Annotated in this window: 43 protein-coding genes and 1 pseudogene (1 of these 44 cut by a window edge); 25 read left to right on the top strand and 19 right to left on the bottom strand. The window is 60.7% G+C overall.

Annotated features, from left to right (window positions below):
- From AC07W0_RS04460 to AC07W0_RS04450, 3 genes are all read right to left on the bottom strand, one after another.
- Positions 1 to 1,169, bottom strand: partial view of an MFS transporter gene (locus tag AC07W0_RS04460; protein ID WP_046489496.1) — the 5' portion only. 121 nt of this gene lie to the left of the window's left edge; only the first 1,169 of its 1,290 coding nucleotides appear in the window; the start codon lies at positions 1,167 to 1,169; its stop codon lies off the left edge, out of view.
- A 135-nt stretch (positions 1,170 to 1,304) separates the two neighbouring features.
- Positions 1,305 to 2,036 carry a GntR family transcriptional regulator gene (locus AC07W0_RS04455; protein ID WP_017846225.1) on the bottom strand — a complete coding sequence of 244 codons (732 nt, stop codon included), beginning with the start codon at positions 2,034 to 2,036 and terminating at the stop codon, positions 1,305 to 1,307.
- 205 nt (positions 2,037 to 2,241) lie between these two features.
- On the bottom strand, positions 2,242 to 2,748 hold the full coding sequence (locus AC07W0_RS04450; RefSeq protein ID WP_026139931.1) for a P-loop nucleotide/nucleoside kinase family protein: 507 nt from the start codon (positions 2,746 to 2,748) through the stop codon (positions 2,242 to 2,244).
- Between the two features lie 313 nt (positions 2,749 to 3,061).
- On the opposite strand from AC07W0_RS04450, the gene flgE reads away from it, so the two are divergent.
- Complete coding sequence (gene flgE / locus AC07W0_RS04445) at positions 3,062 to 4,378, top strand: flagellar hook protein FlgE (protein WP_017846227.1); 1,317 nt, start codon at positions 3,062 to 3,064, stop codon at positions 4,376 to 4,378.
- 77 nt (positions 4,379 to 4,455) lie between these two features.
- Positions 4,456 to 5,241 carry a flagellar basal-body rod protein FlgG gene (gene flgG / locus AC07W0_RS04440; RefSeq protein WP_057004138.1) on the top strand — a complete coding sequence of 262 codons (786 nt, stop codon included), beginning with the start codon at positions 4,456 to 4,458 and terminating at the stop codon, positions 5,239 to 5,241.
- A 168-nt stretch (positions 5,242 to 5,409) separates the two neighbouring features.
- Here flgG and AC07W0_RS04435 read toward each other — a convergent pair whose 3' ends face one another.
- Positions 5,410 to 6,135: a methyl-accepting chemotaxis protein gene (locus tag AC07W0_RS04435; RefSeq protein ID WP_370737550.1), complete on the bottom strand. Its 726-nt coding sequence runs from the start codon at positions 6,133 to 6,135 to the stop codon at positions 5,410 to 5,412.
- 132 nt (positions 6,136 to 6,267) lie between these two features.
- Positions 6,268 to 7,023: pseudogene (locus tag AC07W0_RS04430) on the bottom strand (MCP four helix bundle domain-containing protein); the annotation flags it as partial.
- A 199-nt stretch (positions 7,024 to 7,222) separates the two neighbouring features.
- Here AC07W0_RS04430 and AC07W0_RS04425 point away from each other — a divergent pair.
- On the top strand, positions 7,223 to 8,434 hold the full coding sequence (locus AC07W0_RS04425; RefSeq protein WP_102617094.1) for a multidrug effflux MFS transporter: 1,212 nt from the start codon (positions 7,223 to 7,225) through the stop codon (positions 8,432 to 8,434).
- A 43-nt stretch (positions 8,435 to 8,477) separates the two neighbouring features.
- On the opposite strand, the gene AC07W0_RS04420 is transcribed toward AC07W0_RS04425, so the two are convergent.
- A complete protein-coding gene (locus AC07W0_RS04420; protein WP_046489493.1) occupies positions 8,478 to 9,392 on the bottom strand; it encodes a site-specific integrase in 915 nt (304 codons plus the stop codon).
- Between the two features lie 108 nt (positions 9,393 to 9,500).
- Positions 9,501 to 10,313: a M949_RS01915 family surface polysaccharide biosynthesis protein gene (locus AC07W0_RS04415; RefSeq protein ID WP_102617093.1), complete on the bottom strand. Its 813-nt coding sequence runs from the start codon at positions 10,311 to 10,313 to the stop codon at positions 9,501 to 9,503.
- Positions 10,314 to 10,825: 512 nt separating this feature from the next.
- Here AC07W0_RS04415 and arnC point away from each other — a divergent pair.
- The 14 genes from arnC to AC07W0_RS04345 all read left to right on the top strand — a co-directional run bounded on the left by arnC (position 10,826) and on the right by AC07W0_RS04345 (position 27,656).
- A complete protein-coding gene (gene arnC / locus AC07W0_RS04410) occupies positions 10,826 to 11,863 on the top strand; it encodes an undecaprenyl-phosphate 4-deoxy-4-formamido-L-arabinose transferase (protein WP_102617092.1) in 1,038 nt (345 codons plus the stop codon).
- Positions 11,860 to 13,851: a bifunctional UDP-4-amino-4-deoxy-L-arabinose formyltransferase/UDP-glucuronic acid oxidase ArnA gene (gene arnA / locus AC07W0_RS04405; RefSeq protein WP_102617091.1), complete on the top strand. Its 1,992-nt coding sequence runs from the start codon at positions 11,860 to 11,862 to the stop codon at positions 13,849 to 13,851. Before arnC ends, arnA begins: the two co-directional genes overlap by 4 nt.
- The gene (arnD, locus tag AC07W0_RS04400; protein WP_046489491.1) at positions 13,851 to 14,735 is read left to right on the top strand and encodes a 4-deoxy-4-formamido-L-arabinose-phosphoundecaprenol deformylase; all 885 of its coding nucleotides are present in this window, start codon (positions 13,851 to 13,853) and stop codon (positions 14,733 to 14,735) included. The genes arnA and arnD overlap by 1 nt, the downstream gene beginning before the upstream one ends.
- Complete coding sequence (gene arnT / locus AC07W0_RS04395) at positions 14,732 to 16,387, top strand: lipid IV(A) 4-amino-4-deoxy-L-arabinosyltransferase (protein ID WP_102617090.1); 1,656 nt, start codon at positions 14,732 to 14,734, stop codon at positions 16,385 to 16,387. The genes arnD and arnT overlap by 4 nt, the downstream gene beginning before the upstream one ends.
- Positions 16,384 to 16,731 (top strand): 4-amino-4-deoxy-L-arabinose-phosphoundecaprenol flippase subunit ArnE, encoded by a 348-nt coding sequence (gene arnE, locus AC07W0_RS04390; RefSeq protein WP_017846250.1) that lies wholly within the window; start codon positions 16,384 to 16,386, stop codon positions 16,729 to 16,731. The genes arnT and arnE overlap by 4 nt, the downstream gene beginning before the upstream one ends.
- Positions 16,728 to 17,141, top strand: a complete 414-nt coding sequence (gene arnF, locus AC07W0_RS04385; protein WP_046489489.1) for a 4-amino-4-deoxy-L-arabinose-phosphoundecaprenol flippase subunit ArnF — start codon at positions 16,728 to 16,730, stop codon at positions 17,139 to 17,141. The genes arnE and arnF overlap by 4 nt, the downstream gene beginning before the upstream one ends.
- Positions 17,138 to 18,517 carry a UDP-glucose dehydrogenase family protein gene (locus tag AC07W0_RS04380; RefSeq protein WP_102617089.1) on the top strand — a complete coding sequence of 460 codons (1,380 nt, stop codon included), beginning with the start codon at positions 17,138 to 17,140 and terminating at the stop codon, positions 18,515 to 18,517. Before arnF ends, AC07W0_RS04380 begins: the two co-directional genes overlap by 4 nt.
- Positions 18,518 to 18,532: 15 nt before the next feature.
- Positions 18,533 to 20,143, top strand: a complete 1,611-nt coding sequence (locus tag AC07W0_RS04375) for an ArnT family glycosyltransferase (protein ID WP_102617088.1) — start codon at positions 18,533 to 18,535, stop codon at positions 20,141 to 20,143.
- A gap of 188 nt (positions 20,144 to 20,331) precedes the next feature.
- The gene (locus tag AC07W0_RS04370) at positions 20,332 to 21,042 is read left to right on the top strand and encodes an HPP family protein (protein WP_017846254.1); all 711 of its coding nucleotides are present in this window, start codon (positions 20,332 to 20,334) and stop codon (positions 21,040 to 21,042) included.
- Between the two features lie 233 nt (positions 21,043 to 21,275).
- The gene (locus AC07W0_RS04365) at positions 21,276 to 22,793 is read left to right on the top strand and encodes an acyl-CoA dehydrogenase family protein (RefSeq protein ID WP_102617087.1); all 1,518 of its coding nucleotides are present in this window, start codon (positions 21,276 to 21,278) and stop codon (positions 22,791 to 22,793) included.
- A 2-nt stretch (positions 22,794 to 22,795) separates the two neighbouring features.
- Positions 22,796 to 24,421, top strand: coding sequence for a cytochrome P450 (locus AC07W0_RS04360; protein ID WP_102617086.1), 1,626 nt, complete (start codon positions 22,796 to 22,798; stop codon positions 24,419 to 24,421).
- The gene (locus AC07W0_RS04355; protein WP_017846257.1) at positions 24,418 to 25,263 is read left to right on the top strand and encodes an alpha/beta hydrolase; all 846 of its coding nucleotides are present in this window, start codon (positions 24,418 to 24,420) and stop codon (positions 25,261 to 25,263) included. Before AC07W0_RS04360 ends, AC07W0_RS04355 begins: the two co-directional genes overlap by 4 nt.
- Before the next feature lie 134 nt (positions 25,264 to 25,397).
- A complete protein-coding gene (locus AC07W0_RS04350) occupies positions 25,398 to 26,501 on the top strand; it encodes an enoyl-CoA hydratase/isomerase family protein (protein ID WP_046489483.1) in 1,104 nt (367 codons plus the stop codon).
- 3 nt (positions 26,502 to 26,504) lie between these two features.
- A complete protein-coding gene (locus AC07W0_RS04345; protein WP_102617085.1) occupies positions 26,505 to 27,656 on the top strand; it encodes an acyl-CoA dehydrogenase family protein in 1,152 nt (383 codons plus the stop codon).
- A gap of 63 nt (positions 27,657 to 27,719) precedes the next feature.
- Here AC07W0_RS04345 and AC07W0_RS04340 read toward each other — a convergent pair whose 3' ends face one another.
- The 5 genes from AC07W0_RS04340 to AC07W0_RS04320 are packed head-to-tail and all read right to left on the bottom strand — an operon-like array spanning position 27,720 to position 33,279.
- The gene (locus AC07W0_RS04340) at positions 27,720 to 28,493 is read right to left on the bottom strand and encodes an enoyl-CoA hydratase (RefSeq protein ID WP_046489481.1); all 774 of its coding nucleotides are present in this window, start codon (positions 28,491 to 28,493) and stop codon (positions 27,720 to 27,722) included.
- Positions 28,494 to 28,504: 11 nt separating this feature from the next.
- On the bottom strand, positions 28,505 to 29,632 hold the full coding sequence (locus tag AC07W0_RS04335) for an acyl-CoA dehydrogenase (protein ID WP_046383503.1): 1,128 nt from the start codon (positions 29,630 to 29,632) through the stop codon (positions 28,505 to 28,507).
- A 9-nt stretch (positions 29,633 to 29,641) separates the two neighbouring features.
- Positions 29,642 to 30,826, bottom strand: coding sequence for an acetyl-CoA C-acyltransferase (locus AC07W0_RS04330; protein WP_017846262.1), 1,185 nt, complete (start codon positions 30,824 to 30,826; stop codon positions 29,642 to 29,644).
- A gap of 13 nt (positions 30,827 to 30,839) precedes the next feature.
- Positions 30,840 to 31,607, bottom strand: a complete 768-nt coding sequence (locus AC07W0_RS04325) for an SDR family NAD(P)-dependent oxidoreductase (RefSeq protein WP_017846263.1) — start codon at positions 31,605 to 31,607, stop codon at positions 30,840 to 30,842.
- A gap of 22 nt (positions 31,608 to 31,629) precedes the next feature.
- Positions 31,630 to 33,279 carry an AMP-binding protein gene (locus tag AC07W0_RS04320; protein WP_017846264.1) on the bottom strand — a complete coding sequence of 550 codons (1,650 nt, stop codon included), beginning with the start codon at positions 33,277 to 33,279 and terminating at the stop codon, positions 31,630 to 31,632.
- A 236-nt stretch (positions 33,280 to 33,515) separates the two neighbouring features.
- Between AC07W0_RS04320 and AC07W0_RS04315 the strand changes: the two genes are divergently transcribed.
- The 5 genes from AC07W0_RS04315 (at position 33,516) to AC07W0_RS04295 (ending at position 43,770) form a co-directional block, all read left to right on the top strand.
- Positions 33,516 to 34,409, top strand: coding sequence for a bestrophin family protein (locus AC07W0_RS04315; RefSeq protein WP_102617115.1), 894 nt, complete (start codon positions 33,516 to 33,518; stop codon positions 34,407 to 34,409).
- A gap of 76 nt (positions 34,410 to 34,485) precedes the next feature.
- Positions 34,486 to 35,544 carry a tetratricopeptide repeat protein gene (locus AC07W0_RS04310; RefSeq protein WP_017846266.1) on the top strand — a complete coding sequence of 353 codons (1,059 nt, stop codon included), beginning with the start codon at positions 34,486 to 34,488 and terminating at the stop codon, positions 35,542 to 35,544.
- A gap of 142 nt (positions 35,545 to 35,686) precedes the next feature.
- On the top strand, positions 35,687 to 37,189 hold the full coding sequence (locus tag AC07W0_RS04305; RefSeq protein ID WP_026139937.1) for an ATPase domain-containing protein: 1,503 nt from the start codon (positions 35,687 to 35,689) through the stop codon (positions 37,187 to 37,189).
- Positions 37,186 to 38,895: an ATP-binding protein gene (locus AC07W0_RS04300; RefSeq protein ID WP_102617084.1), complete on the top strand. Its 1,710-nt coding sequence runs from the start codon at positions 37,186 to 37,188 to the stop codon at positions 38,893 to 38,895. The genes AC07W0_RS04305 and AC07W0_RS04300 overlap by 4 nt, the downstream gene beginning before the upstream one ends.
- Before the next feature lie 111 nt (positions 38,896 to 39,006).
- Positions 39,007 to 43,770 (top strand): Mcf1 protease effector domain-containing protein, encoded by a 4,764-nt coding sequence (locus tag AC07W0_RS04295; protein ID WP_102617083.1) that lies wholly within the window; start codon positions 39,007 to 39,009, stop codon positions 43,768 to 43,770.
- Positions 43,771 to 43,820: 50 nt separating this feature from the next.
- Here AC07W0_RS04295 and AC07W0_RS04290 read toward each other — a convergent pair whose 3' ends face one another.
- From AC07W0_RS04290 to AC07W0_RS04270, 5 genes are all read right to left on the bottom strand, one after another.
- Positions 43,821 to 44,198 carry a response regulator gene (locus AC07W0_RS04290; protein ID WP_017846270.1) on the bottom strand — a complete coding sequence of 126 codons (378 nt, stop codon included), beginning with the start codon at positions 44,196 to 44,198 and terminating at the stop codon, positions 43,821 to 43,823.
- Between the two features lie 78 nt (positions 44,199 to 44,276).
- Positions 44,277 to 45,470: a hybrid sensor histidine kinase/response regulator gene (locus tag AC07W0_RS04285; RefSeq protein ID WP_017846271.1), complete on the bottom strand. Its 1,194-nt coding sequence runs from the start codon at positions 45,468 to 45,470 to the stop codon at positions 44,277 to 44,279.
- Positions 45,464 to 46,063 (bottom strand): chemotaxis protein CheB, encoded by a 600-nt coding sequence (locus AC07W0_RS04280; protein WP_017846272.1) that lies wholly within the window; start codon positions 46,061 to 46,063, stop codon positions 45,464 to 45,466. Before AC07W0_RS04280 ends, AC07W0_RS04285 begins: the two co-directional genes overlap by 7 nt.
- Positions 46,060 to 46,890 (bottom strand): CheR family methyltransferase, encoded by an 831-nt coding sequence (locus AC07W0_RS04275; protein WP_169884331.1) that lies wholly within the window; start codon positions 46,888 to 46,890, stop codon positions 46,060 to 46,062. The genes AC07W0_RS04280 and AC07W0_RS04275 overlap by 4 nt, the downstream gene beginning before the upstream one ends.
- Positions 46,891 to 50,388, bottom strand: coding sequence for a response regulator (locus AC07W0_RS04270; RefSeq protein WP_173677801.1), 3,498 nt, complete (start codon positions 50,386 to 50,388; stop codon positions 46,891 to 46,893).
- A gap of 167 nt (positions 50,389 to 50,555) precedes the next feature.
- On the opposite strand from AC07W0_RS04270, the gene AC07W0_RS04265 reads away from it, so the two are divergent.
- From AC07W0_RS04265 to AC07W0_RS04255, 3 genes are all read left to right on the top strand, one after another.
- Positions 50,556 to 54,290: an Mcf1 protease effector domain-containing protein gene (locus tag AC07W0_RS04265; RefSeq protein ID WP_256580713.1), complete on the top strand. Its 3,735-nt coding sequence runs from the start codon at positions 50,556 to 50,558 to the stop codon at positions 54,288 to 54,290.
- A gap of 147 nt (positions 54,291 to 54,437) precedes the next feature.
- The gene (locus tag AC07W0_RS04260) at positions 54,438 to 54,803 is read left to right on the top strand and encodes a response regulator (RefSeq protein WP_017846276.1); all 366 of its coding nucleotides are present in this window, start codon (positions 54,438 to 54,440) and stop codon (positions 54,801 to 54,803) included.
- A gap of 164 nt (positions 54,804 to 54,967) precedes the next feature.
- Positions 54,968 to 56,368, top strand: a complete 1,401-nt coding sequence (locus AC07W0_RS04255) for a DUF1254 domain-containing protein (RefSeq protein ID WP_017846277.1) — start codon at positions 54,968 to 54,970, stop codon at positions 56,366 to 56,368.
- 13 nt (positions 56,369 to 56,381) lie between these two features.
- On the opposite strand, the gene AC07W0_RS04250 is transcribed toward AC07W0_RS04255, so the two are convergent.
- On the bottom strand, positions 56,382 to 57,053 hold the full coding sequence (locus tag AC07W0_RS04250) for a DUF3313 domain-containing protein (protein WP_102617080.1): 672 nt from the start codon (positions 57,051 to 57,053) through the stop codon (positions 56,382 to 56,384).
- Between the two features lie 77 nt (positions 57,054 to 57,130).
- Positions 57,131 to 57,625, bottom strand: coding sequence for a hypothetical protein (locus tag AC07W0_RS04245; protein WP_017846279.1), 495 nt, complete (start codon positions 57,623 to 57,625; stop codon positions 57,131 to 57,133).
- Between the last annotated feature and the right edge of the window lie 46 nt (positions 57,626 to 57,671).

Here is a 57,671-nt window from a genome sequence, read left to right as displayed (position 1 = left end):
ACCCCTGCGTCGATGCCAATTGCAGACCCCAAGGACATGGAGTCGCTCATGTGGCCGACCAGGAACGGGAACACCGCGGAAAGCACTCGGCCAAAGTTGTAGCAGAAACCGACACCGGCGCCGCGCACGTCCGCTGGATACAACTCGTTGAACAGCGCACCAAGACTCGCCGGAATGCCAGCCGCGAAGAAGCCGAGCGGAAACCCCAGGAACAGCATCTGGGTATTGGTCAGCGGCAGGAACACATAGCACTGCACGGTGACGACACAGCACAACGCAAACAACACGATGTTTTTGCGACGGCCAATACGGTCGATCAAAAATCCGCTGACCACACAGCCACACCAGAAGGCGAAGATAATCACCGCCAGGTAGCCGCCAGAGTTCAGCACCGACAGGTTGCGCTCTGTCTTGAGGAACGTCGGCAGCCAGGTCATCACTGCGTGGTAGCCGCCGTGCGCGCCGAGGCCCAACAGACCACCGAACAGCGTCACGCGGATGAGTTCAGGGCGGAAAATGCCGGCCAGCGATTTGAAGAAACTTTGCGGGATGGCGTTTTCTTTTTGCAGGCGCTGGAAGCTGTCGGGCTCCTCAACGTTGCGACGTACCCAGATGATCAGGAACGACGGCAGCAATCCGACCAGGAACATCACACGCCAGGCCATGTCCTGGGGTACAAAGGAGTAAATCAGCGTAAACACCCCTACCGCCAGCCCCCAACCTACGGCCCAGGCGCTTTGCACCGTTCCCATGACCTTGCCGCGATATTGAGGGTTGATTGTCTCAGCCATCAGCACTGCGCCGGCAGCCCATTCGCCACCGATGCCGAAACCCTGGAGCGCTTTGACGATCAAGAGCTGATTGAATCCCGTCACGAACGCGGACAGAAAGGTGAAGACCGAGAACCACAAAATCATCCACTGAAGTGTGCGTACCCGGCCGTAGCGGTCGGACAACGTCCCCCCTACCCAGCCACCAATGGCTGAAGTGACCAGGGTGACACCACTGATCAGCCCGGCGTCGCCCTTGGTCAGGGCGAACGCGGCGATCAACGCCGGAATCGCCAGGCCGAACATTTGTACTTCCAGCGCATCGAGCGACCATCCGCCGAAGCAGGCCCAAAACGTCTTGCGCTCCCGAGGAGTGACTTGGCGATACCAGCTAAACATGATTCTTATCCTTATAGGTGGAACGTGAGGCAGCCGAGAGCGAACCGCGCCGCTACGAGGCCAGTCAGAACAGACAAAACGATCAAACCAGCGGCGACCGACTCGCCGCTGAACGAAACGCTACCCAGGCACGGGTCAGCGAATATCCACGCGGTAACGGAAGTGCTCGGCATGCCCGCGAGAACGACGCCACTCCAGCGGTGTACCGGCGTAATCACGCGCCAGCCTCTCGATCACCACCACCGGGCTGTTGACCGGGACTTGCAGCAATCGCGCGTACACGTCATTCACCGACTCAGCGGTCAGCGTTTCTTCGGCCGAGGCGACGACCTGACCGCAGACCTCTTCATAGATCGGATACAACAACGGCCCTTTGCTACTCAGGTCGATCTCCAGCAGCGGCTGAAATCGATTGCGGGGTAACCAGATTTCTTCGGCGAGCACCGGCTGAACATCAAGCAGACGCACACGAACAATGCGGATCACCGGCGCGTCGAGTGGCAGCCCCAACGCCTGGGCCACCGCCGAGGGCGCGGCCACCGGTTCGATCGACAGGATGCGACTCTCTGGCACCCGACGCTCGCCGGCAGCGGTTTGAAAACGGAAGAATCGGAACAGCGAAGATTGGAACTGAGGCCGGCGAATGAAAGTGCCTCGACCTTGCTGACGTTCCAGGATACCTTCACTGACCAATGCATCGACCGCTTTGCGCACGGTGCCAGTAGACAGTTGGTATTCCGCTGAAAGCGCAGCTTCGGTGGGAATCGCTTCCCCCGGACGCCAGCGATTGTTGGCGATCTGTTCAGCCAAATGGTCACGCAGGCGTTGGTAAAGCGGCAAGCGAACATCACTGGAAAGAGAACTCATCGACTTTGTTCACCTTGTTATCTAGTCATATATATGAATATGGAGGCGAGTATTTCCCCATACAGCTTCGCTGTCAATAAGGGGCAAGGCACTTTGCTGACGAATGGCGGGGCCAAGCCGTAGCCAATCTGCGTCAGTTCGACTCGGAAATCCTCACCGTTGTCTCCCCTGCCCTCACCGCAGACTAAGCACCCATTAGCCGCCACTACTCACTGGACAATAAGCCTTCGGTGAGCATCGATACTGCTTGCTCCGGCGAAGTCAGCGCGGTGTCTATGCAAAACGGCGCTTCGGCCCACGCTTCATATTCGTGATCCAACACAGATTGCCAGGTTGCTGGAATCAACCCGGGAATATCACCCAGCCTCGTTTCTATGCGGCGCCGATGTTCGTTTTTATCCGAACAAATCACTTCAATATTTACCAACCGAACACCCGCTTTTGAGGCGGCTTCGTTCCACGCCATTCGGCTTTCGATGACTGGATTTACGCAATCAACGATGACCATACGGCCTAGACGAAGATTACTCAGGGCGAGTTCATTCGCGACCATGTAGCCACTGCGCCCCACGTCTTGCGCAAGAGCACCGGAGTTTCGAATCGCTTGTTCGATCGTATCGATCCGCAGGTAGAGGGCGCCTGTCGTAGCGACGAGGGCCTTGGCGATAGTGGTTTTTCCAGTGCCCGGAAGGCCGCTGAATACGATAAGCATTGTCTGTCCTTGGAAGAGTGCGAACACAATGTACCTTGTCACGTCGGTCATCAGATCACCGTTTAAGTTATGCCTCCCACAAGAAATCTGACGCCTCCATCATTCCTCCATGGTTCCTCCCATAAAACCCAACATTCTTTGCGCACAATCAGCATCTCTAAAGTCATCGCCGATTAAGCGGTGGGCGCTTGGATGACTAACTGACGGCCTGAAAAAGATGCTCCAAGGGTGCCTCAGCAACCCCATGCTTCAATCCCGGCCAGATCAGCCCCCTGCTTCAAATTCAAACTGAATGGCAAAATAAGGAGTGGCTATGTCTTTTAATATTGGGCTCAGCGGGCTGTATGCGGCCAACAAACAGTTGGATGTCACTGGCAATAACATCGCCAACGTCGCCACCACCGGTTTCAAATCATCCCGTGCAGAATTTGCTGATATCTATGCGGCTGCCAAGCTGGGTACTGGGCACAATGCTATCGGTAATGGTGTGAACCTGTCCGCTGTGTCCCAGCAGTTCACTCAAGGCGATGTCAACGGCAGTGGCGGCACACTGGATATGGCGATCCAAGGCGGTGGTTTTTTTGTGCAGAAAGGCAGCGACGGCTCTCTGCAGTACACCCGGAACGGTGCCTTCAGCGCAGACAAAGATGGCTACATCACCAACAATACGGGCACCTCACGCCTGCAAGGCTACGCCGCAGACGCCGACGGCAAGATCATCAAGGGCGGGTTGACCGACCTGCGGCTGAACCTGTCGAACTTGCCGCCAAAGGCTTCCAGCAAGGTGGACTCCACCAGCAACCTGAACGCGTCTGCGCCGGCGATCAACCAAGCCACCAAGCCGTTCGACCCAACCGACACCAGCAGCTTCACGACCCAATACAGCACCACCTTGTACGACACCCAAGGCAACTCGCACGCTATGGTGCAGTACATGGTGAAGACGGACGCCAATAAATGGATGTCTTACACCCTGATCGATGGGCGAAACCCAGACGGTACGGCAATCAGTGGCATTGCCGGTGTCGCGCCGAGGGGTTCCCTTTTGACATTTGATACGTCGGGCACTCTTTCGACTATCACGATCCCCCCCTCCGCAACGTCCAATACCACCCTGACGATTACCGACTGGAAGCCGGGCGCACTGGAAAACGGAGCGTGGAAATATAACGGCGCTGCCGCCAACCCGGCCGGCGTTGCCATCAACATGGCCAACATTACACAGTACAACTCAGCCAGCTATCGCAACCCACCGATCACCGATGGTTACGCGACGGGGCAAATCACCGGCCTGAAAATCGACGGTAGCGGTGTGATGTTCGCCACGTTCAGCAACCAGCAAAGTAAAGCGATCGGCCAGCTATCGCTGGCCAGTTTCAACAACGAGCAAGGCCTGCAGCCGGCAGGCGGCACTGCCTGGAAGGAAACCTTCGCGTCAGGCCAGCCGGGTTATGACGTCCCTCAGGCCGGAACACTGGGATCGATCGTCGCCAATGCTCTGGAGAACTCCAACGTTAACCTGACCACCGAGTTGGTGAACCTGATCAAGGCCCAGAGCAACTACCAGGCAAACGCCAAGACGATTTCGACCGAAAGCACCATCAACAAGACGTTACTCCAGATGACGTGAGGCTCGTTCGGAAGTCAATTGTGTTTGCCCTCCCCGACAAATCCTAACCACGCAAAACGGCCGCCAAGGAGATTTGGATGCTTCCTGCACTGTATGTCGCAAAAACGGGGCTTTCTGCCCAGGACACTAACCTAACCACTATTTCCAACAATCTGGCGAACGTCTCGACTACCGGCTTCAAACGTGATCGCGCCGAGTTTCAAGACCTTGTCTATCAGATCAAACGACAGCCAGGCGCACAGTCAACCCAGAACAGTGCATTGCCCTCTGGCCTGCAACTAGGCACCGGGGTGCATGTCGTCGGCACCCAGAAAAACTTCTCTGCCGGCAGCCTGCAAACGACCGGTCAACCTTTGGACCTGGCGCTGAACGGCCGTGGTTTTTTCCAGATACTGCAACCCGACGGCAGCCTTTCCTACACTAGGGACGGCACGTTCCACTTAAATGCAAACGGTCAGATCGTCACAGCGAATGGGTTCGCCCTGGAACCGGCGATCGTTGTTCCCAACAACGCCCAGACATTCACCGTGGGCCAGGACGGGACTGTATCGATCACTGTCGCCGGCAGCCCTGCCTCGCAGGTGATTGGCAATCTGCAGATAGCCGATTTCATTAATCCGGCAGGCTTGCAAGCACAAGGCGCCAACCTCTTTTTGGAAACCGCCGCCAGCGGGGCTCCTCAAGTCGGCACTCCAGGAGTCAATGGTATCGGCACAACATTGCAGAGCACCTTGGAAACCTCAAACGTGAGTACCGTTGAAGAGATGGTCAACATGATCACCACTCAACGAGCCTATGAAATGAACTCCAAAGTTGTCTCTACCGCAAAAGAGATGCTAGGCAACCTTACAAAGAGTCTTTGATTGAGTAACGAGACAGCACCGATTCAATGCTGCCATGACGACTGTCACGATCGTATATCCCTAGCCGCCAGCCTACCAAACAGCCAAACCTCATCCCTCAGCCATCACGAATTGCCGATGGCTGCTGGCGTTAGGATTGAGTCGAGTTGTCTAAATCAGCGGTGATGCTCAGAGCCGAAATCGATCCACCGACTGCGACAATTTCCCCGCCAATGCAGACAACTCGTCCGTCGTCGAGGCTGTCGTGCCGATCACCTGGCTGTTGCGCTGCGACATGCTGGCAATCATCTCCACTTGATGGGCAATTTCGTTACTGGCCAGGCTTTGCTCGCTGATGGTGCGGGAGATGTCGTTGACCAACTCAGTGGTGTTGAGGGTGGCCTGGAGAATCTCGCGGATGGCGCGCTCGACTTCGGCGGTCACGGCCATGCCCTTGTCCACTTGTGTGACGCCCTCCTCCATGCTGGTCACCGCTTCGCGGGTGTTTTGCTGGATACGGCCGACCATGCTGGCAATTTCCTGGGTCGAGGCGCTGGTGCGTCCGGCCAGGCTGCGCACTTCATCGGCGACTACCGCAAAACCGCGCCCCTGTTCACCGGCGCGGGCGGCTTCGATCGCGGCATTCAGGGCCAGCAGATTGGTTTGATCGGCAATGCCCTTGATGACCTGGATAATGCTGAAGATTGCCTCGGACTCCTTGTCCAGCGTGCGGATGACGTGAGCCGACTGCTGCGCTGAACGGGCAATGCCGGCCATGTCACTGACCACTTGGTGGATCACCCGACCGCCGTCCTTGGCCAAGGCTTCTGCCTGGTTGGCCATGTTCAGTGCGCGCGCCGCATGTTGGGTGATTTCCTCGATACTGGCGGTCATTTCACTGGCCGCCGCCGCCATGGTGCTGGCGGCGCTACTTTGCTGCTGACTGCTGCCCGCCACCTCATGGCAACCCTGGCTCAGTTGCTCGCTCATGCCATTGACGCCATGGGCATTGCTGCGCACCACTTCGATCATGCCGCGCAGGTCCCGCTGCATGGTGCCGAGGCTGCGTATCAGCGCGCTGGCCTCGTCCTTGCGCTGGGGCTCGACAATCGGTTCGCTCAAATTGCCACGGGCGATGCTGTCGGCGATGCGGCTTGCGGCCTGCAACGGCCCCATGATGCTCCGCGAAACCCAGCGGCCCTGCGCCAGGAGCAGCAGCAGGCTCGCAATCAACACCACGCCCAAGGTGAAGTTGGCGTTGCTGATGGTTTGTCGGGTACCGATGCTGGTTTGCTGCGTATTGTTTTCGATCAGCTCGCTGAGGCTCGCCATCTGACCTTCCAACTGGCTGAAGGCTGTATTGAAGGTCTCCAGTTCGCCGCGAGCGGCCTCCGGGTTGTCCAGCGCGAGTGCCGTAATGCGTTCAGCAGCGCTGATATAGGTATCCAGGCTGGGTTTGATTTTTTCCAGGCTGGTCTTGAGCGTGTCGCCCAGCGGCAGCTTGAGGTTGTCCTCCAGCACCTGGCGAAAGTGCTCGGCATGCTCCTTGAGCGAGTTGCCGACCTCGGCCTTGGTGCTGGTGCTTTTACCCAACCCGACCAACATCGCCGACAACACATCGGCGCGCAGGGCGTCGTGCATCATGTCGGCTTCCATGTGGTTGCGCAGCACCGTCATGCTGATCTCGTTATCCTGCACGGCATCGGCCATCCGGACGTTTCCCAGGTAACCGGCCAGGCTCATGATCAAAGCTGTGAGCAACCCGGTCGCAATCAATAGCCACAAGCGTAATTTGATCGTCATGCTGGTCATCCCCGTAGCCTGGACAGCCGGTTGGGAACCCAACCGCTAGAGCGTCACTGATACTGTTATCGGCATAGGCTCCCTGTTATTGAAGCTCAATTGCGCAGATCTGCGCAGATAAACTCAAAGCCTTGCCCGCCTTGTTTGCGCGGGGGCGGTTCTTTAAGCTGACCGACCTTTGCTTCACCCGGAACTGCCCATGCCTAAACGTATCGCCCGCCTTGCTTTGCTGCTAGGTCTGATCACGGCCGTCGGCCCCTTCGCCATCGATATCTACCTGCCGGCGCTGCCGACCCTGGGCGCCAGCCTGCAGGCCTCGCCGGCAGCGGTGCAGATGAGCCTCACGGTGTTCTTCATGATCATCGGCGTCTGCCAGCTGTTTTATGGCCCGATCAGCGATGTGTTCGGGCGCAAGCCGCCGATCTATGCCGGGTTGGTGATCTTCGCCGTGGGCAGTATCGGCTGCGCCCTGGCGCCGAGCATCGAAGTGCTGATTGGTTTTCGCGCCGTGCAGGCGTTCGGCGCATGCGCGGGGATGGTGATTCCCCGGGCGATTGTGCGTGACCTGTATACCGGCCATGAAGCGGCACGCCTGATGGCTTTGCTGATGTTGGTGATGAGTGTGTCGCCGATCCTCGCGCCATTGGCCGGTAGCCTGGTGATTGCGCTCTGGAGTTGGCGCGAGGTGTTTGCCGTGCTGGCGGTGGTGGCCGTGTTGTGCCTGGGCATGACCATCGTGCAATTGCCTGAAACCCACCCCGCCGAGCGCCGACTGGGCAAGACCCTGGGGCATGCATTCAGCAGTTATGGGGCGTTGTTGCGCGACCCGGTGTTCATCGGTTTATCGGTGGTGTGCGGGTTCGGCCTGGCAACGTTCTTTGTGTTTATCGGCAGCGCGCCGTTCGTATACATCGAGTACTTCGGGTTGACCCCGACCCAATTCAGCCTGTGCTTTGCGCTGAACGCGGCGTCATTTTTTGCCATGAGCCAGCTCACCGCCCGCCTGAGCGCACGCTTCGGGCTGGCACCGCTGATTCGCTGGTCGGTGGTGGGCGTGGCGGCGGTCATGGTGGTGTTGGCCGCCACCACGCTGTGGGGCAATCACCTGGCCTTGATGATGACACTGCTGTTTATCGGTTTCGGGTTTCTCGGTTTGCTGTTACCGGCGGCCGGTGTGTTGTCCCTGGAGGATCATGGTGCGGTGGCGGGTTCCGCGTCGGCACTGCTCGGCGCGATCCAGATGATCACGGCCGCGGTCTCCATGACCCTGGTGGGAATCTTCGCCGATCACACCCCGGCGCCGATGTTGGTTGGCATCGCCTTGTGTGCGGTCGCGGCGATGCTCACCACGTTGTGGACCTTGCGCCGTTTACCGGCGCACCTGCTGCCCGGCGCCCCGCCTTCCTCCTGAGCCATGCCCGAGGATGGAACGCGGCGGCCGCGCTCGCCAGCGGCTACAGGTCAAACCGATCCACCGCGCGCCGGCGCTCATTGTCGTCGCGCATGTCATAGCTGGCGGTGGTCTGGATATTGGTGTGGTGCGCAAGTTTTTGTGCAATCGACAGGTCATGTTCCTCGATCACCCGCGTGATGAAAGACCGCCGGAAATCATGGGGCATGATCGTCACCCCGACTTGCTGACCGCGCTGGCGGGCGATGTAGTAAATCGCATGCTTGGTGATGCGTTCGCGGGTGATGTGGCTACCCCGGCGGATGCGGTTGAACAGGAACGCATCGTCTGGCTCGCCTTCCTTGAGCTGTTCGCGCCGGAATTCGAGCCAGGCCTGTAATTTGGCGAAGGCCCAGCCCGGCGCGTACTTGATCAGTTCCTTGTTGCCCTTGCCGATCACGCGCAGGCTGCGCTCGCCAAAGTTGATCTGCGCCAGGTCGAGGTTGACCGACTCCGACTTGCGCATGCCTGAGCCATACAAGATGCTGATCACTGCAGCATCGCGCAGGCCCTGGGGGCGCGGATCGGCAGCGCACACATCCATCATTTCGCGGATCAACGTGCGACGCAGGTTGCGCCCCTGGCTCAGGCGTGTGCCGGGCGCAGCCTTGACCGTGCGGATTTTCAGCAGGTGTTCCTGGCTGATCAGACTCATGCGCCAGGCTTCGTTCATGACCCCGCGCACAGCGTTGACATACAGCGATGAGGTATTGGGCGCGTAGCCGTCCTCGCGCAAGGCCGCAACCAGCGCGATCACCTGTTCGGGTTGCAGCAGGTGCCAGTCGATCTCCTCAAGGTTGATGTCCTCGAAGCCCAGGCGGTCGGCGGCATCCTGCAGCACGTAACGCATGGTCAGTTGGCTGGAGGGCGCCAGGCGGGTGAGGTAGAGGGTCAGAGGGTTGCGGATAGACTCAGTCAAGGTAGATCAGCCTTTGGATTAAATACCTCGAGTAACCAATTGTTTATTCGAGGTATTTATTAAATTGGCGACGGCCGAGTCTAACGCACGATCGGCCCTGGCGCCAAATCACGGGGCGCTCTCTTCGTCCTCGGTCGGCTCCTGGGGCGGGGTCTGCGCCTGGCCCCATTCAGCATCCTGTTTCTGCATCAGCGCGAACCAGTGCTGACGCATGAACGTCAGGTAGGCCTCCGGCGCCTTGGCAAAGTCTTTCTCGTCGCTGTAGCAACCCGGCAAAGGCAACTCGGTGCCCTGCTCCTTGTACTGGCTGACCAACGCTTGTTGCCCGGCGACGCTGCAATCCCTGGGCAGCGGCATGCCACGCAGTGCCCCGGCCTCTTCGTCCCACCAGGCGGCGCCGACCCGGTCGACCCCGCGCAGGCGGTACTTCTGCGCCTTGCCGACATGCATGATCAGTTTGAATTCATTGGGGCTGACATCACTGGTGCAGGTACGCGTGTAACCCACCGTAGCCTGGGTGGTGCCGTCGCCGGCAAGGTCGGTGACTTTGGTCGCCGCCATGTCGAAGCGCAGCGCGGCATCGAATTCACAGTGCTGCACGTCGTCGTAGAGCATCCACATGCGCTTGGGGCGGTCACCGTCGATCAGATACTGGGCCGCGTAGACAAACGCCGACTGGGTGCCGTCATCCTCGCGTTCGCTGATTTGCTCGGCCAACACCAGCAGGTTCTTGCCCTGGCGGTCGTCCCAGGTGTAGGCGGCAACTTCCTTGCCGCGCACTTCAACCCCTTCCGGCAGTTGGACCACCGTGGTCAGCGCCACTGCGTCATCGGCGCATGCGGTGGTGACGCAGGCTGCGCTCATCAACAATCCCATCAACACCGGCCGCCATTGGCCGCCTAAACGCTGCACGCTATTCATCCGAGTACCCTGGCAAGAGATGGCTTACTTTACCGGCACTTGAGGCGCAATGCAGAGAAGATTCTTCAATAAACACACGTAGCAGACACTGCCGCCACGCACCACGCAGATCCGCGCCTACTCAGTGGAGCCCGGCGCCATGTAAAACGTTCCTATTACGCTAAATAAACAACGCCCTCAGTGCCTTAGTTGTGTAGCTGAACCCTAGCTGTCTACCTGTCAAATAAACGAGTTTTTCATACGGCTTTCATATTCGTTGAACATTTTTACGCTTAATCTTGGCCGCAGGACTTGAGAACGAACCGCACTGTGCCGAGTAACTTGTTGATTCGTCTTTATCTTTGTAATTTTTGATCTTTACTCTCGGCGGCACATGGAAGATCTCAATAACCCATCAGGATGGTCGGATGAACACACCAACTCCACAGCAGGTTCAACCAGACACCCGCCTTTTCGGCCAGTGACTGTTGTCTTTACGCTCCAAGTTGCTCAAACCCCGAGGTCATGAATCTTTGAAACCCTACCCTATTCATTGTGTGTCGATCGTCATCCCGGTCTACAACGAACAAGAGAGCCTGCCTGAATTGCTGCGTCGCACGACGGCAGCCTGCAAGCAACTGGCCTACGAATACGAAATCATCCTGGTGGATGACGGTAGCCGCGACAAATCCGCCCAATTGCTCGAAGACGCCGCCGCCGAAGACGGCAGCAATGTGGTCGCGGTGATCCTCAATCGCAACTATGGCCAGCATGCGGCGATCATGGCCGGTTTCGAGCAGTGCCGGGGCGAAGTGGTGATTACCCTCGACGCCGACCTGCAGAACCCCCCGGAAGAAATCCCGCGCCTGGTGGAACAAGCCGCGCTGGGCTACGACGTGGTTGCCACCGTGCGCAACAACCGCCAGGACTCGGCCTTCCGCCGCTGGCCGTCGCGCCTGATCAACCTGGCCGTGCAGCGTTCGACCGGCGTTGCCATGAGTGACTACGGCTGCATGCTGCGCGCGTACCGCCGCACCATCGTCGACGCCATGCTCGCCTGCCGCGAACGCAGCACGTTTATTCCGATCCTGGCCAACGGTTTTGCCCGTCACACGACTGAAATCCTCGTACACCATGCTGAGCGCGAACACGGCGAATCCAAATACAGCGCCATGCGCCTGATCAGCCTGATGTTCGACCTGCTGACCTGCATGACCACCACCCCGCTGCGCCTGCTGTCCATCGTCGGCTTCAGCCTGGCGGGCCTGGGCGTGCTGTTCGCCGTTGCGCTGATCGTCCTGCGCCTGGCCTTCGGCGCCCAATGGGCCGGCGGCGGCACGTTCGTGCTGTTCGCGGTGCTGTTCGTGTTCACCGGCGGCCAGTTCATCGGCATGGGCCTCTTGGGTGAATACCTGGGCCGCATGTACAGCGATGTGCGCGCCCGCCCCCGGTTCTTTATTGAAAAAGTGCTGCGCAACCAACCGGCAGCACCGGCACCCGTGGTCGTCGTTGACGGCATGGTGTCCTCCCATACCACCGCTACTTCCCCTTCCGATCAGGTTTCGTCATGAATTCAAAAGCTGTTGTCTTCGCTTACCACGATATTGGCTGTGCTGGCATTGAAGCCCTGCTGACTGCCGGTTACGACATTGCTGCCGTGTTCACCCATGCCGATGACCCCAAGGAAAACAATTTCTACGGTTCCGTCGCGCAACTGTGCGCCCGCAAAGGCATCCCGGTGCATGCACCGGAAGACGCCAACCACCCGCTGTGGATCGAGCGCATCGCCAAGCTCAACCCGGATTTCATCTTCTCCTTCTACTACCGCAACCTGCTGAGCGAACCCCTGCTGGCCACCGCCCGCAAAGGCGCGTTCAACCTGCACGGCTCGCTGCTGCCGAAATACCGCGGCCGCGCGCCCGCCAACTGGGTGCTGGTCAAAGGCGAGACCGAAACCGGCGTGACCCTGCACCGCATGGTCAAGCGTGCCGATGCCGGCGCGATCCTGGCCCAGCAGAAAGTCGCGATCGAGCGTTCCGACACCGGCCTGACCCTGCACGCCAAACTGCGTGACGCCGCCAGCAGCCTGCTGCGCGACGCCTTGCCGCAACTGGCCGCGGGCAAACTGGCGGAAACCGCCCAGGACGAAAGCAAGGCCACTTATTTCGGCCGCCGCACTCCAGCGGATGGCAAGTTGGAATGGCAAAAAACGGCTGAAGAACTGTTCAACCTGGTACGCGCCGTGACGCAACCGTACCCGGGCGCCTTCTGCGCCGTTGGCGAGCACAAGCTGATCGTGTGGCAAGCCGAAGTGGTCCAGGGCAACGAAGGCCTGGCGCCTGGCCGCGTGATCAGCGTCAACCCGCTGCGCATCGCGTGCGGTGAAGACTCGCTGGTGATCAAGTTCGGTCAGCGCAACGACAACGGTCTGTACCTGGCCGGCCCGTCCCTGGCCAACGAATTGGGCCTGGTAGACGGTTCCGTCCTGCGCGGCGCCGAGTCCGGCCGCAAGCCACGTCGCACCCGCGTGCTGATCCTGGGCGTGAACGGCTTTATCGGTAACCACCTGTCCGAACGCCTGCTGCGTGACGACCGTTACGAAGTCTACGGCCTGGACATTGGCTCCGACGCCATCGAGCGCCTGCGCAGCCACCCGAACTTCCATTACGTGGAAGGCGATATCAGCATCCACACCGAGTGGATCGAGTACCACATCAAGAAGTGCGACGTGGTCCTGCCGCTGGTGGCCATCGCCACCCCGATCGAATACACTCGCAACCCGCTGCGCGTGTTCGAGTTGGACTTCGAAGAGAACCTCAAGCTGGTGCGCTACTGCGTCAAGTACAACAAGCGTGTGATCTTCCCGTCGACTTCTGAAGTCTATGGCATGTGCCAGGACCAGTACTTCGACGAAGACACCTCCAACCTGGTGGTCGGCCCGGTCAACAAGCAACGCTGGATCTACTCGGTCTCCAAGCAACTGCTGGACCGCGTGATCTGGGCCTACGGCGCCAAGGGCCTGAAGTTCACCCTGTTCCGTCCATTCAACTGGATGGGCCCGCGTCTGGACCGCCTGGACTCGGCACGTATCGGCAGCTCCCGTGCGATCACCCAGTTGATCCTGAACCTGGTGGAAGGTACGCCGATCCGCCTGTTCGACGGTGGCGAGCAGAAACGCTGCTTCACCGACATCGCCGACGGCATCGAAGCCCTGGCGCGCATCATCGATAACGACAACGATGTGTGCAACGGCCAGATCATCAACATCGGCAACCCGGAAAACGAAGCGAGCATCCGCCAGTTGGGCGAAGAACTGCTGCGTCAGTTCGAAGCTCACCCGCTGCGCAGCAACTTCCCGCCGTTCGCCGGTTTCCGCGACGTGGAAAGCAAGGCGTTCTACGGCACCGGTTACCAGGACGTGGCCCACCGCAAACCAAGCATCGAAAACGCCAAGCGCCTGCTGAACTGGGAGCCGACCGTGGAGATGAGCGAAACCATCGGCAACACCCTGGATTTCTTCCTGCGTGAAGCCATGCTCGAAATCGCGGACAAGCGCTGATGCAGGCAGGTCTTCGCATTGATGTCGACACCTACCGCGGCACCCGCGAAGGCGTGCCACGGTTGCTCGAGTCCCTGGATGAAGCCGGGGTAAAAGCGACGTTCTTCTTCAGTGTCGGGCCGGACAATATGGGGCGCCACTTGTGGCGCCTGATCCGCCCGCAATTTCTGTGGAAGATGCTGCGTTCCAACGCCGCCGGCCTGTATGGCTGGGATATCTTGCTCGCCGGCACCGCCTGGCCGGGCAAGCCGATCGGCCGCGACCTGGGGCACTTGATGCGCCAGGCCAAGGCCGCCGGGCATGAAGTCGGCCTGCACGCCTGGGATCACCATGGCTGGCAGGCCAACGCCGGACGTTGGAGCGACGCACAGTTGATCGAGCAGGTCCGACGCGGTGTGGACACCTTGAGCGACATCCTCGGTGAACGTATCGACTGTTCAGCGGCCGCCGGTTGGCGCGCCGATGAACGCGTGGTGCAAGCCAAGCAAGCCTTCAACTTTCGCTACAACAGCGATTGCCGGGGCACCAGCCTGTTTCGTCCGACCCTGGCCGATGGCAGCGCGGGCACCCCACAGATTCCGGTAGACCTGCCGACCTTCGACGAAGTCGTCGGGCCGGTGGTGGCTGCCAAGGATTTCAACGGGTTCATTCTCGACCGCTTCGCAGAGTCGAAGCTGAACGTCTACACGATCCACGCAGAAGTAGAAGGGATTCTGATGGCCAACGATTTTCGCCAGTTGCTCGCCCAGGCAGGGCAGCGCGGCATCCATTTCAAACCGCTGGGCGATCTGCTCCCGGCGGACGTCTCCACCCTGCCCCAGCAACAACTGGTGCGCGGCGCCCTGAGCGGCCGTGAGGGTTGGCTCGGAGTGCAGCAGGCATGATCCGCCGTTGGGCGCTGCCCCTGCTGCTGTTGGCATTCGGCGCATTTTATCTGTTGCCCCTGGCCACCCATGGCCTGTGGATTCCGGATGAAACCCGCTATGCACAGATCAGCCAGGAAATGCTGCTGACCGGCAAATGGGCGTCGCCGCACTTTATGGGCATTCGTTATTTCGAAAAACCGGCTGCCGGTTACTGGATGATCGCGCTGGGCCAGGCGATCTTCGGGCAAAACCTGTTCGGCGTGCGCTTTGCGTCGGCCTTGAGCACTGGGCTCAGCATTCTACTGGTGTACTGGGTGTCGCGCCGGTTGTGGAATGACCCGCACAAGAGCCTGGTCAGCACAGTGCTGTACATGAGCTTTTTCAGCGTCGTGGCGCTGGGCGGTTATGCCAACCTGGACCCGCAGTTCACCTTCTGGGTCAACCTGACCGGCGTGGCGCTGTGGTTTTGCTTCGACAGCACCACCCGCAACGGTCGCGTCGGGTCCTGGGCGCTGCTTGGGGTTGCCTGTGGCATGGGTTTCATGACCAAAGGCTTCCTCGCCTGGCTGCTGCCGGTGCTGATCGCCCTGCCCTACGCGATCTGGCAGAAGCGCTTGCGTGAGCTGCTCGGTTACGGCATGGTCGCCGTCGCCGTGGCGATTGTCATCAGCCTGCCCTGGGCGCTTGCGGTGCAGAGTCAGGAGCCGGATTTCTGGAACTTCTTCTTTTGGCATGAGCATATCCAACGCTTTGCCGGCGCAGACGCGCAGCACGCCGAGCCATTCTGGTACTACCTGCCGCTGCTGGTCGCATTCAGCCTGCCGTGGCTGGCGCTGTTGCCGTCCACCGTCAAGCAGGCCTGGCAGCAGAAGCGCGCGCCAGGCACCGCATTCCTGCTGTTGTGGCTGCTGATGCCGCTGGCACTGTTCAGCCTGGCCAAAGGTAAGCTGCCGTCCTACATCATGCCGTGCCTGCTGCCGCTGGCGTTGCTCATGGGTAACGCGCTCACCGACAAACTGGCCCAGGCCCGTGACCGTGCCTTGCGCATCAACGGCTGGCTGAACCTGATCCTCGGTGTCGTGGCCTTGCTCGCGCTGACGTGGTTCCAACTGAAAAAACCGCTGTACGAACACGGCCAGGAAACCCTCAGCCTGGTGCTGGTATTCACCGGCCTGTTCGGCTGGATCATCGCCAACCTGTTGCAGGTTGCACGCCCACTGAAACTGTGGGCCGCACCGGCGCTGGGCAGCTGGTTGCTGTTGGCATTGGCCCCGGCCGCGCTGCCCCATTCGGTGGTGTACAACAAGACGCCGGATCAATTCATCATCGACCACCTGCAGGAACTGCAACCGACATCCGCCCTGCTCAGCAATGACCTCGGCGCGGCATCGGCCTTGGCCTGGCGCCTGCAACGCACCGACATCACCCTCTATAACACCATCGGCGAAGTGAAATACGGCCTCGCCTACCCGGACGCCGCCCAGCGCAAGGTCGACATGACCCAGGTCCAGCAATGGATGAACGAGGCCCGCCGGCAAGGCTCTGTGGGCGTGGTGATGCGCGTCAAGGGTGACGAGGAGATCGCCGAAGTGAACCTGCTGCCCCCGGATGGCAAGCGCTATGAGCAAGGCAATATCGTGATCCTGATTTTCCCGCAGGTTGCGCCATGATCACCCTGTTCCTGTTATTGGCCGCCTGCCTGCTCACTTGCATGGGCCAGGTCGCTCAGAAGTTCGCCGTGGAAAGCTGGCGCGACCAGCCTGACGGTTGGGCCCTGAAACTGCGCTCTGCCTGGTTGTGGGCCGCGCTGTTGTGCCTGGGTTTTGGCTTGTTGGTCTGGCTGCTGGTGCTGCAGCGCCTTGAAGTCGGGATTGCCTACCCGATGCTCAGCCTCAATTTCGTCTTGGTCACGTTAATGGCGCGCTTCGTATTCAAGGAGCACATCGACACCCGGCATTGGCTGGGTGTGGCGCTGGTGATTGCCGGCGTCGTGCTGCTGGGGCGCCAGGTATGAGCCGGGCTCGCGGGTTTGCCTTCGCCCTGGGCAGTGTCGGCCTGGTCAGCGCCGCCCAGTTGGGGATGCGCTGGAGCATGACGCGCCTGCCCCTGCCGGACGAATGGCTCGGCGCATTCAGCAGCAACGCCATCGACCTGGGCGCCCTCGGCGTGGTGAGCCTGGCAATCCTCGCTTATGCGCTGTCGATGCTGTGCTGGCTCTGTGCGCTCAAGGATTTGCCCCTGGGCCGCGCCTATTCGCTGCTCAGCATCAGCTACGCGCTGGTCTACCTGTTGGCCGCCAGCCTGCCGGTGTTCAACGAACATTTTTCGCTTTCAAAAACCCTGGGGGTGGCCTTGGTCATCCTCGGTGTACTGGTTATTAACTCTCGTCGTGCTAGCACAGCAAGCCCCAGGAATGCCCCATGAAAATCAGTGTATTTGGTAGTGGTTACGTCGGTCTGGTACAGGCCACTGTATTGGCCGAAGTCGGTCACGATGTCATCTGCATGGACGTTGATCAACACAAGGTCAGGCAATTGCAGCAGGGCCATGTGAGCATTTTCGAGCCAGGGTTGGCGGCGATGGTCAAGGAGAACCTTGAAAGCGGACGATTGAGCTTCACCTTCGATGAAAAGCTCGCTGTCGAACATGGCGAAGTGCTGTTTATCGCGGTGGGTACGCCGTCGGATGAAGACGGTTCGGCGGACTTGAAATACGTGCTGTCGGTCGGCGATGCGGTTGCCCGCCATCGCATCGAGCCGGTGATCCTGGTGGAAAAATCCACTGTACCCGTCGGCACCGGCGACACTTTGCGCGCCCATATCGAAAAGGCCCTGCACGGGACCGGCCGGCACCTGGAGTTCGATATCGTCTCCAACCCGGAATTTCTCAAGGAAGGTTCGGCGGTTGCCGACTGCCGCCGCCCGGACCGCATCATCATCGGCTGCGAGCGTGAAGCAGTGCGCGAAGTCATGCGCGACCTGTACGCGCCCTTCAACCGCAACCACGATCGCATCATCTTCATGGACCTGCGCAGCGCCGAACTGACCAAGTACGCCGCCAACTGCATGCTGGCCACCAAGATCAGCTTCATCAACCAGATCGCCGAGCTGGCCGAACACCTGGGGGCGGACATCGAAGCGATACGCCTGGGCATCGGCGCCGACTCGCGCATCGGCTATCACTTCATCTACCCAGGCTGCGGCTACGGCGGCTCGTGCTTCCCCAAGGACATGCGCGCGCTGATCCACAGCGCCAAGCAGGCCCATTGCTCGAGCGACCTGCTCGAAGCCGTCGAAGCGATCAACCAACGCCAGAAGAGCAAGCTGTTTGAGCGCATCAACGCCTTCTTCAAGGGCGACCTGCGCGGCAAGACCTTCGCCCTGTGGGGCCTGGCCTTCAAGCCCAACACCGACGACATGCGCGATGCCCCGAGCCGCGTGTTGATGGAAGCGCTGTGGGCAGCCGGCGCCAATGTGCGCGCGTTTGACCCCGAAGCCATGCAGGAAACCCAGCGGATCTACGGCGACGACCCACGGCTGATGCTGATGGGCACTCCGGAATCCACCCTGAGCGGCGCCGATGCGCTGATCATCTGCACAGAATGGCAGCAGTTCAAGGCACCGGACTTCGACCTGATCCACCAACGCCTGAACACTCCGGTGATCTTCGATGGGCGCAACCTGTACGACGGCGAGCGCCTGGCGCGCAAAGGCTTCCAGTACTTCCCGATGGGCCGTGGCGACTCCTGCCAGTTGCCGATTCCCCAGCAACAGTGGGTGCCGCAAGCAGGGGAAGCCTGACAAGTGAACGATCAAATGCCCCAACTGATGAACGCAGCGATCCGGCGCCAGTCGCTGGGGTTGGCGCTGCTGGCGTTGCTGTTATTCATCGCCGGTAACTGGCACCAGGCAATCATCGGGTTTGACTCGCGCTTCGTGGTATTCGCCCAGGAGATGCTGCGCCATGGGCCGAGCTTCTTCCCCACGACCTACGGGCAACCGTATGCCGATTACCTGGCGACCTCGACGCTGATGACGTGGCTGCTGTCCTTGCCCCTGGGCCAGGTCAACAGCTTCACGGCCTGGTTGCCGACGTCCATCGCTTCGGCGCTGATCGTCATGCTGGTGTATCGCCTGACGGCGCCCTACTCCCAGCGCTGGGGCCTGCTGAGTGTTGCGCTGCTGTTGCTCAGCAGCACGTTTATCAGCGAAACCCGCGCTGTGTCGCTGGACCAGATGCTCGCGGCCGTGGCCCTGACGGTGTTCTACCTGGGTTATGCACATGATCACTTCGGCGCCGCCAAGCGCTTGCATTGGCTGTACCTGCTGTTGATCGTGGGCTTTGCGATCCGTGGGCCGATTGGCCTGGTGATTCCCACGGGCGTGCTGTGCAGCTACTTCCTGATCAACCGCCAATGGCGCCAACTGTTCAGCTTCGGCCTGTTGGCCCTGGCACTGCTGGGGGCGTGCGTCGGCCTGCTGTTGCTGCTGGCCAAGCTCAGTGGCGGCGAAGCGTTCATGCAGGACGTGATCCGCATGCAGTTCCTCGGGCGGATGGATGGCAGCGAAGGCTCCAGCGGTGCGTTGTATTACTTCAGCAGTTCCCTGGGAAATTACGCGCTGGCTTACCCGCTGGCGTTGCTGGTGCTGCTGGCGATAGCGCTGGGCGGCCGACGCGCACCTGATCCAGCGTTGCAGTTGGTGCTGTACTGCGCCGCGGCCGGCTTGCTGGTGATGCTCGGCTTGTCGGTTCCCCAGGCGAAGAAAGCGCGTTACGTGCTGCCGATGCTGCCGATGGCGGCCATTATTGCGGCGTATCCGTTTCAAGTCGCCCACGGCCGGTTGTTCGGCTGGCTGCGCGGCTTGATGCTGAGCCTGTGGACCGTGTTGCCTGCGTTGCTGATCGCCGGGCTCTGGATGGCGCGCCCGCGTTACCCGGAGCAGTTGGCGCACATCGGCTGGGTGTTGGGCGTGCTTGGCGTGCTTCAAGTGCTGGCGTTGGTGGCAGTGTTCCAGGCACGCCTGCGCATGCTGGCGCCGGCGCTGACCGCCGTGCTGGCGGTATGGACCACCTATATTTGGGTGGTCGAGCCACTGGAGCGTAGCCTCTATGACACGCGTACCTTCAGCCTGCAAGTCCAGGCCCAGGTCAACCAGCAACCGGCGCCCGTCGTGCTGCATGCGCTGGGCAAAGATGCCAAAGCCATCAAGTTCATCGTCAACCTCGATTGCGACCGAGTGCCGTTGTTCACACAGCAGCCCGCCGACCTGGCGACGTTGCAAGGCCCGGCGTGGCTGGTCATGAGCCAGGACGACTTCGAAGCCTTGCAAGACCCGCGATTGCGCTCGATCACACCGACGCTCACCGGCACGTTCGACAAGAATCCCTACGTGCTGCTGCACTTGGACAAACCCCTCCGACCTTGACCGCGCCGGCGGCAGCCGGCCAGTTGAGTCCATTATTTTTGTATTTAACCTGCATTAATATGCATTGGCGACCTTGCATCGCGCTCGGCACACTACGCAGGTTCCTCCCCCAAATGCAGGAACTTTCAAGGGCTTTTCCGGGAAACCAGACAAGCCTTTTTTTTGCCCGCTGTTTATGGAAGTTGTCGATGCTCGCTCGCTGGTTACCCGCCGCCATCAATACCCGCCCTGCCGAATGGAGCCGTGCCGCGATCGGCATGGCCTTGGGCACTCTGCTCAGCGTATGGGTCTGCGCCCAAGTGTTTGGCATGGAGGTCGCCCTGCACCTGCTTGGCCCGCTGGGCGCGTCGGCCGTGCTGCTGTTTGCCGTTTCATCCGGCGCCCTGGCCCAGCCGTGGTCGATCATCGGCAGCTACCTGTGTGCGGCCGTGGTCGCGCTGTTGGTCGCGCGGGTCCTGGGGCGCACCTTGGGCAGCGCCTGCCTGGCTGCGGGCATGACCGTGATCCTGATCTGCTGGCTGCGCTGCCTGCACCCACCCGCGGGAGGCCTGGCGATGACGCTGGTACTGGCCGATCCGGCCTCGGCGGCGCTCGGATGGCAGGAACTGCCGGTGGTGATGCTCGGCGCCGGAGCGCTATTGACCTGCGCACTGGCCTACAACAATGCCACCCGCACGCGCTATCCCAAAGGTGCAAGCGAGTCGCCGACAGCGATCTTTAAGGATGCCAGGGCCGCGCGCGACCCGGCGATTACCGCCGCCGACCTGAAGCTGGCATTGGCCGAGATGGAACAGTTCTACGATGTGGAACCCAATGAACTGGAACAGTTGATCCACGCCGCAGAAACCCACGCGCGCCGCCGCAGTATCGGTGAGGTGCTGGCAAGCCGTGTCAATTGAGCCCATGTATGGCGCACGACGAGTGGCGTGTCCACAGAGTTGCGACGCAGTACACGGCGGCTAAAGTTCTAACTATGTCAGTGGTTCACTTGAGGTCTGGAACGCCGTAACCCAGTAGCGAAGACACGCAGAGTCTGGCTGAGGGTTACGGCATGAACGAATGTCTGCAACACCTGCTTCGCACCCCATTATTTGCTGCTCGAGAACGTCACCACCTCCCCCTCAGGGCCTACATGGACCTGACCATCAGGCGTATGCACGCCATTTTCAATGCCGGGGTGATCAACAATGACATGTGGCTCGGCCAACCGGACGAATCACATTTCAGGGCGCTGTGCGAACAGATCGGCGTGATCGGTGCCTACGATTACGCACTGTATTCCTCGCTGGTCGACCACATGATCGCCGCCAACGCCTTACTGACCCAGGGCAGCCCGGAGCAAGTGGCGCGCTACCGCGATGAAGTCATTCAGATGCGCGCTGTGTATGCCTTTGGCTGCACTGAAATCGCCAGCGGCTCCGACGTGCGTAACCTCAAGACAACCGTTACCTACGATCCTGCCCGGCACTGCCTGGTGCTCGACTCACCGTGCGCCGGCGCCTGTAAGTACTGGATCGGCAACAGTTTGTATGCCGCCCAGGTGGCGATGGTACTCGCGCGATTGCAGGTCAATGGCGAAGACCAGGGGCACCACTGGTTTCGCGTGGTGATTCGCGACGCGGAGAACGGCCCGTTGCGCCCGGGTGTCAAGGTCATGGCTTGCGACCCCAAGGGCGGCATTCACGCCAATCAGGTCGGCGGTTTGCGCTTTTGCCAGATGCAGCTGGACACCGACGCCTTGTTGCAACGCCACGCCAGGTTTACCCGCAACGGCCAGTTCGTCAGCGACCTGCCCAAAAACGAACGCTTTATCAATGCACTGGAGACGTTCCTCCAGGAGCGCCTGCTGTTGATGGCCGCCTCGCGCCTTGGCGCGGGATTGAGCGCGCACCTGGCCTATCAATTCGCCCGCCACCGCCTGACACAGGCCGGCCCGCTACTGGGCAACCCGCTGTTTCGCCAGCGCTTGTACAACGTCCAGCTCAAGGCATTGGCCCTCAAGTATCTTGAGCAAGCCATCCTCGAACGCTTCGAAGCGCAATGGCCGCAGACCGAACGGCGCAAAGACCTGCACATTCTCGCGGCATTAAGCAAATGCATCGGCACCTGGATGGGCCTGGAAGTGATCGCCCAGTGCCGTGAGTTGTGTGGTTCACAAGGGTTTCACCACTACAACCAGATCGTCACCCTGCGCATGGACTTCGAGATCAGCCCGACATTCGCCGGGGACAACAGCGTGATGGCCTACCAAGTGATCAAGGATGCGCTGTCCCGTCCGCGATTTGACCGGGTTGCGCCCTGTAACCCGGGCCAGGCAATCGAGCGGAGCATTGTCCGGCAGTGCCGGGACGCCGGTGATTTTTCCCACCCGCAAGCGGTGGGGCTGACTTACGCCCGCGCCCTCGATCTGATCATTCAGGCGCTCGAAGGCCAGCCGCTCGAACCGGGCCTGCTGCGCGACTTGATTGCAGTGTTTGTCGCCTATTTGCACCGCTGGGGCCTCGCTCACGATGACGAACCGTGCGCCAGCATTGCGCGCATTGCCTGCCTCGGCGACTGGCTGAAGCCGCCTGACGAGCTGGTCGACGCGCCTATCGCGAAAGCCGACTACATCCAGCAGTTCACCCGCGCATTGTATGAGGATCAATAACCATGAACCCTCAAGGCAAACCCGACTTCCGCGACCCCGACACGGTTCGCGATCCCTACCCGGCCTACGCGTTTCTACGCACCCATCATCCCGTGTATTGGAGTTCCCAGCACAAGGCGTGGATGCTGACCCGCTTCGATGACGTCTTCAAAGCGCAAAGCGACGCCACCCGCTACTCCTCGGATCGGATACGCCAGTTGGTAAACGCGCAACTGCCGCCCGAAAAGCGCGCGATGTACGAGCCCTTTATTGAAAAAGCATCGCGCTGGATGTACGCCCAGGATGGCAAAGTCCATGAGGCCAGCCGCCATCTGCTCGGCCGCGCATTCACGCCGCGCTCGATTGAAGCGCTGCGGGCAGACGTCCAGGCGGTTACCGATGAACTCCTCGCCACAGTGGGCCCTTCCGCCGAACTGATGAGCCGTCTGTTCAATCAGGTGCCGGCCAGAGTGCTGGCGATGCTCTACGGCATCCCCAAAAAAGATGCGCTCAAGCTGCGGCGCTGGACCGATGTGATCCTGATGTTTCTGGTCGGCAACCTTGACCCGGCGAATACTCCCGGCGCCGCCGCGCAAGGCCTGGAGGAGATGTATGCGTACTTCGGCAACCTGATCGAGCGACGCCGGCAGGCCCCGCGTGACGACTTGGTCAGCCGTGTCATTGCCGCCGCCGGCCCCGACACGAGCACAGACGATCTGCTGGCCCAGGTGGCCTTTGTTCTGGTGGCTGGCTACACCACCAGCGCCGATATGCTGGGCATCGGCCTGTGGTACTTGTTGACCAACCCTGCCCAACTGAACGCACTGCTGGCCGATGGTTCGTTGATGAAACCCGCGATCGAAGAAATGCTGCGCATTGATCCGTCGGGGCAGTTCAGCCATCGCGTCGTGACGCAAGATATCGAACTCAGAGGCCAGACCCTGCGCAAAGGCGATCTGGTGTACCTGATACGCGCCGCTGCCAACCGCGACCCGGCGCACTTCGCCGACCCGGACCGCTTCAACATTCAACGCGCGAAAAACGACCACCTGGCCTTTGGCCGTGGCGTGCATTTCTGTCTGGGCCCGGCGCTGTTCCGGCTGGAGGCCGAGGTGGTGTTCAGCAGCCTGCTCAAGCGCTTCCCGAACTTGCGCCTGCTGGAGAAAAAGCCGCCGGTGTGGCGTACCAGTAACCTGCAGTTCCGCGGCTTGAAAACCCTCCACGTCGAACTTGAACCGATTCCAAAAGGCGCATCGATCCAGCGCTGCTTTTCCGCCGCTCCCTGGGAGAAAAATGGCGGTTACTGCCGTGCCTTGCGCGTCGGTGAAACCATCGTCACCAGTGGCACGGTAGCCTTCGACGAGCAGGGCAACCCCTACGCCAGCGACGATGTGTACTTACAGACCCGTCGCTGCCTGGAAATCATCGAAGCGGCGCTTAAACGGCTGGGCACCGATCGCACCCGAGTGATTGCCACACGCATGTACACCACCAACGTGAAGTGGTGGCCGCAAATCGCCCAAGCGCATAAGGAGTTTTTCGAGGGCTGCGAACCGACCACCATGTTGTTGGGCGTCAAGGCGCTGATAACCCCGGACTACCTGGTGGAAATCGAAGCCCAGGCACAGGCACCTGAGGCCAGGCCATGAGCCCCGAGCAGGCACGCCGGGAAGTGCGTGATGCGGTGGTGATGGATGTCAGCGACCTGACCCTGGCCACACCGGGGCAGCCGGTGGCCGTGAGGCTGTACCGGCCGGCCCGTCCTGCGCCGGCCGCGGTGCTGATGTATTTCCACGGCGGCGGCTGGGTTACAGGCGACCTCGATACCCACGACAGCTTTTGCCGGGTGATGGCGGAATGGGCCGGCTGCGCCGTGGTGGCGGTGGACTACCCGAGGCCACCGGAACAACGCTTCCCCGCCGCAGTAAAAAGCTGTTACGCCGCCACGGTCTGGATCGCCCGCCACGGTGCCAGCCTGGGCTTGGACACTCGGCGTATCGCCGTGGCGGGCGGTGGCTCGGGCGGCGGGCTTGCCGCGGTGATCGGCCAAATGGCCAGGGACCTGGGCGAGGCGCACATCGGTTTTCAATTACTGCTCTACCCGCTTCTCGACTGCCTGGCGCGCAATCGTTCCCGACATGACTTCGCCACAGGCTTCGGGCTGACGGCCGAATTGCTGGAGTGGTACGTGAGCCACTACGTACCCGCCGATACGCCGCGGGCGCATCCTTGGCTTTCACCGGCCCGCGATCCGTGCCTGCAGGGCTTGCCTGCGGCCTTGATCATCACCGCCGGCTGCGATCCGCTGCGCGATGAAGGGCGCGCCTTCGCACGGCGCTTGAAAACCGCCGGGGTGCCGGTGCGGCACAAAGAGTACCCAGGCATGCGCCACGGGTTTATCAACCACCCCGCTGCCGAGCCTGCGGCCAGGCGGGCCGTGCTGCTCTGCGCCGAGGCTCTGGCCGGCTACTTTCATCCTTCGGCGGCCTGATCGCCGGTTCTGCATAAATGCAAAAACGACCTGCATGATTCCCGGTTGTACTGGGCAAATTTGCACTGGTACGATCGCGGGAGCGTTCGTCCCCGAACATATTGATAAAGAACAATAAAAGCAGGGAGTTACAGATGACTGCTCAGGTTTCATCCGAGGCAAGCCACGCCGACAGGCTTCAGCAAGAGGTTCTGGCCGACGTTCGCAACCATATTGGCCACCTTACCCTCAATCGCCCCGCCGGCTTGAACGCCATCACCCTGAACATGGTTCGCAGCCTGACCGAACAGCTACAGGCATGGGCAGACGATCCCCAGGTGTACGCCGTGGTCCTACGCGGTGCCGGTGAAAAAGCCTTCTGCGCGGGCGGCGATATTCGCTCGCTTTACGACAGCTTCAAGAACGGCGACAGCCTGCACCAGGATTTCTTCGTCGAGGAATACGCCCTCGACCTGTCCATCCACCATTACCGCAAACCGATACTGGCCCTGATGGACGGTTTTGTCCTCGGCGGCGGCATGGGCCTGGTGCAAGGCGCGGATCTGCGCGTGGTCACCGAACGCAGCCGCCTGGCGATGCCGGAAGTGGCGATCGGTTACTTCCCCGACGTCGGCGGCAGCTACTTCCTGCCGCGCATTCCTGGCGAACTGGGCATTTATCTGGGCGTCACCGGCGTGCAAATTCGCGCGGCCGATGCGCTGTACTGCGGGCTGGCGGACTGGTACCTGGACAGCACCAAACTGGCCGACCTCGACCAGAAACTCGACCAGCTGTTGTGGCAAGACTCCCCTCTCAAGGACCTGCAAGGCGTGTTGGCCAAGCTGGCCGTGCAACAACTGCCGGACGCCCCGCTTGCCGCCTTGCGCCCCGCTATCGATCATTTCTTTGCCCTGCCGGACGTGCCGAGCATTGTCGAACAACTGCAGCAAGTAACGGTTGCCAACAGCCATGAATGGGCGCTGACCACGGCTAACCTGATGCAAACCCGTTCGCCGCTGGCCATGGCCGTAACCCTGGAAATGCTGCGGCGCGGGCGCCGTTTGCGGCTGGAGCAGTGTTTCGCCCTGGAACTGCATCTGGATCGCCAGTGGTTCGAGCGTGGCGACCTGATTGAAGGCGTCCGCGCCCTGATCATCGACAAGGACAAGAGCCCGCGCTGGAACCCGTCGACGCTCCATGGGCTGGACCCGAGCCACGTGGAAAGCTTCTTCCACAACTTCACGCAGGTTGCGAGATAAGCCATGCAAGATATTGAATATACTGAAGAACAGATCATGATTCGCGACATGGCGCGCGACTTTGCCCGTGGCGAAATCGCCCCTCACGCGCAGGCCTGGGAAAAAGCCGGCTGGATCGATGATGCCCTGGTGGCGAAGATGGGCGAACTGGGCCTGCTGGGCATGGTGGTGCCGGAAGAATGGGGCGGCACCTATATCGATTACGTGGCATATGCCTTGGCCGTGGAAGAGATTTCCGCCGGCGACGGCGCCACAGGCGCCTTGATGAGTATCCATAATTCAGTGGGTTGCGGGCCAATCCTCAACTACGGCACACCTGAACAGAAACAAACCTGGCTGGCCGACCTCGCCAGCGGCCAGGCCATCGGCTGCTTCTGCCTGACCGAACCGCAGGCCGGCTCCGAAGCCCACAACCTGCGTACCCGTGCCGAACTGCGCGACGGCCAGTGGGTGATCAATGGCGCCAAGCAGTTTGTCAGCAACGGCAAGCGCGCCAAGTTGGCGATTGTGTTTGCGGTGACCGATCCGGAACTGGGCAAGCGCGGCATTTCTGCCTTCCTGGTGCCGACCGACACGCCGGGGTTCGTGGTCGACCGTACCGAACACAAAATGGGCATCCGCGCCTCGGACACCTGTGCCGTCACCCTCAACCAGTGCAGCGTGCCTGAGGCCAACCTGCTGGGTGAGCGCTGCAAAGGCCTGGCGATTGCGCTGTCCAACCTGGAAGGCGGGCGCATCGGCATTGCCGCTCAAGCCCTGGGCATCGCCCGTGCTGCGTTTGAAGCGGCGCTGGCGTATGCCCGTGACCGCGTGCAGTTCGACAAGGCCATCATCGAGCACCAGAGCGTGGCCAACCTGCTGGCCGACATGCAAACCCGGCTCAATGCCGCACGCTTGCTGATCCTGCACGCCGCACGCCTGCGCAGTGCGGGCAAGCCGTGCTTGTCGGAAGCGTCCCAGGCCAAGCTGTTCGCCTCGGAAATGGCCGAAAAGGTCTGCTCCTCGGCGATGCAGATTCATGGCGGGTATGGGTATCTGGAGGATTATCCGGTGGAGCGCTACTACCGCGATGCGCGGATCACGCAGATCTACGAGGGCACCAGCGAGATTCAGCGGATGGTGATTGCACGGGAGCTGAAGAACTACCAGCTCTGACTGACACGCCACAAACCCCCTGTGGGAGCGTCCCACAGGGGGTTTGTGGCGTTTATAAGCTGCTTACTGGTCTTTGAATTCAGGCGCGCGCTTGGCCACGAATGCCGCCATGCCTTCCTTCTGATCCTGCGTCGCAAACGCCGCATGGAATACCCGACGCTCAAAGCGCACGCCTTCCGACAGGCTCACTTCAAACGCCCGGTTCACGCTTTCCTTGACCATCATGCTGATCGGCACCGACTTGCCGGCAATCAGCGTGGCGACTTTCAGCGCCTCTTCGAGCAGTTCATCGGCCGGGACAATACGCGCCACGATCCCACAACGCTCGGCTTCCACCGCATCGATAAAGCGTCCGGTCAGGCACATTTCCATGGCTTTGGCCTTGCCCACGGCGCGGGTCAGGCGCTGGGTGCCGCCCATGCCCGGCAGCACGCCGAGGTTGATTTCCGGCTGGCCGAACTTGGCGCCGTCGCCCGCCAGAATGAAGTCGCACATCAGCGCCAGCTCACAGCCGCCGCCCAGGGCGAAGCCGTTGACGGCAGCGATGATCGGCTTGCGACGGTTGGCCACGCGATCGGCCTCACTGAACAGGTCGTCGATATAGATTCGCGGGTAGGTCAGCTCGGCCATTTCCTTGATGTCGGCGCCGGCGGCGAAGGCTTTTTTCGAGCCGGTCAGCACGATGCAGCCGATTTCAGGGTTGCGTTCCAGGGTGTCCAGCGCCTGATTCAACTCGTTGATCAGTTGTGCGTTCAACGCGTTCAGGGCTTGCGGGCGGTTGAGGGTGATCAACCCGACACGGCCCTGCACGTCGAGCAAAATAGTTTCGTAACTCATATAGTGGCTCCTTAAAGATTGCGTGAGATGACCATGCGCTGAATATCGCTGGTGCCTTCGTAAATCTGGCAGACCCGCACATCGCGGTAGATCCGCTCCAAGGGGAAGTCGCTCAGGTAACCGTAACCGCCCAAGGTTTGCAAGGCGGCAGAGCAGACTTTCTCGGCCATTTCCGAGGCGAACAGCTTGGCCATGGACGCCTCGACCAGCGCCGGTTTGCCGCTGTCGCGCAGGGCGGCGGCGTAATGCACCATTTGCCGCGCGACGGCGATTTGCGTGGCCATGTCCGCCAGGCGGAAGGCCACGGCCTGGTGTTCGATCAAGGTTTTGCCAAAGCTTTCGCGCTCGCGGGCATAGTCGCGCGCCGCTTCAAAGGCAGCGCGGGCCATGCCCACCGATTGCGAGGCAATGCCGACCCGCCCGCCTTCGAGGTTGGCCAGGGCGATGCGGTAGCCTTCGCCCTCCTCCCCCAGACGATTGGCGAGCGGCACCTTGACGTCTTCGAACAGGATCTGGCAAGTGTCCGACGCATGCTGGCCCAGCTTGTCCTCGACCCGCGCCACCGTGTAGCCCGGCGAATCCGTCGGCACGATAAACGCGCTGATGCCGCGCTTGCCCGCCGCCGGGTCGGTGACGGCAAACACAATCACGATGCCGGCGTTTTGCCCGGAGGTGATGAATTGTTTGCAGCCGTTCAACACATAGTGGTCGCCTTCGCGGCGCGCTCGGGTTTTCAGGCTGCTGGCATCGGAACCGGCCTGCGGCTCGGTCAACGCGAAGGCGCCGAGCATCGCGCCGCTGGCCAGGGGCTTGAGGAACTGCTCTTTCTGCTGATCGTTGCCGAACGTGAGGATCGGCACGCAGCCCACCGAGTTGTGTACGCTCATGATGGTCGAGCAGGCCCCGTCGCCGGCGGCGATTTCTTCCAGGGCCATGGCGTAGGCCAGGTAGCCGGTGTCGCAACCGCCCCACTGTTCCGGCACCAGCATGCCGAAGAAGCCCAGTTCGGCCATTTCGCCGATGGCCTCCTTGGGAAAGCGGTGCTCGCGGTCCCACTCGGCCGCGAACGGTTTCAGGCGTTCCTGGGCGAATTGTCGGGCCGCGTCGCTGATTTGCAGTTGTTCGTCATTGGGCAGCATGTTCAATCCTTAATACAGGCATTCGACTGCCATGGCCGTGGCTTCACCGCCGCCGATGCAGATGGCGGCGACGCCACGCTTGAGGCCTTTCTGGCGCAGGGCCGACAGCAGCGTCACCAGAATCCGCGCGCCTGAGGCGCCGATCGGGTGGCCCAGGGCACAGGCGCCGCCATGAATGTTGACCTTGTCGTGGGGGATCTCCAGCTTGCTCATGGTGATCAGGCTGACCACGGCAAAGGCTTCGTTGATTTCGAACAGGTCCACGTCGCCCAGGTTCCAGCCGGTCTTGCTCATCAACTTGCGGATCGCCCCCACCGGCGCCTCCGGAAACAGGCCCGGCTCATCGGCAAACGCCGCATGCCCACGGATCACCGCCAAGGGTTGCAGCCCGCGCTTGTGCGCCTCGGACTGACGCATCAGGAGCAAGGCCGCCGCACCGTCGGAAATCGAGCTGGAGTTGGCCGCAGTCACTGTGCCCCCTTCACGGAACGCCGGTTTCAGGCTGGCGATCTTCTCCGGCTTGGCTTTGGGCGGTTGCTCATCATGCAGGATGGTTTTTTGCTCCTTGCCCACTGTGACCTGCACCGGGACGATCTCGGCCGCGAAGCTGCCATTGCTGATCGCCGCTTGTGCGCGGCTCAGGGATGCAATGGCAAACGCATCCTGGGCCTCGCGGGTAAAGCCGTTATGTTGTGCGCAGTCTTCGGCAAAGGTGCCCATCAGGCGGCCTTTGTCGTAGGCGTCTTCCAGGCCGTCGAGGAACATATGGTCGAGCACGCGGCCGTGGCCCATGCGGTAGCCGCTGCGTGCGCGGTCCAGCAGGTACGGCGCGTTGGACATGCTTTCCATGCCGCCGGCAATCACCACATCAACGCTGCCGGCCAGCAGCGAGTCATGGGCAAGCATCGTCGCCTCCATGCCCGAGCCGCACATTTTGTTGAGGGTGGTGCAGCGGGTGGCCTTGTCCAGCCCGGCGCCAAGCGCGGCCTGGCGTGCCGGGGCCTGGCCGAGGCCGGCCGGCAGTACACAGCCGAACAGCACTTCATCCACGGCATCGCTGGCGATGCCGGCACGCTCGACGGCGGCGCGAATCGCCGCGGAGCCCAGTTGCGGCGCGGTCAGGCCTTTGAGATCGCCCTGGAACCCGCCCATGGGGGTGCGTGCGGCGCTGACAATTACGATGGGATCACTCATGACGCTTCCTCTCTTACTTGGCTGCCATGCGCAAGGCGCCGTCGAGACGGATCACCTCGCCATTGAGCATGCTGTTTTCAATGATGTGCCGAACCAACGCGGCGTATTCGCTCGGTTTGCCCAGGCGTGGCGGGAACGGCACGCCAGCGGCCAGGGAATCGCGGACTTCCGGGGTCATGCCAGCCATCATCGGGGTTTCGAAAATGCCGGGGGCGATGGTCATCACCCGAATACCGAAGCGCGCCAATTCACGCGCGGCGGGCAGGGTCAGGCTGGCGATCGCACCTTTGGACGCAGCATACGCTGCCTGGCCGATCTGCCCGTCAAACGCCGCCACCGACGCGGTATTGATGATCACGCCGCGTTCACCGTCGGCGTCTGCCTGGGTTTCTGCGATGGCCGCAGCGGCCAGGCGCAGCAGGTTGAAGCTGCCGATCAGGTTGACGTTGATCACCTGGGCAAAGCTGGCCAGCCCATGGGGGCCGTTCTTGCCGAGGATCTTCTCGCCGCGTACCACACCGGCGCAGTTCACCAGCCCGTGCAAGCCACCAAAGGCCGCAACGGTGGCCTGCACGGCGGCTTCGGCAGCGGCTTCCTGGCTGATGTCCGCCACCGCGCTGCGGGCGTTGTCGCCCAGTTGTTTGGCCTTGGCCGCGACGGCATCGGCGTTCAGGTCCACCAGCATCACCTTGGCGCCGGCGGCGACCAGCATGTCAGCGGTGGCTGCGCCGAGGCCCGAGGCGCCGCCGCTGACCAGAAAAACCTTGTTTGCAATCTGCATCGTTGTTTCCTTGAAAAGTGGATCAGGCCAACACGGCTTGCGCCTTGGCGATTTCCTGATTACGCAAAATGAAGCGCTGCAGCTTGCCGCTCGGGGTCTTGGGCAAGTCGCTGACAAATTCGATTTCCCGCGGGTAGGCATGCGCGGCCAGGCGCTGGCGTACATGCAGGCGCAATTCCTCGGCCAACTCGGGGGTGGCGCGGAACTGTTCGTTGATCACCACGAAGGCTTTCACCAGTTCGGTGCGTTCCGCGTCGGGCTTGCCGACGACCGCCGCTTCCACCACCGCCGGGTGTTCGACCAGCGCGCTTTCCACATCGAACGGGCCGACGCGGTAGCCGGAAGTGGTGATCACATCGTCACTGCGCCCGACGAAGCTGATGCTGCCGTCCGGGTTCAGTTCGACGGTATCGCCGCTGAGGTAGTACTTGCCGACAAACGCCTTGGTCCGCACGCCGTCATAGCCGGCGAACCAACACATCGGCGATTGCTCACGGTCGACGGCGAGAATCCCTGGCTGGCCGGCGGGCAATTCCTGGTGAGCGTCGTCCAGCACCACGATGCGATGCCCTGGCGAGGCAAAACCCGCCGAACCGACATGCACCGGGTGTTCCAGGCCGTGGTGATTGCACAGCACCATACCCAACTCGGTCTGGCCGTAATGGTCATGGATGGTCACCCCCAGGTTGTCGGCAAACCAGCGGATCACTTCCGGGTTCAGCGGCTCGCCGGCGCTGCTGACAATACGCAGCTTGCCCTTGATCGAGCGGGCGAATTGCTCGCCGCCGGCAATCAACAGGCGATACGCGGTCGGCGAGCCGGTCAGGTTGGTGATCCCATACTTATTGATCACCCGGCAGGTGCTTTCGAGGGTGAACGGGCCATCGTAGAAAGTAATCGGGTGGCCCATGGACAACGGTCCGGTCACACCGAAATAGATGCCATAGGCCCAGCCCGGGTCGGCAACGTTCCAGAATGCGTCTTCGGGGCGCAGGTCCACCGCGTCGCGGGTGTAGCTCTGGAACGCAACAATGGCCTTGAGCGGCACCGACAGCGCTTTCGACGGGCCGGTGGTGCCCGAGGTGAACATCAGCAGGAACGGGTCGTCAGCGCCCAGCAGCACCGGCTCGCAGTGGTTGGAATACGTGGCCAGCTCGGCCCAGAAGCTGAAATCACCGCGTACCAGGCCTTCGCCCTTGGCGCCAGTGACCGTGACGATCGTCGGGCAGCCTTCCACTTGCGCGAGCTTGGGCCGGTTCACCGCATCGGTGACCACCACGGCCGCGCCGGAACTGTTCAGGCGATGCTCAATGGCCTTGGGGCCGAAGGCGGTGAACAACGGTTGGTAGACGGCGCCGATGCGCCAGGTCGCAAGGACCACCACCAGTAATTCGGCGGTGCGTGGCAACAGGCCGGCCACTCTGTCGCCGCGTTTGACGCCCTGGGCCAGCAGGAAATTGGCGAAGCGTGCTGCCTGGTCTTGCAAGTCGCTGAAGGTGGATGTGGCACTGCGCCCATCCTTGCCTTCCCAGAACAGCGCAATGCGCCCTGGTAACGCATGCCGGTCGCAGCATTCCACGCAGGCATTGAGGCCTTGCAGGTTACCGGCCAAGGTGCTGTCGACGGTGTGTTGGTAATCGAACTCGGTAGTGGCAGCCAAATAGTCACGCATCGCTTCAAATCCTTCAGTATTTTTATTTTCAGGACGTTTTTTTCGGACAAGAACCGCGGAAATAGTCGCTCTAGAGCGCTGCAGCAGCAATGGTCAAAGCCACCAACATGCCTGACTGGTTTGGCCAATGCCGTTTGATCATAGACCCCGCCGATCAAGCGGTCGGCCCAAGCGATTGGACGCGCCGTCCGCCAGCTTCTAACCTGATGGCCTGCGCCACCGAAGAAGCCCCCCCGATGATCGTTCGCCCCAAACCCAACCTGCTGGGCATTCTGTTTTCGCTCAAGGGCTCGATCGCCAAGCGCATCGCCCTGCGCAGCCTGCTGGTCACGTTGCTGGCCTCGGTCATCGTGCTGGTGGAAACCCTGCACCCGGCGTATTTCTCCAAGGTCAATGCCACGCCGTTCACCTTGCTCGGGCTGTCGCTGTCGATCTTCATGAGTTTTCGCAACAACGCTTGCTACGACCGCTGGTGGGAAGGCCGCAAGCAACTCGGGCAGATGACCATCGAAGTGCGCTCACTGATCCGTGAAACCCAGGTATTCAGCGACCCGCTGGAGCGGGCCGGGCTGCTGCGCGGCCTGTGCGGCTTTGTCCATGGATTGATCGCGCGCCTGCGCCTGGAAGATGAGGCGCGAGCGGTGAAGCCCTGGATCGACGTCGAATCAGGCCATCCCAACCTCCCGGACCACGTCCTGCAACAGCTCGGCGCGCGGTTTTCCGGGCTGGCCGAACGGGGCGTGATCAGTGAATGGCGCTACACCCAGCTGGAAACCCGACTGGTCAGCCTGACCCAGGTGCAGGCAGCGTGCGAGCGGATCAAAAGCACACCGCTGCCCTTCCCCTACACCCTGCTGCTGCACCGCACCATTTACCTGTTCTGCATTCTGTTGCCGTTTGCCATGGCCGAACCGCTGGGCTGGCTGACACCGGTGTTCACCGCAATCGTCAGCTACACCTTCTTTGGCCTCGACGAAATCGGCGACGACCTGGAGGACCCCTTCGGCTTCGATGAGAACGACCTGCCCTGCAACGCGATCGTGCGGACCCTGGAGCGCGAGATTCTGGCGGCCCTCGGCGAAACGGCCTTGCCGCCTGCCCTGGAGCCGGTGGAATACGTGCTGACCTGATACAGGTTTGACACTCGCCGTGGTCTGACCGAAGCTGAGAGCTTTGCCCTAGCTGCCTAAGCTTTCGGACGCCTGCATGTCAAAGTCACGCCGTTACTCCATCATCGGCCTGTGCGCCCTGTTGTTGATTGTGCTGATCACCTGGTATTTCTCCCGTTCCACCCCGGTGGCCGTGCCGCCCGCCATTGCCCATGGCTACGCGAAAGCCTTGAAACAGGCGCGCAACGGCGAACCGGGCGCCGCCCGCGTGCTGTACCAGCAACTGGCCCGGCCGGACTTGTCCGACGAGCGTCGTGTGGCCTTGCACGCTGAGCTGCCCAATTACCCCAGCCCCCAGGCACTGAAGCTCGCCGACAAGGACCTGGCCGATGACTCGCCGCAGGTGCGTGAAGCGGCGATTCACAGCATCGTCGGCCTGGTGCCCACGGGCCAGCGCACGCTGCTGCTCGGGCCGTTGCTCGACGATCCGCAACAAGACGTGCGCTTTGCCGCCGCCAACGCATTGCTCGGCCTCTCGCCCGACACCCTCGGCCTGTATTTCGGGCCCTTGCAGCAGGTACTCGATGAGTTCGTGAAGAAGCTCAAGGCGCAACCTGAAACCGCCGAAGGTTGGCTCCAGCTGGCGCGCCTGTACATCCACAGCGCGCTGCTGCCGGAGGCGCAGAACGCCCTGGAGCAAGCAATGCGCCTGCAGCCGGACAACCTGCAAGCCGTGGTTGCGCAAATCGAACTGCTGGATAAACAAGGCAAGACCGACGAGTCCCGCCAACTGCTGGCCCGCCAGCTCGCGGCGCACCCCGAATCCGCGTACCTGCAACACGCCCTGGGCATGTGGTTGCTGCACCATGGCGAGCGTGCTTACGCCTTGCTCGGCCTGTCCAAGGCAGTGGAACTGGAACCGAGCAATCAGGATTACCGTTACGACCTGGCCACCACCCTGCACGCCCAGGAAGAACTCGAAGCCGCCCAGCGCCAGTTGGAAGAAATCATCCAGCGCCACCCGGCCAATCGCAAGGCGCGGGTGCTGCTGGTCAGCTACTGGAAAGAAAGCGGTCAATTGCAGAACGTTCAGGTGCTGCTGGCGCAGTTGGAGCAACAAAACCCGGATGATCCGGCGCTGCAACAGGGCCTGTAGGCGCGCCGCATCGCCGCCCAGGCGCTGACATTGCGCGCAAAAGACGAAAAGGCGGAACCCCGCTCATACGCCAGGGTCAAGAAGGTATAGCGCGCTCGAACGAGCGCGCACCCCTTACTCGTATGTGACCTGAGGGCACTTCTTGTCTATGTCCAACGCGCTGTTATCCGAAAAGGCGGCCACCGGTATCGAAGGTCTTGATGACATTCTTTGCGGCGGTTTGTCCCGCAGCCATCTGTTTCTGCTCGAAGGCGAACCAGGGACCGGCAAAACCACCGTCGCCCTGCACTTCCTGAAGGCAGGGGCAGAAAATGGTGAACGCTCGCTCTATATCACCTTGTCCGAAACCGAACGTGAATTGCGCCAGGGCGCAAAATCCCACGGCTGGGATCTGGATGACAATATCCATATTTTCGAGCTGACCCCGCCGGAAAGCCTGCTCAATGCCGAACAGCAGCAAAGCCTGTTGTACTCTTCCGACCTGGAACTGGGCGAGGCCACGCGGCAGATCTTTGAAGTGGTGGAACGGGTCAAGCCGACCCGCGTGGTGGTCGACAGCCTCTCCGAAATCCGCCTGCTGGCGCAAAGTTCCCTGCGTTATCGACGACAGATCCTGGCGATCAAGCACTATTTCGTGCGCTACGACGCCACGGTGTTGCTGCTCGACGACCTGACCACCGAATCCCTCGACAAAACCGTACACAGCGTCGCCCACGGGGTGATTCGCCTGGAAGAACTGACGCCCAATTACGGCGCCGAACGCCGTCGCGTGCGGGTCGTGAAGTACCGCGGCCAAAAGTACCGCGGCGGCTTCCACGATTTCACCATCATGGGCGATGGCGTGCATGTGTTCCCGCGGCTGGTGGCGGCCGAACATCGCGGCGGCTATGTGCGCGAGACCCTGAGCAGCGGCATTCGCGAAATGGATGCCTTGATGGGCGGCGGAGTCGAGACTGGCTCCAGCAGCCTGATCCTCGGCCCCGCCGGCACCGGCAAGTCGCTGATCTCGATGGTGTTTGCCGCCGCCGCCGTGGCGCGGGGCGAAAAAGCCGCGCTGTTCATCTTCGATGAGGAACTGGGCCTGCTCTTCGAGCGCATGAAAAACATGGGCATCGACCTCGCCGCGCTGCAAGCCACTGGCAACCTGCTGATCGAGCAAGTCGACGCGGCCGAGTTGACCCCCGGCGAGTTCTCGCACCGCGTGCGGCGCTGCGTGGATGAGCGCGGGATCAAGACTGTGGTGATCGACAGCATCAACGGCTATCAGGCCGCCATGCCGGAAGAAAATGCGCTGATCCTGCACATGCACGAACTGCTGCTGTATCTCAACCGCCGCGGCGTCGCCACGTTCATGACCGTCGCCCAGCACGGCCTGGTCGGTGACATGCAGGCGCCCGTCGACATTACCTACCTCGCCGACACGGTCATTCTGCTGCGCTATTTCGAAGCGTTGGGCAAGGTGCGCCGCGCCATTTCAATCATCAAGAAACGCACCGGTGCCCATGAATCGACCATTCGCGAGTACCGCATCAGCAGCCAGGGCATGACTGTCGGCGAGCCGCTCGATAATTTCCAGGGCGTACTGCGCGGTATCCCCACGTACATGGGCGCCGGCTCTCCTCTGCTCAAGGATGAGGGCCAGTGACGAGCCTATCGCCCGTCTCCGAGCGCGCCATCGTGCTTGCGCCGATGGGCCGCGACGGCACGTTGGCGCTGATGATGCTCAACGAGGCCGGGTACAGCGGCGTAATCGCCACGGGCCTGACGGCCTTGTGCAACGCACTGGAAGAAGGGGCCGGCCTGCTGATTATTGCTGCCGAAGCCTTGCGCGGCATCGATCTGGAGCCGCTGCTCGGGTATTTGCACCAACAGCCTGCGTGGTCGGATTTGCCCATCGTATTGATGACCCATCACGGCGGCGCCGAGCAGAACGGTTCCTCGCACCTGAGCGGGTTATTGGGCAATGTCACCTTCCTCGAGCGGCCTTTCCATCCTGTGACGTTGATCAGCCTGGTTACGGCGGCACTGCGCGGACGACGCCGACAATACGATGCGCGCGACCGGCTGATCGACCTGAGCGAAAGCGAACTGCGCTTGCAACGCACGCTGGAGACGCTCGAGCAGCAAGTAGAAGAACGCACGGCGCAGCTGCGCAGCAATGAAGAAGCGCTGCGTCAATCGCAGAAGATGGAGGCCGTCGGCCAGTTGACCGGCGGCATCGCCCATGACTTCAACAACATGCTCACCGGCATCATCGGCAGCCTGGAATTACTGCGCAGGCGCGTCTCCCGCGGCAAGCTGGATGACCTGGACAGCCTGATCGACCTGGGTGTCACCTCCGCCAACCGGGCCGCCGGCCTTACCCACCGCCTGCTCGCGTTCTCCCGGCGGCAGTCGCTGGATTCAAAACCCGTCGAGATCAACCAACTGGTGACCTCCATGGGCGAACTGTTGCAACGCAGCATCAATGAAAGCATTGCGCTGGACATGCGCCTCAGCGACCCGCTCTGGACCGCCGAAGCCGACCCCAACCAGTTGGAAAGCGCGCTACTCAACCTGGTGATCAACGCACGCGATGCCATGCCGAACGGCGGCAACCTCACCGTGGAAACCAGCAACCGCCATCTCGACAGCGTGTTCACCGCCGCCTACGGCACATTGCAACCCGGTGACTACGTTGAATTGAGCGTCAGCGACAGCGGCTGCGGTATCCCGGAAAGTTTAATGGGGCGCGTCTTCGATCCTTTCTTCACCACCAAACCGATCGGCCAGGGCACCGGCCTCGGCCTGTCGATGATTTACGGCTTTGCACGGCAATCCGGTGGCCATGTGACGATCCACAGCGAAGTCGGAAAAGGCACTACCGTCAGCCTGTTCCTGCCGCGTTTCGTCGGTGAAATGGTCGTGGCCGAAGCGGCCAACCCCGCGCGGCTGCCCTTTGCCAATACCGGTGAAACAGTGTTGATCGTCGAGGACGACCCGGCGGTACGGGTACTGATCAGCGCGGTGCTCAAAGAACTGGGCTATGCCTTTGTCGAGGCCAGCGATGCCAACACCGCACTGCCGATCATCGAGTCCGACCAGCGCATTGACCTGATGATCAGCGACGTCGGGCTGCCGGGCATGAACGGCCGGCAACTGGCGGAAATCGGCCGGCAGATTCGGCCGGAACTCAAGGTTCTATTTATCACCGGCTATGCCGAACACGCGGCGGTGCGCGGTGGTTTTCTGGACCCTGGGATGCAGTTGATTACCAAGCCGTTCACGTTTGATCTCTTGACGGCGAAAGTCAGGGAAATGATCCGCGCAGCCGCCAGCCAAGCGGAGGCGACTGGCAACAAGGTGCAATAAAGCCACGGTTCGAAAATGGAATCGGTCAAGGGGCTTGGGTACGAAGGATTACCACTGGGACCTGGAATTTTCACCCAGTGGACCTCAATCCTGATGATAGAGCCGCCACCTATGACGATTTCCAACAGCCTTGCCCACGCTTTTTCCCCGCACTCTTCCATTGCCAGCGACACGCTGGAGCCAGTCGAGCAGGTAGCTGTAGAGCCTGAGCGCGAAAGCCCCCACCTCTCTGCCCCTGGCGATTCCCCCCGGGCCAGGGGCGACAGTGCGTTGGCGCAGAACTACGGCAAGGCATTGCAGGGCTTCAGCGGCGTTCCCGCCCACGACAACGCGATCATGGTGGATATTCCGCCGGATTCAACATTTGGCCAGTGGTGGAAGTTACTAGGCAATGCCGCTCGGTCGCCGGAGTTCCTCGACTGGCGGCTCACGGTCAGAGCCCTGCCCGACTCGATCAAAATCCTGCCGCAAAGTGGTCAAGTCACCTACCGTGTAACCCCAGATGTTTCGCTCAATGCGCCCTTACAGTTGCGTGCGAGCGAGGACAAGCGCTGGTCGGCGGTGCGAGAACCGTTAATGAATATCGGAGGGGTCATCTCCGACAGGAACAGGCCGTTTCCCCTTCCGTCGTCCGAGAGCACCAACCGTGCGCCGGCCTGGCTGGTTGGGCAGTTCTACAAAGAGCCGACGCGAATCGCCCCTTCCGAGCTCCAGCAACGTGCCGCCGAGCTGGAGCGCGATAAAACCTTTGCCCCGCTTGACCCCGCTGTATTCCCTGGGCTCCAGGAAACGCGCAGCGAGGACGCACTCGAGCAGCAGCAGACGCTGCTGGGGAACATCAACAACCGGCACCAAGCGACTGTGTTGTTGAAGCATCTGGGGACAGTGCTTGCCTCAGGCAGCCTTCAGCTGTCGCAGGTCCCCGCGTATCTGCGTGAAACCACCTTCGAATTGAACCCCCACTCCTCATACGAACGGGACCGAGGCGTGCAGCAAGGAGGCGTGGCTAGCCTGGCTGATTTTCTTGAATACCACGGCTTTGAAAAACCCGGCACCGCACAGGACGTGGAGAACCTCAGGCGATTCCTCCTCACCCCCACACCGCGAAGCCCCGTCCATGGTAACTACGGCGGCGCCCTGTCCTGGCCGCAGCCGATTGACACGGACACCCAGCGCCAACTGTTGGCGTTCTTGCAGCACGGCAATGTGGGTGACCTGAACCTGGGGAGCAACCGCAATGTGTTGGAAGCGTTGATGCCAGGTGTAGCAGTCGAAGCCCACGAGCTTCGCAACCCACGGCAACTGCTCGACCGCATCATCCAGTCGCCCAAGGGCCAGGCGCTGGGGGCGGCCATCCAGGCCAAGTTCAACACACTGTCGGTCAAAGGCAGCGTCAATGACTGGTTAATGGCGGCCTTGAACCTGAATTACACCGATGCATTCACCCAGGCAACCTTGCCCCAGAAGCACATTTCAGGCTTTGACCTGGCCGGCCAGCAGCTTAAAGGCAAACCTTTATCAGAGACGGCCCAGCGTGTGGCCGACCATTTGTACTACGTCACGAAAGAGGCTTCGTCACCGGAAAAAGCCAATATCCAGGCCAACCTGAAACTGGCCTCCAGGGCGCCAGAGTTGCTGGTCAAGGATATCCCGGCCACGGTCACTCACGGCTCCCCCGCCCACGTCAGCTTCAGTACCGCGGTGGCGCGCATAGAGGCTGAGACGCCGGGCCGGGCATCCACCATGAGTTACGGCGAGGTCATGTTGTACGCGGATATCGCCCCGGTGTCCCAGGCTCAGCGTCAGATCGAATATGTCGCCCAGCATGACGCGCTCAAGGAATGGGGCCTGACCAACAGCATCGTCACGAGTGTGACGTCGCCTGCAGATATGCAAACCATCGCCGACGCCTTTAACCAGCAGGTCGGCGAACTGCGAACAGCTTCCGAAGCACAGCGCACGCCCGCACCGGCGTCTCGCAAGGAGATGGCCCTGGCCGAACTGCGCGAAGTTTTGGGCGATGACGCGCGCCTGGAACTGAAGTGCATCGTACTGGACACTTACGATAAAGATCGACCCGGGCCCTATTCGATATTGGACTTGCACATGGAGAACATGCTGCACAACCCGCCCAATGTGCCCTACCACCCGGCCAGGCACAACAATGCGTCACACCCCAACCAATGGGTGATCGAGCCTTACACACCACCGCGCAGGGGCCCCGGACGCTCTGCTGCCAACACGCCTAACTTCACCCTCGAGGAGGTCTTGAGCAAGACGCAAAACCTGAAAAATATCAGCAGGGAATTCGTCAGTGAGTTCCAACAGTTTGGTCGCGCCCTCGACAGCAGCGTCGCCACGCAGGTCAAGCACCTGATCGCCCAGTTGCCGCTGGAGGACCGGCAGAATATCGAATACGGAAGCCTTTCGATCTTCAAGGAGTTCAAGGGCGAACATCAGCTCAGCGGTATCGTCCGGGTCCCGGCTGCCGACGGCAACCCTGTGCTATTGAAAGTGATGCGCGACGGGATTGCCCATACCTATGAACTGAATGTCCAAAAGAACACACTCGCTAAACGCGGGGACCTCGGCGATTTCCAGCCCGGTTATCAGCCTGGGGCTCATATAGAAGACGGAAAACCGCGCGATAACAACACGCCGTATACCGACATGGTCCCCGTCACACTGTCCATTCCCGATGAAGGTTCCCCGCTGGTACGGCAACAGCTGCTACAAGAAAACACCGACACCGCCGGGCCGTTGAACAGTTTCGCCAGCCCCCGGAGCGCGGCCATCGGTGCCACGGTGGCCAAGGTCAGCAGCGTATGGGGCGCGCTGGAGGCCGAGGCTCGGGGGGTGACGACAGTTGAGTCCGAGGTGCCCTTTTACAAAAAGTTAAATGAGTTGCTCCTTAACCTGATCCCATTACGGTCAGCCATCAAGCATTTTACGGAGGGCAACCTCGGCGAAGGGATCATCGACTTATCACTCGACCTGTTTGGCATCATGACCGTTGGAGCCTCCACCGCAGGGAAACTGGCTAAAGTTGCAACCAAGACCCTGTCTGCCGGTAGCAAAGCCTTGCATATAGGAAAGACCCTGGGGTTGAGCGCGATCAGCCTGGTTAATCCGTTGGACGGCGCGGCGGATTTACTGCGCGCTACCGGTCGCGGCGTGGCAAGCGTCGGTAAACGCGTCATCACCGACACGATTCAAGACATCCGGCACCTACGCGGCACCCACACTGGCTACGACCTGGTCGCCGCGAGCAAACAATACGACGCAGCAGCGATGGGTACCTTCAAGACGTCCGGCGAGACCTTGCAAGGTGCCGCGGTTCTTCAGGACGGTAAATGGTATGCCTTTGATACGACGACCCGACGCCCGTTTGGCAAAGCACTGGACGATTTCCAGCCGTCAATACGAGGCGGTACTCAGGAGCTTCATGCGTGGCAAAACACGCAGCGCGCGCTCTCGCCGGAGTCGATTCAAATTCGAAAAGACTGGGGAAAGCTACTGGATCGTTACCAGGGCGATGGGGTGACGCCCAGCGCAGCGTTTAAGAGTGGCTATGAGGACGGCGCGCCGGAACTGATTAAAGGCTATGCCAAGGGCATGAAATCAGAAGACGTGATGAAGCTGGCGCTACGCCCGGACAAAACAGCAAAAGAGGTGGGCACCTTGGTCCGCCAGCAGGAAAGGCTGGCTGTCCAGCACGGGCTCAACGGCACACAGCATTTCAACGCCCACGTAAATGCCGTCGGAGGAACGTTCACCCCCGTACCTCAGACCATCTACCTTAGCCAGGTCAACCACCTTTCCGATGGGCAGTGCGCCGCTCTCTCGCGTACGTTCGCATCGGCCAAGGCGCAAGGAAAAGAACGCGTATTTATTGACAACCTGTACGTTGCCGCTGCCAATCCGCGGGCTGAGGGGTCGCGAGTATTTGCTCGCACATTAGACGATGTGCAAAAAAGCATCAGTACACCGTTCATGTTTCACGCCGGTAACCCACAGCGCCAGGTAACGTATCAGGACATGATTACGGAACTGGCCAATGCGCCTGGGGGCAAGACCGTGATGATCGACTCTCCCGGCCATGCGATGGTGGCCGGGTCCGTGCCGGATGGCGACGGTAAGAAGTTCTTTTTTTACGACCCGAATGTTGGGGTGGCCGAGTTTTCAAGCGAGGCCATGATGAGGCGTGGTCTCGAAAAAATATTCAATGACAAGAAGCTGCCGGTCCAATACAAAACTTATAGCAATGACCCCAAAAAACTTGAATTCAAGATCAGCGACCATCACGAGTCGTGGATAAGCACCGCGAGTCTTCATGACAGACCGGTCAAACGGCTTTATGAAGAATCCATCCCGACGACGGTTACTCACCTGAAGCCCCCCGCCCCGACCCACCACATCGCTATGTCGGATTACAAGGACGTCACCGTCACTGACCCGACCGCAATCATCAGCACCAGTGGCATCAGTGATTGTACGGCCCTGGCGGTGCTTACCGACTTGAAAGAGGGTGTCTACCAGAAACGAACATTAATGCACTTCCAAGGCGGCGTGCCGACGACAGAACAACAGCGCGTGCTGAAACAACTGGAGGGATCGTTAGACCAGACAAGCAAAGTGATTTATGTGGGCGGCGATTATGTCCGGACCATTCCGGGATTAGGCATCGCTCTGAAACAAGGTGACGCCGGTGAACAAGTGCTGTTCAACATCGCAAACAAATACCCGGCGTCCACTACGATCGCAACGGCCAACCGTATTGACATAAAACCCGATGGATCGTTTGAGCTCTTCGAGGGAACCAACCCCGCACGGGTACTTGATTCACATGCAAAGGCCGAGGTGCTTGCCTGGTAATCCTGACCGGCCAGGGGCATCAGCGGTTGTTGGACTGACACATGCAGGTGTCACGCCAACAACCGCAGGATATGTTCTTGCAGCGTATCCAGGTCGAACGGCTTGGCCAGGATCGGCGCCTTGCGTGTGATCGGGCTGTCGCAGTCACGAATTTCCTGCGGATAGCCACTGATAAAAATCACCTTCAGCTCCGGGCGCAACTTCACCGCCGGCTCGGCGATCTGCACGCCGGTGACGCCGCCAGGCAGGCGATAGTCCGTCACCATGAGGTCCAGGTGCGGTTTACTGGCGAGGATTTCAAAAGCCTGCTCCCCATTGATCGCCTTCAATACCCGATAGCCCAGGCCTTTGAGGTATTCATCCAGGACAAACATAATCGATTCGTCGTCCTCGACGATCAGAACGACATCTTGTGCATCTTCACTCATGGGAAGCCTTTGTCCGGTCAATTGCTGCACTTACGACCATGCAGTCACGCAGAGGTTGCGTCGAAGTGACGATTGTTTTCACGCCGACGCGTCCAGGGGCAGGCACACCCGGAACAGGGCGCCCTCGCCTATCTGGCTCTCCACCTCGATGGTACCGCCATGGGCCGCGACGATCTGTTCGGAAATAAACAGCCCGAGGCCCAGACCGGCGGCCACATGGCTGGCGGACACGCGCTCGAACTGTTGGAAAATGCGCTTCTGATTGTCGGCGCTGATGCCGATCCCGTGGTCCCGCACCTCCAGCCGTGCTTCGCCGTGTTCGCTGTACACCCGCACGCCCACCGGGCTCTTGGCCCCATAGCGCAAGGCGTTGGTCAGCAGGTTGGACACCACTTGCTCGATGCGGAATTCATCCCAGCTGCCTTCCACCGGACCTTCCGCCTCCAGTTGCATGGACGACTCGGCGGCGGCCACTTGCGGCGCGAAGTTTTCCAGCAGGTTGCGCACCAGTTGCGTGAGGTCGAAGCGCGCCGGACGAATCGACAGTTTGCCGGTGCGGATGCGCGACACGTCGAGCATGTCTTCGATCAGCCGGATCAGGCTCTGGATCTGTCGCTCATCGCGGTCGACCATGGCGCGCATCTTGTCCAGGGTGAACGCGGCGGCGTTGTCCCGGGCCAGGTGCATCTTGCGCAGCTGGGTTTCGAGAATCAGCCCGTTGAGTGGCGTGCGGACTTCGTGGGCGACGATCGACATGAAGTCATCGCGCATGCGTACCGCCTGCTCCAACTCAGCCTGAGTGGCCTGCAGGCGTGTCAGCAGCAACTCCTGTTCGCGGCGGCTGCGCTCAAGCGCTTCCACCTGCTGCTTCATCGCCTTGCTCTGGCGGTACAGGTCGACGAACACATTGACCTTGCTCTTCACCGCATGGATATCCAGCGGCTTGTGCAGGAAGTCCACGGCCCCGCTTTCATAACCCTTGAAGGCATAGTTGAGTTCGCGGCCGGCGGCGCTGACGAATACGATCGGGATGTTCTTGGTCTTTTCGGTGCCGCGCATCAGCTCGGCCAACTCGAAACCGTTCATGCCGGGCATCTGCACATCGAGGATCGCCATGGCGAACTCGTGCTCCAGCAACAGGGACAAGGCCTCGTCGGCGCTCAAGGCCTTGAAGACCTGGCGGTCCTCGCGCTTGATCAGCGCTTCGAGGGCCAGCAGGTTTTCCGGCAGATCGTCGACGATCAGCAGTTTGGCCTGGATAGTACTTAACATGGGGAAGATTCCAGGGAAGCCAGCAATGAGGCAATGCGGCTCAAGGTCAGAATATGGTCAGGCGTGTGCAGGGCCAGGGCCGCCCGCGGCATCACGGCAATTCGTGCTTCGTCGGGGTCCTGTACGACAGTGATACCGCCCGATTGCTTGACGTGGGCCAGCCCTTGGGCGCCGTCCTGGTTCGCACCGGTCAGCAGTATGGCCAGCAGGCGCTTGCCGTAGACATCGCCGGCCGAGGCGAACAGGTAATCGATGGCGGGCCGGGAATGGTGTACCCGGTCTTCCTGGCTCAAAGACAGGCTGCGGTCATGCTCCACCGACAAATGATAGCCGGGGCTGGCGAAGTACAAGGTGCCCGGTTGGATCACTTCCTTGTCCTGCCCTTCGCGTACCGGAATCTGCAAACGTCGCGCAAACACTTCCGCCAACTGGCTACGGCGCTCGTCCGGCAGGTGCAGCACGGCAATGATCGGCAGCCCGAAGGCCTGCGGCAGATCGCCAAAAATACTCAGCAACGCCTCAACGCCGCCGGCGGACGCGCCGACGACGATGGCTTCTATCCCACACATGGGGTTGGCGGCAGCGTCGTTCATGATTTCCGGTAGATCCGTTCCTGTTTGACCAAGGGCTCGAATTGCTTGTTGTAGGCGGAAAAATCCAGGGTTTCCTTGCTGCCCAGCACCAGGAAGCCACGATGACACAGCGACTCATGGAACAATCCAAACGCCCGATCCTGCAATTTTTTATTGAAGTAAATCAATACATTGCGACATGAAATTAATTGAGTTTCTGAGAATACACTGTCGGTTGCCAAGCTGTGATCGGCGAACGTGACATTCTCACGCAACGTCTTGTCGAAGATCGCATGATCGTAAGCCGCCGTGTAGTAATCGGCAAAGGAACGCTGCCCACCGGCCTGCTGGTAGTTGGCGGTATAGGCACGCACATTCTCCAGGGAAAAAATTCCCTGCTTGGCCTTATCCAGCGATGCCGGGTTGATGTCGGTGGCGTAGATGATGGTGCGTTCCAACAGCCCTTCTTCGCGCAGCAGGATCGCCATGGAGTACACCTCCTCCCCCGTGCTGCAACCGGCGATCCAGATCTTGATCGACGGATACGTCTTGAGCAGCGGCACCACTTCCTGACGGATCGCGAGGAAGTGCGACGGGTCGCGAAACATCTCGCTGACCGGAATCGTCAAAAACTGCAGCAATTGCATGAACGCTGCCGGATCGTGCAGGACGCGCTCCTGCAACGCCGAAATCGTCGCGCATTCAAACTGGCGCAGGGCGTGGGCCACACGGCGTTTGACCGACGCACCGGAGTAGTCGCGAAAGTCATAGCTGTACTTGAGGTAGATCGCCTCAATCAGCAGGCGCAGCTCAATATCACTGCTTTTTTCCAAAAAACTGCGTTCCACTTAAATACGTTCCATCTTCGGTAACCAGACGCGAATCAGCGAGAACAGGCGATCCAGGTCAATCGGCTTGGCCAGGTAATCGTTGGAGCCGGCCGCCAGGCAACGCTCCTGATCGTCCTTCATGGCCTTGGCCGTCACGGCGATGATCGGCAGCTTCTTCCAGCGCGGGTCCTGGCGGATCAGGGCGGTGGCCTCGTAACCGTCCATTTCCGGCATCATCACGTCCATCAGCACCAGGTCGATATCATCGACTTCATTGAGCCTGGCGATGGCTTCATGGCCGTTACGCCCGATCACCACCACGGCGCCTTTGTGCTCCAGGGCGCTGGTCAGGGCGAAGATGTTGCGCACATCGTCGTCCACCAACAGGATCTTGCGCCCTTCGAAGACCTTGTCGCGGCTGCGCGCGGTCTTGAGCATCTTCTGGCGTTCATGGGACAGCTGCGATTCGACTTTGTGCAAAAAGAGTGTGACTTCGTCGAGCAGGCGCTCCGGCGAACGGGCGCCCTTGATGATGATCGAGCGCGAATACTTGCGCAGCTCGGCCTCTTCGTCGCGGGTCAGGTTGCGCCCGGTGTAGACGATTACCGGCGGGAACGAGCAGATATCCTCGGTGGCCATGCGCTTGAGCAGCTCGTTGCCGAGCATGTCGGGCAACTTGAGGTCGATGATCATGCAGTCGTAGATGTTCGTGCGCAGCAGGTCGAGGGCTTCCTGGGCAAAGCCGACGGCGGTGATCTCGATGTCATCGTCGCCGATCAGGCGGGCAATGCTCTCGCGCTGCAGGTCATCGTCTTCCACCAGCAGCACGCGCTTGACCTTCTGGGTCAGCTTGGCTTCCAGGCGCGTGAATATCTCCTTGAGCTCTTCGCGGGTGGTGGGTTTCACCGCGTAACCGATGGCGCCCATGTGCATGGCGGCTTCGACGCGGTCTTCCACGGAGATCACATGCACCGGGATGTGGCGGGTATTGGCGTGCTCCTTGAGGCGTTGCAGCACCGTCAGCCCGGAATGGTCCGGCAGGCGCATGTCGAGCAGGATCGCGTCGGGGATGTACTCCTCGGCCAGGCTGTAACCCTCATCCGCGCCATGGGCCACCAGGCAGTGGTAGCCCAACTCATGGGCGAGGTCGAACAGGATGCGCGCGAAGTTCGGTTCGTCTTCCACCACCAGGATGCAGCGCGTGGCGAACGGCGCTTTCTCACGGTCGTCGGCAAAGCGCGGGATCTGTGTGGCATCGGCCACCGGCAGGGGCGAGACCGCGATGGGCTTGGGCGCCGGGGCGGCAATCACCTGGCGCGGTTGCTCGATAGGCGCAGCGTCTTCCTCGCGTTCGACGTACTGCTCCGGGATGACCAGGGTGAACGTGCTGCCCTTGCCGGGTTCGCTGGTGACGCTGATATAGCCGCCGAGCAACGCGGCCAGGTCGCGGGAAATCGACAAGCCCAGGCCGGTGCCGCCATACCGGCGATTGGTGGTGCCATCGGCCTGACGGAAGGCTTCGAAGATGCTCTCCTGCTGGTCCGGGGCGATGCCTATCCCGGAATCGCGCACGGTAAAGGCAACACCCTCCCCCGGCGCGCGGGACACCGACAGGCTGACCTGGCCCTGCTCGGTGAACTTGACCGCGTTGGACAGCAGGTTCTTGAGAATCTGCTCCAGGCGCTGACGATCGGTAAAGAGCATGGTCGGCGTACCTTCCTGCACCTGCACCTGGAACCCCAGCTTGCGATCGGCCGCCAGCGGCTCGAACATCCCGCGCAGGCCATCGACCAGGCGCGCCACGCTGGAGTTTTCCGGGCGCATTTCCAGCTTGCCGGCTTCGACCTTGGAGATATCGAGGATGTCGTTGATCAGGTTGAGCAGGTCATTGCCGGCGGAATAGATCGACTCGGCAAACTTGACTTGCTCGGCGCTGAGGTTTTCCTGAGGGTTCTCCGCCAGCAACTTGGCCAGGATCAGCGAGCTGTTCAGCGGCGTGCGCAGTTCGTGGGACATGTTGGCGAGGAATTCTGATTTGTACTTGCTCGAGCGTTGCAACTCGTCGGCGCGGTCTTCCAGCTCAAGCTGGGCTTGGTTGAGCTCGACGTTCTTGCGGTCCATGGCATCGCGCTGCTCGGCCAGGGTAAGGGTCTGCTCGGCCAATTGCTCGTTGGTCTGCTCGAGTTCCGCCTGTTGCGTTTCCAGGTGGGCCTGGGACTCCTTGAGGATGCGCGATTGCTCTTCCAACTCTTCGTTGGCGGTCTTGAGCTCTTCCTGCTGCACTTGCAGCTCTTCGTTGAGCTGCTGGGTCTCGGCCAGCACTTCCTGCAAGCGCTGGCGATAGCGGGCGGCTTCGATGGAGGTACCGATATTGCCGGCGATGAGTTCCAGCAGTTCGATGTCGCGCTCCTGCAGCGGGCGCAGGAAACCCAGTTCGATCACGCCGTTGATCCGGTCGTCATCGCTGGTCGGCACCACCAGCACGCTACGGGTCGTGCCTTCGCCCAGGCCGGAACTCACTTTGAAGTAATCCACCGGCACGTCGTCCAGGCGAATCAGGCGACCGAGCTGGGCGGCCTGCCCCACGATGCCTTCGTCGCTGTAGATCGCCTGCTCCTGCTGCTCCTGCTCGCGGGAGAAACCATAGGCGGCCACGCGCTTGAGGCCGCCGTGCTCTTCACGCACATACAGCGCCGCCACCACCGAGCCCATGTACTGGGCAAAGAACTGCAGGATATTGCGCCCCAACATGTTCAGGGTCAGTTGACCGAGCACCTGTTCGGCCAGTTCGGTCTGGCCATTGCGCAGCCAAGCTTGTTGCTCCAGACGCAGTGCGATCTTCTGTTGCGACGCGAAGTTCGCACTGTAACTATCTGAAAGTGCTAGTAGATTTTTACGACCAATGTAAGCCAGAAAGCCGCTCAGCCCCAGCACGAACACCAAGTACAGGGTGACGCTGATGAGGGTGGTACGGGTGACTTCCGCGTTGCGGGTAATCCGGAACTGTTGCTCCATCGCCACCGCATCGTCGTATTCATTGCGAATCTCATCGGTCAGGCGTTTACCCCGGCCGGCTTTCACCGCGCCGCGGTAGTCGCCGTTCTCGCGCTGCATATCAATCATCGACTGGGCGTAGTTGTTCCACTCCAGTTGCAGGCTTTCCAGGCGCTTGAGGCGATCTACCTGCTGGGGGTTGTCCGCCGCCAGTTCCTGCAAATTGTGTAAGTCAGCAATGATCCGCGGCTTGGCCACTTCATAGGGGTCGAGGAAATGCTCGTCGCCGGTGATCAGGAAGCCGCGCATGCCGGTTTCCAGGTCAACCGTCAGCTTGGACGTTTCGTTGAGGTTATTGATGACCCGGTCGGTGTGCTCTACCCACTGGATCACCGACAACAAATAAGTGATCAGGCACACAAAAAACACCGCGCTGAGCACACCTACACCGAGGGGCAGTGCGACGTTGCGGCTCAACAGCTTACGAAAGCTCTTTTCATCGACGATCGACGCGGGAGTCATGGGCATGCCTTGGCCAAATGCGGAAAAACCGGGAGTTTGCCCCAAAGTTGCGGTTGAACGCTATTTTTCTGCCATAAACCGCTGCAACCCGAAACGCCGTAATCGGGCAACGGCACCCTGAACGCCGCCCACATCCCGTCACAGTTTCAGTTGCTCACACTCCGCCCGTGCTGAACCGGAACCTGGTTGATCAGCCTTTCCACAGACTAAAGCGTCTTGGGAATAAGGAAACTCCGCGAGAAAGGCGCTCACCTTCTGTTCAACAAAACGGTGCTCGTATGACTATTTCCTTGCAAACCCTCCCCAGCGTTTCATTGATGCCGCTCTCCACGCCACCCGCAATACCCGCCGCTACACCGCCGACGTTGACACCCGTCCCCAGCCACGATTCGCCCGCGCCAACGGTGCAGCCGCCAGCCAGCGCCACCGTCGCGCAAAGCGCCAGCCTCAAGGCGAAGCTGGGGCATTATCACAACCTCAAAACACTCGCCGACAAACTCAACGAAATCGCCCTGCGGCTTGGGCCTGACGCCTCCACCCCGGCCGTGCAGGCAGCCCTCAAGACCACGCCGATGGACGTTCACCCCGACTCGGCTTATCACAGCGAAGTCGGCGGCAGCACCAGCGTGGATAGCTTTATCAATCGCCAGGGAGGATTGCTTTCACCCTATAGCCATTTATCCCTGACCGGGCTGTCGGACGCCATGGCCGTCCGATCCCAGGCGCACCCGTTGGGTAACCTGGGCGGCGCCCTCAGCTGGCCGGTGCCCTTGAGCGCCGATGAGCAACAGCGCTTGCGCACCCGCACCCTGGATTACACCGACCCTCTTGGGCAAAAACAGCCGCTCAAGCACACCACTGGCGGGATACTGGAGTTCCTGCGGCATCGAACCCCTCTCGCGGCCGAAGCGCTGACGAGCCCGGGCGCGACGTTGAACGCCCTTGTCAGTTCGCCAGAAGCACAATCATTGGGCCACGCGCTTCAGGAACAGATGCAGGGCATTGCCACCGATAGCAGCAGCCTCGATTACCTGCTCGCGGCCGTGATACTGCAGCTGGACCCAGAGTCCATCACCGCCCCCCAACGCAACAACGTGGCCGGCTTCGACCTGGCCGACGACTCACTCAGGGGCAAGTCGGCCGCCCAGATCGTCGATGCCCTGCGCCAACACCTGGTGGCTCAGGGTAAAACCAGCCCAGAACTGGCTGGCGCAGCCGCCCAACTGCTGCTGGCGGGTCGTGCGCCGGTATTTCTGGTCAAGGACATTCCCGACAGCGTGACCTTTGGCAGCCCGGCCTGGGTCAACCTCGCAATCGCCGCGACGATGGTCGACGCGCACATACCCGGCCGGGTCGCCAATATGAGCTTCGCCGCAGTCATGCTGGAAGCCGAACACGCCAGCGGCGCAGACGTGAACATGACGAACACCGCTCAACGTAACGCCTTGATCGATTGGGGCACGGCCAATGGCCTGCTGGAGAAAAAAGCCGAGCATCTGTACGCGTCCGATGAACTGAACAACCTGGTGACTCGCTTCAGCGAACGCCAGTCCGTGATGCTGGCCGCCTCAGAGGCCTTCGACAAAGACATCCCGTCCCGTAAAGCGATGGCATTGGCCGAGCTGAAACAACGCTTTCCCGACAAGGAGGCGCTGTTCGAAGAACCCTTGATTCGCGTCACCCATATGCCGGGCGGGGATATCCGGCGTAGAAATCAGGTGCCGGGCGTGCACTCGCTGCTGGATGTCGCGATGATGGACGTTGGACCCGACGCGGTCTACGGCTCCCGTGACAGCCGTATCCCCGTGGGGGCGTTGAACGCCAATCCCGAGTTTGGGGTGGCCACGGCGTTCGAGTCGCAATTCAAGCAGGTGATCGAGGAAAAGAAGAACGCCGTCGGCACGTATATCAAGCACTTGATCAGCCAGTTGCCGGCAGACGACCGAAAAAACTTTGAATATGGCAACGTCTCTTTTTATCAAAATCACGCCCATAAACTTGGGCTGGGTTTGTTCAGTGACAAAACCGAGCTGCCCAAAGGCGAAGAACTACTGGTAAGGATCGAGCGCGGTGGGGTGACCACGGCCTATGAGATCGACTTCAACGCCGGCGCTATCCGCAGTATTCCGCAGTGGCAGGCACAGCCTGGCTCTTCAAGGAAGGCGAATATCGTCTCCGAAACAAAGGTGTTCACCCCCAGCGCCGGTCAAACCACGCTTGACACAGAACAGACACCGCCTGGCGATTCACCCAGCGATACCTTCGCCTCGCCCCGCGTCCAACTGATCGCCGATGCCTTCGTTGAACATATCAACCTCGATGATCCGGCAATCAAGCAACAGGCGCGTGGCCTCACCACCGACGACAATATTCGGAACCGGTCCGACATGATTGAAAACTTCCTGTTGGACCTGGTCCCTTTGCGCTCCGCGATCAACCACTTCCGCAACGGCAACATTGCTGAAGGCTTGATCGATCTGAGCCTGGACGCTTTCGGCATCGTGACGGCGGGTGTGGGTGCGGCCGGAAAAGTGGTCAAGATCGCAGGGACCACCGTTTCGGCCGCGACCAAGGTGGCACGGTCGGCCAAAGTCATCGGCATGGCCACGTTCGGCGCATTCAACCCGCTGAGCGGCGCAGGCGACCTGGCGGTTGGCGGGGCCCGCCTGGCCGGTGGCGGGCTCAAGTTCCTCGGCGCCAAAGGCGCGCAAGGTGTGAACGCATTGCGTGGCGCGTCAGGCCGTTACGACCTGCTCAAAGCCGCCAGCAACGAGCATGGCGTCGTCGCCACAGGCACCGTGAAGATCGGCGAACACAGTATCGACGGTGCCGCGGTGCTGAAAAATGGCCAATGGTATGCCTTCGACGCGGAAAAAATGCGCGCCTACGGCGGGCCACTCCAGGGCTTCGCACCCACCACGGTGTCGGCGAAGGGGCAGATCAACCAGAGCTTCACCGACTGGCTCTACAAGAAGCTGGCGGGCGAAATACAGTCGCCGGAGGGCCCGCCGACCGTACTCGGTCAATATGCACCCAAAGAGTTCGAAAACGAGTTGAAACGCGCGCAACGCCCCGAGAAGGTTTCCGACTTCAACGCCGGCTATGCGAACGGTGACCCGCACAAGGTGCCGGGCTTCTCGTCAGACTCGACGATTCTCGAGCTTCAGATGCTGGTCTCCCGTGGGTGGCTGGGCGCCGAAGACGTCGGCACGCTGGTCAAACAGATCGAACGCAAGAAAGTCAGACTGATCCAGGAAGGCTTTACCCTGTTCCAGCGGGATATCCACGCCGTCGGCGGTACCTTGACCCCGATGCCCCAGGAGTTTTACCTCAGCCAAGTCAATCTGGCTTCACCAGGCGAATGTGCGGGTATCGCCAATACCCTGGCACTGTCCATGCAATCGGGCCAAGAGACGACCTACCTGGGCAATATGTTCAAGGCGGCCGCCGATCCACGGGACCCTGTGGCGACGCAGTTCATCCGCACCCTCAGGTCGTTTCATGAAGCAGTCAAACACGTGGATACCTTTCATATGGGCAAGCAGCCCAGGCAGATCCCCTATCATCAGATCGCCACCGAGCTGACCGATGCGAGCCCGCCAAGGAGCCTGAGGATTGCAACGAAGGATCACGCCCTGCTGGCCGGCGTCATGGTGCGTGACGACAAACCCGTCTGGTTCTACTTCGATCCGAATTTCGGGATGGCCCAATTTGACTCGGCCGAGGCCATGAAAAATGGCCTGGAACGTACCCTGAACCGCGGCACCAGCCCGTTTCAGCATCGGGCTTACGGTACGAATCCGGGCACGCCTGAGTATCAAGTGAGTTATTTTGAGTCCGGTGACATGCAGTTCTACCGCGATTCCGCACAGGTCCACCGTATCGCGTCGGTCCCGTTGTAGTTTTTCCGCCCCTGACGCGACATTCTCCGGCGCGAAGCTCACAATGCCAGCAATTTTTCGGAACTTGCTGGCCTTGTCGCTACTCACTAGTGGATTGCCTTTAGACCTGTCGCGCCCAGCACCTTCACTTTTTCAGGAATGTTCACTATGTCGGCACCCACCTCAACCATTCTCGTAGTCGAAGACGACTCCATTGTGCGTATGCTGATCGTCGATGTACTCGAAGAGCTGGGGTTCCGTGTGCTGGAGGCTGAAGACGCCAAATCGGCGCTTGAATTCGTAGAGAACACAAATGAAGTCATTGATCTGATGATGACCGATGTCGGCCTGCCCGATATGAACGGCCGGGACTTGGCCACCCAGGCGCGTAAACTGCGCCCGCAACTGCCGGTCCTGTTTGCCAGTGGTTATCCCGAGAGCATCGAGGTTCAGCCGGGCATGCAATCGATCGCCAAGCCGTTCTCCATCGATCAATTGCGCAATAAGGTTAAGCAAATGCTTGACGCAGCCTGACGTTGCGTTTTTGTCCAATGCCGCCCACAGGGGCGGCATTTTTACGTCAAGCTGTAGGTCATACCGGGATTAACGTGACGTTCGGCCAATAAAGTTGGAAACTCGCCGCTTTGCCACACCATTCAATAGTACTCCTCACAAGCCCTCTGGAAGGACGCAACAAGATGATTGGAAAACCGACGCGCCTGCTGTTGGCGAGCCTCTCGATACTCATGAGCTCTGGCGCCTGGGCCGACTTCACGGCCACCCCCTCTGAGGCTCGGGCAATCGCCAAGGAAGCCTATTTGTATGGTTACCCGGTCGTGGAAATGTACAAAACGCTCTACACCCAGGCGGTCGACAAGGGCGGCGTCAACTTCAAGGCACCGTTTAACCATATCGGCAACACCGCCCAGGTCTTCACCCCCAAAGACACCACACTGGCCACGCCGAACCCCGACACGCCCTACTCCTTCGTCTGGATGGACCTGCGTAGCGAGCCGCTGGTGCTGACGCTGCCCAAGATCGAAGACAACCGCTATTACTCGGTGCAACTGGTCGACCTCTATACGCATAACTTCGCGTACCTGGGCACGCGCAGCACCGGCAACAATGGCGGCCACTACATGATCGCCGGGCCCGACTGGAAAGGTCAGCAGCCGGTCGATGTGGATCGTGTGGTGTATAGCGAAAGTAACCTCGCTTATGCGCTGTACCGCACGCAGTTGTTTGATGAAAAGGACCTGAACAAGGTCAAGCAGATCCAGAATGGCTACAAAGTGCAGTCGCTCAGCAGCTATGTGAAACAAGCCGCCCCGGCCAAAGCGCCGAAGATCGATTGGCCCAAGCCGCTGGCCAACATGACCGAAGGCCCGCAACTGTTTCGCTACTTGAACTTCATGCTCGCCTTCGCTGCCCCCCAGGACAGCGAGAAAGACCAGCTCGCACGCTTTGCCACCATCGGCATCGCACCGGGCGCGCCGTTCAAGGTCAACCAGTTGAGCGCCGAACAGCGTAAAGCGCTGGAAGACGGGATCGCCGACGCCAAGGCTGAGTTCGCGGCGTTCAAAAAAGACAAACTCGACACCCAGCAGGTCGCCATAGGCGACTTGTTCGGCAACCGCGATCACCTGAAAAACAACGACCTGTACCGCTATGCCGGTGCCGAGGTGGGGCTTTTCGGCAACTCTGCCGATGAAGCCACCTACTTCAATTACGTCGTCGACAGTGAAGGCAAGCCCGCCAACGGCGCGCGCCATAGCTACACCGTCCACTTCGCCAAGGACCAACTGCCGCCGGTCGACGCCTTCTGGTCACTGACCCTGTACAACGCCAAGACCAAGTTGCTGGTGCCCAACCACAAAAAGCGCTATGTGATCAATTCGCGGATGTTGCCCAACCTCAAACTGGACGCCGATGGCGGCCTGACCCTGGCGCTGCAACACCACGAACCGCCAAAAGCCGAACAGAGCAACTGGTTGCCGGCACCGCCCGGCCCGTTCTACGCGGTGTTGCGCCTGTACCTGCCCAAACCCGAGGCGAACAACGGCCAGTGGAAGCTGCCGCCGCTGACGCCACTGAAGTGATACTGTCGGCGACTTACCGCTTTTTCAGTTTCAGATACGACTGATGCAAATCCGACGCCCAACCGTCGATCACGCTTTTCACGTCATTGGGCGTCATCACCTGCGAGTCGTTTTCCAGCGGCTTGCCGGTGCCCTTGCGTACTACCTCCGCAACCACCTTGCCATTGGCGCCGTCGAGAAACTGCGCCTCGGTGCCCAGTACCGTGTCCTGGTCGCGGATGCCGGTGCCGCTACTCACCGCAGCGGCCACCAGGGCGACCGGCACGAACTCATAAGGTTTCAGGCCCTGGGTTTTGCTGCTGACTGCCGTAATCGCCGCACGCACCACTAACACTCCGGCGCCGGGCCCTTGGGCAAGGGGCAATGACTTGCCGACTTCGCGCTTGAGGGCCTGGTTGAAGTAGTCATTGATGCCACGCAACGTGCTCTCAGGAATTTTCGCGGTGGCTTGGGGCCTGGGGTAAAACTGCGTCGGTTCGATATACACCGCGTTGTAGCGGCGCATATCCAGTTTCGGATCGACCCAACGCAGCACCTCGACGCCCGAAGGCGACTTGGCCGGCTTGAGGCGGCTGTAATCGGACAGGAATCCTGAATACTCATCCGGTTGCGTGACTTGGCTGGCACAGCCCACCATCCCGATCGTGGCGATGCAGAGCGTGCTGATCATTAGCCTTAGTTTCATCATCGAACTCCTTGGCAGTCATCATCAGAACGTTGAGCTGTAGGTATAGCCAATCCTGGGAAAAAGCGCTGAAAAGCTCAGCTGCGTTCGCGCGGGATCAGGCTCTGCAACTGCGCGGCCAGGAAGTTCGCGTTGAAGGCGAAGGTGTCCGGGTCTTTCAAACCGTTGGTTTTCTTCCACAACCAGTCGTTTTTATCCGCCGGCAGCACCAGTGAAACACTGCCGTGCCGTGCCGCCGTCAGGCCCATGACCGACACCGAAATCAAGCCGCCGACGCCCATCACGTCCGGCACGAACTCCACATTCTTGCCGGTGATCTGCACGGTGAGTTTTTCGCTCTTGAACGGCGATGTCTCCACCGGAACGCTCGGGCCGCTGGCGACATACGCTTCACGGTGGACTTCAAGCAAACCAGCGGTATTGACCGGTTCCAGCCATTGTTCGATCTGCTGGAACAGCTCGCCGAGCTTTAGTGCCCAGCGCGCCGATTGCACCTCGAACTGCTGTTTTTTGTGCGCTTCGCTATCGGCGTAATGACGAAGCATCTCGCCCAGTTGCTGTACATCATCCATTGCGGTTTTCCTCGGGTGAGCCGTAGTGCGAACCGCGATCATGGCA

The sequence above is a fragment of the Pseudomonas sp. GW704-F2 genome (genome assembly GCF_059423025.1).
This window is presented reverse-complemented; position numbering and strand designations above follow the sequence as displayed.

What these genes read in the sequence shown, in the direction of transcription:
- AC07W0_RS04455 (WP_017846225.1), bottom strand. Translation starts at nt 2,036, where the DNA reads ATGAGTTCTCTTTCCAGTGATGTTCGCTTGCCGCTTTACCAACGCCTG.
- AC07W0_RS04450 (WP_026139931.1), bottom strand. Translation starts at nt 2,748, where the DNA reads ATGCTTATCGTATTCAGCGGCCTTCCGGGCACTGGAAAAACCACTATC.
- flgE (WP_017846227.1), top strand. Translation starts at nt 3,062, where the DNA reads ATGTCTTTTAATATTGGGCTCAGCGGGCTGTATGCGGCCAACAAACAG.
- flgG (WP_057004138.1), top strand. Translation starts at nt 4,456, where the DNA reads ATGCTTCCTGCACTGTATGTCGCAAAAACGGGGCTTTCTGCCCAGGAC.
- AC07W0_RS04435 (WP_370737550.1), bottom strand. Translation starts at nt 6,135, where the DNA reads ATGGCGGCGGCGGCCAGTGAAATGACCGCCAGTATCGAGGAAATCACC.
- AC07W0_RS04425 (WP_102617094.1), top strand. Translation starts at nt 7,223, where the DNA reads ATGCCTAAACGTATCGCCCGCCTTGCTTTGCTGCTAGGTCTGATCACG.
- AC07W0_RS04415 (WP_102617093.1), bottom strand. Translation starts at nt 10,313, where the DNA reads ATGAATAGCGTGCAGCGTTTAGGCGGCCAATGGCGGCCGGTGTTGATG.
- arnA (WP_102617091.1), top strand. Translation starts at nt 11,860, where the DNA reads ATGAATTCAAAAGCTGTTGTCTTCGCTTACCACGATATTGGCTGTGCT.
- arnD (WP_046489491.1), top strand. Translation starts at nt 13,851, where the DNA reads ATGCAGGCAGGTCTTCGCATTGATGTCGACACCTACCGCGGCACCCGC.
- arnT (WP_102617090.1), top strand. Translation starts at nt 14,732, where the DNA reads ATGATCCGCCGTTGGGCGCTGCCCCTGCTGCTGTTGGCATTCGGCGCA.
- arnE (WP_017846250.1), top strand. Translation starts at nt 16,384, where the DNA reads ATGATCACCCTGTTCCTGTTATTGGCCGCCTGCCTGCTCACTTGCATG.
- arnF (WP_046489489.1), top strand. Translation starts at nt 16,728, where the DNA reads ATGAGCCGGGCTCGCGGGTTTGCCTTCGCCCTGGGCAGTGTCGGCCTG.
- AC07W0_RS04380 (WP_102617089.1), top strand. Translation starts at nt 17,138, where the DNA reads ATGAAAATCAGTGTATTTGGTAGTGGTTACGTCGGTCTGGTACAGGCC.
- AC07W0_RS04375 (WP_102617088.1), top strand. Translation starts at nt 18,533, where the DNA reads ATGCCCCAACTGATGAACGCAGCGATCCGGCGCCAGTCGCTGGGGTTG.
- AC07W0_RS04370 (WP_017846254.1), top strand. Translation starts at nt 20,332, where the DNA reads ATGCTCGCTCGCTGGTTACCCGCCGCCATCAATACCCGCCCTGCCGAA.
- AC07W0_RS04365 (WP_102617087.1), top strand. Translation starts at nt 21,276, where the DNA reads ATGGACCTGACCATCAGGCGTATGCACGCCATTTTCAATGCCGGGGTG.
- AC07W0_RS04360 (WP_102617086.1), top strand. Translation starts at nt 22,796, where the DNA reads ATGAACCCTCAAGGCAAACCCGACTTCCGCGACCCCGACACGGTTCGC.
- AC07W0_RS04355 (WP_017846257.1), top strand. Translation starts at nt 24,418, where the DNA reads ATGAGCCCCGAGCAGGCACGCCGGGAAGTGCGTGATGCGGTGGTGATG.
- AC07W0_RS04350 (WP_046489483.1), top strand. Translation starts at nt 25,398, where the DNA reads ATGACTGCTCAGGTTTCATCCGAGGCAAGCCACGCCGACAGGCTTCAG.
- AC07W0_RS04345 (WP_102617085.1), top strand. Translation starts at nt 26,505, where the DNA reads ATGCAAGATATTGAATATACTGAAGAACAGATCATGATTCGCGACATG.
- AC07W0_RS04340 (WP_046489481.1), bottom strand. Translation starts at nt 28,493, where the DNA reads ATGAGTTACGAAACTATTTTGCTCGACGTGCAGGGCCGTGTCGGGTTG.
- AC07W0_RS04335 (WP_046383503.1), bottom strand. Translation starts at nt 29,632, where the DNA reads ATGCTGCCCAATGACGAACAACTGCAAATCAGCGACGCGGCCCGACAA.
- AC07W0_RS04330 (WP_017846262.1), bottom strand. Translation starts at nt 30,826, where the DNA reads ATGAGTGATCCCATCGTAATTGTCAGCGCCGCACGCACCCCCATGGGC.
- AC07W0_RS04325 (WP_017846263.1), bottom strand. Translation starts at nt 31,607, where the DNA reads ATGCAGATTGCAAACAAGGTTTTTCTGGTCAGCGGCGGCGCCTCGGGC.
- AC07W0_RS04320 (WP_017846264.1), bottom strand. Translation starts at nt 33,279, where the DNA reads ATGCGTGACTATTTGGCTGCCACTACCGAGTTCGATTACCAACACACC.
- AC07W0_RS04315 (WP_102617115.1), top strand. Translation starts at nt 33,516, where the DNA reads ATGATCGTTCGCCCCAAACCCAACCTGCTGGGCATTCTGTTTTCGCTC.
- AC07W0_RS04310 (WP_017846266.1), top strand. Translation starts at nt 34,486, where the DNA reads ATGTCAAAGTCACGCCGTTACTCCATCATCGGCCTGTGCGCCCTGTTG.
- AC07W0_RS04295 (WP_102617083.1), top strand. Translation starts at nt 39,007, where the DNA reads ATGACGATTTCCAACAGCCTTGCCCACGCTTTTTCCCCGCACTCTTCC.
- AC07W0_RS04290 (WP_017846270.1), bottom strand. Translation starts at nt 44,198, where the DNA reads ATGAGTGAAGATGCACAAGATGTCGTTCTGATCGTCGAGGACGACGAA.
- AC07W0_RS04285 (WP_017846271.1), bottom strand. Translation starts at nt 45,470, where the DNA reads ATGTTAAGTACTATCCAGGCCAAACTGCTGATCGTCGACGATCTGCCG.
- AC07W0_RS04280 (WP_017846272.1), bottom strand. Translation starts at nt 46,063, where the DNA reads ATGAACGACGCTGCCGCCAACCCCATGTGTGGGATAGAAGCCATCGTC.
- AC07W0_RS04270 (WP_173677801.1), bottom strand. Translation starts at nt 50,388, where the DNA reads ATGACTCCCGCGTCGATCGTCGATGAAAAGAGCTTTCGTAAGCTGTTG.
- AC07W0_RS04260 (WP_017846276.1), top strand. Translation starts at nt 54,438, where the DNA reads ATGTCGGCACCCACCTCAACCATTCTCGTAGTCGAAGACGACTCCATT.
- AC07W0_RS04255 (WP_017846277.1), top strand. Translation starts at nt 54,968, where the DNA reads ATGATTGGAAAACCGACGCGCCTGCTGTTGGCGAGCCTCTCGATACTC.
- AC07W0_RS04250 (WP_102617080.1), bottom strand. Translation starts at nt 57,053, where the DNA reads ATGAAACTAAGGCTAATGATCAGCACGCTCTGCATCGCCACGATCGGG.
- AC07W0_RS04245 (WP_017846279.1), bottom strand. Translation starts at nt 57,625, where the DNA reads ATGGATGATGTACAGCAACTGGGCGAGATGCTTCGTCATTACGCCGAT.